Origin of the sequence: Saccharospirillum alexandrii (assembly GCF_004000275.1) — a bacterium.
Lineage (GTDB): Bacteria > Pseudomonadota > Gammaproteobacteria > Pseudomonadales > Natronospirillaceae > Saccharospirillum > Saccharospirillum alexandrii.
Genome location: NZ_RCIP01000006.1, coordinates 1 through 55,992, shown reverse-complemented (window position 1 = coordinate 55,992; position 55,992 = coordinate 1). Strand labels below are relative to the sequence as shown.

Genomic DNA, 55,992 nt, shown 5'->3' with positions numbered 1-55,992 from the left:
GCTGAAAAGGGCAGGGCTGGGCTCAGTTTGGTGGTGGCGGCGTCTAGGGGGATCTCGATCCAGAACGTTGAGCCTTTACCCGGTTCGCTGTCGACGCCAATCTCTCCCTTCATGAGCTCAACCAGACGCTTGCAAATGGCCAGCCCCAACCCGGTACCACCGCGTTCGCGGTGCGTGCTTTTGTGCGCCTGGAAGAACGCATCGAACAAGACGGCCAGTTTATCCGGTTCGATGCCAAGCCCGGTGTCGCTGACCGCGAGGCCCAGGCGCTGACGGTCCGCGTGCCACTGAAGGTGAACGACGATCTCCCCGTCATCGGTAAACTTGAACGCATTACCGAGCAAGTTCAGCAGTAATTGCTGCATGCGAATGGGGTCGCCGACCATGGTCTCCGGTGTGCCCCGGTCGATATCGGCCACCAGCAATAACCCTTTCTCTTCCGAGGGTTTTATAAACAGGGCCAGGGTTTCCTCGACCAACTCTGGCAGGTTGAAACGAATGGATTCCAGTTCCAGCCGCCCGGCTTCAATTTTCGACAGGTCCAGAATGTCGTTGATGATGGTCGTCAGAGTGTGGCCGGAATTGAGAATGGTGGTCAGGTAGTCGCGCTGACGCTGATCCAGCCGGGTATCCTGTAGCAGTTCGGCCATGCCGATAATGCCGTTCATCGGCGTGCGTATTTCGTGGCTCATGTTGGCCAGAAACTGGTTTTTGTGGTCGGTGCTGATTTGCAGCGCTTCCAGGGTTTCTTCCAGTTCGTGCGTGCGCGCCTGAATCTTTTGTTCCAGGTTGTTCTGGTGCTGGCGAATACGCTGTGACTTTTCCGCCAGTTGCACTTGCAACTGGTTCAGGGTGTCGCACAGCGTCGCGATCTCATCGCGCTCACGGCCGATCCAATCGGGAATCAGGCGCGCCCGAAAGACATCGTCTTCCGGCTCGATGGTTGCCAGCACCCGCTCGACCACGTTGAGACGCCTTGCCACCAGCCGGTGCACCGACCAGGCCGTGACGGCCACTACCAGCAGGCACAGCAGCACAGAGCTGGTCAGCGTAAACACGAAATTAAGCAGGCTCTGGTTCAGAATCAGGCGCACGTTGGAGTAGACGGTTACCGTGCCGACCGAGTAGAGGCCATCTCCGGTATCGAATTCGATGGGTTCGGTAAATTGCAGGGCTTTTTGCAATAGTTGCCCCTGGCTGGCGATGTCGATGCCGGGGTAGCCGGGGTCCAGATTGGCTGCGGGCAGGTAGCCTGAAGGGTCGGGCAATTCACCGCGAATCTGGTTCAACGACGGATCTTCCGATTCGATCAACACGCCTTCGATCAGCGGGTGAGCAATCAGCAAGTCGGCGGTGGCGCTTAACTGAACCGGGTCGAAACTCCAGAGGGCATTGGCCAGCACGTCGCGCGAGCCGAATAGGGCAAAGCCAATTTGTTGGGCGCCGGAGTCTTCTTCAAGCGAGTATTCGAGACTGAGTTGCAGGACGGTCGTGAGGCTGACGAGGGCAATAAAGATACCGGCTATCCATACCAGCAAGCGGCGCGATAATGACAGCGGGTGCCGGTTAGGCAAGACAGGTGTGCTCAAAGTCGCTCTTCCGCTAAGCTTTTGGGCAGTGTAGCTCAGTTTCCGGAAAAACGTCACCCTTCCAGAAGGCCCCAGTGGCGCGATCTGGAAGGGTGGTCAGACAGGTTTGGAGACAGGCCTTACTTGGGGCCGCGACCGGCGCGCTTGCGCTCGTTTTCGGTCAGCAGCTTCTTGCGGATGCGAATGGATTCCGGTGTCACTTCAACCAATTCATCGTCTTCAATGAATTCCAGCGCCTGTTCCAGGGTTTGCTGGATCGGTGGCGACAGCGTCAGTGCTTCATCGGTACCGGCAGCACGGATGTTGGTCAGCTGCTTGGCCTTGGTCGGGTTAACAACCAGATCGCTGTCACGCGAGTGAATGCCGATGACCTGACCTTCGTAGATATCCACACCGTGGCCGAGGAAAAGACGGCCGCGACTCTGCAGGGTGAACAGGCTGTACGCCAGGGTTTTACCCTTGGCCATGCTCACCAGCACGCCGTTCTGGCGGCCGGACATATCACCACCCTTCACCGGGCCGTAATGGTCGAAAATGCTGGTCATGATGCCAGAGCCGGACGTCAGGGTCAGGAACTGGCCGCGAAATCCAATCAAGCCACGAGACGGCACCATGAATTCGAGTTTCAGGCGACCCTGACCGTCGTTTTCCATGTTGGTCATTTCGGCTTTGCGCAGGCCCAGTTCTTCCATCACGCCGCCCTGATGTTGCTCTTCCAGGTCGATCACCACTTGTTCGTATGGCTCCTGGATTTCGCCGTCGATCACGCGCTGAATAACCTCGGGGCGGGAAACTGCCAGCTCGAAGCCTTCACGGCGCATGTTTTCGATCAGGACCGACAGGTGCAGCTCACCCCGGCCGGAGACTTTGAACTTATCTGGCGTGTCGCCCTGCTCAACGCGCAGAGCCACGTTGTGAATCAGCTCCTGGTCGAGGCGGTCTTTCAGATTGCGCGAAGTGATGTACTTGCCTTCACGACCGGCGAACGGAGAATCGTTTACCAGGAAGTTCATGCTCACGGTCGGTTCATCGACCGTCAGTGGCGGCAATGCTTCCGGGTGGTTCGGGTCGCACAGGGTATCGGAAATGTTCAGGCCTTCGATGCCGGTGACACAGACGATGTCGCCTGCTTCGGCTTCGGGCACTTCAATTCGCTCGAGGCCGTGGTAACCCATGACTTGCAAAATACGGCCTTTTTTCTTGCTGCCGTCTTTGCCAACCACAACCACTTGCTCGTTGGTCTTCAGGCGACCGCGCTTGATGCGGCCTACCCCGATAACGCCTACGTAGCTGTTATAGTCGAGAGCGGAAATCTGCATTTGCAAGGGACCGTCGCGCTCTACTTCCGGTGGTTGTACCTGGTTGACGATCATCTCGAACAGCGGCGTCATGTCTTCAGCCATGTTCTGCGGGTCGTCACCGGCCACGCCGTTCAGCGCTGAGGCGTAAATGACTGGGAAGTCGAGTTGTTTGTCGGTGGCGCCGAGGCGGTCGAACAGGTCAAAGACCTGGTCCATCACCCAGTCTGGCCGGGCGCCGGGGCGATCGACCTTGTTGATAACAACAATGGGGTGCAGACCCTGCTCGAAGGCTTTGGAGGTCACAAAACGCGTTTGCGGCATGGGGCCGTCTACCGCGTCGACCAGCAGCAACACAGAATCGACCATCGACAGCACCCGTTCGACTTCGCCACCGAAGTCGGCGTGTCCCGGGGTATCTACGATGTTGATGTGGTAATCCTGCCAGTTAATGGCCGTGTTTTTGGCCAAAATCGTAATACCGCGCTCACGTTCCTGGTCGTTGGAGTCCATGATGCGTTCAGTGCCCTGGTCTTTACGGCCCAGAGTGCCGGATTGTCGAAGCAGTTTGTCGACCAGCGTTGTTTTACCATGGTCAACGTGGGCAATAATGGCGATATTACGAAGTTTCTCGATCACAAGCAGGGTGTCCGGCTTTAAATTAGGGCGCGCATTATACCTGTTAAAGCTGAATAAAAAAGAGACAACTGGGTTACAGAGGGTGACCGGGTTAAAAAGCCTCTGATTTACTCATTTTACGCGCCAAAACAGGGCAGACTGGCCCATTTGCGGCAATTGGAGCCCGACCATGATCAAACTGTATTACTGGACAACCCCGAACGGCCACAAAATCACCCTGTGTCTGGAGGAAATGGGCCTTCCTTACGAGGTAATTCCGGTCAATATCGGAAAAGGCGACCAGTTTCAGCCAGAATTTCTGCGATTTTCGCCCAACAATAAAATACCGGCGATTATCGATACCGACCCTGACGATGGTGGTGAACCGGTGCCGGTGTTTGAATCCGGTGCCATTCTCACCTACCTGGCGGAGAAAACCGGCCGGTTTTATGGTGAATCACCCCGGCAGCGGCTGGATGTCATGCAATGGCTGTTCTGGCAAATGGGCGGCCTGGGGCCCATGGCGGGCCAGAATCACCATTTTAACGTTTATGCCCCCGAGCCTGTGCCTTATGCAATAGACCGCTATGTAAAAGAAACGGCCCGCCTTTATGCCGTGATGGACCGGCAACTGGCCGACCGGCCGTTTCTGGCAGGCAGCTATTCCATCGCCGATATGGCCAGCTACCCCTGGGTGGTTTCCCACGAACGCCAGAAACAGGATTTGAACGATTTTCCCCATGTTAAACGCTGGCATGCCAGCATCAGTAAACGGCCGGCTACCCAACGCGCCTATGCACTGGTCGACCAGATTGCGTCGGCCAAACCCGGCTTTACCGACGACGAGAAGAAAGTACTCTTTGGACAGGATGCATCGAGCGTCCCCCGCAGCGATGGCTGACCAGGCACCCTAACAGCCCACCCAACACCGGAGCCCGTGGAGATAACCATGAACCAGCGTTTCAGCAAAAACATAGCGCCCTTTGTAAAACAGGAACTGACTGCGGCGTGCCATGCCAGTGCAGTTAACAACGCTCAGCAAGCCTTTGTCCATCTTGAGCGGGCGCATGTACTGGGGCAGGAATCTACTTACTGGCACGTTAAAGTTCATTGCCTGATGTTGCTGTGGGCCTGTCGACACCGGTCGGTCCGCGAAGCACGGGGCCAGGTTTTCCGCATCATCGGCGCTGCTACAAAAACCGCCTTCGGTTGGGTGCCTCAGGGAAACACCGGAGGTGCTAACGTCAGCCCCTTTCGCAAGATGCCTATCGAACCCGAACTGGCCGAGGTGATTCAAAAGGCAAGAGTCGGGCTCTAACCACGGTCTAAACAGGACTTCTGGCCCATAGCGCTTTCTGTGAACAGGCATAAGCTGAGGCATAACCTGCTGAGCGGAGACAAGGATGAACACTACAGCCAAATTCTGGGATAAACTGGCGCCACGCTATGCCGCCATGCCCATTGCGGATGAAGCGGCCTATCAGAAAAAGCTTGAGATCACGCGTCAGTATTTGCAGCCAAGCAGCGACGTGCTTGAACTCGGCTGCGGTACTGGCTCTACCGCCGTGCTGCATGCCCCCACGGTGAAACACTACCTGGCGGTAGACTGCTCGTCCGCCATGCTGGATCTGGCGCGCACGAAAGCACAGAATTCCGGGGTCAGTAACCTTGCCTTCGAACACGCAACGGTCGACGAATTCCGCTCACAACAGGCGCGCTTCGACGTGGTGCTGGCACTCAGTTTGTTGCACCTGCTGGAAGACAAAGACGTTGTTATTTCCCGAATTCATGAATTTTTGAAACCCGGCGGCGTGTTTATTTCGAGCACGGCCTGTTTGGGTGACCGCATGGCGTACGTAAAATACATCGCACCCATTGCCCGGTTTTTTGGCAAGATGCCATTGGTCAAAGTATTCACTGTGGCCGAGCTGGAATACAGCCTGGTCGAAGCAGGGTTTGTCATTGAAAACCAATGGCAGCCTGACCCCAAAAAAGCGGTTTTCATGGTCGCCAGGAAACGTTAGCCAACACATTAAACTGTGGGGTTAACAAAACACCACCGAATACCACCGAATAAAACACAGGGACTTATGCTCACCTTCGGACTGTTCTACTCAACCGCACTTATCCTCTTCGGCCTGAGCAACCGCGCCCAACTGCGCTATGGCGGTGCTGCCCTCATCTTGTTGGCCGCAGCCACTATTGGTTACACAACCTGGGTTTTCGCGGCAGTGGCATTCGTCTACATTGGCCTGACCGCCTGGATGGTTGAGCAAGCAGTGCCCACCGCCGTGCGCTGGGCGCGATATGGCTTGTGGTTTCTGGCCAGCGCTGCCCTGGTAATACACGCCATGCCAGGTTACGAAGGCTTGGTAGTGGCCGACGACGTGCTGCTCAAAGCCGGCAGCACCTATACCGACCTCTATTTCAACCACGACAAGGTACTGGTTGCCTGGTCCCTGCTGAACTTCATTCCCCTGTTCAGGCAAAGCCTTACACCCAAACCGTTAGCCCCCTTCTGGCTGATACCCCTGGCCTTAACCCTGGGTATTGCCGCGACCCTAACTCTGGCCGCTACCCTTGGCCTAATTAACTGGCAACCCGGCTGGACCCCCTGGTTCTGGGTATTCGCCGCCGGCAATCTGCTGAACACCTGCATCGCGGAAGAACTGCTCTTCCGTGGCCTATTGCAACGCCAACTGCAAAAACGCCTGGCGCCATTGTTGGCATTGGCTGTAGCCGCCGTACTTTTCGGGCTTGCCCACCTGGCCGGTGGCTGGGCTTATGTGGGCGTTGCTACCCTGGCTGGCGTGGTATATGGCCTGGCGTATTACTTCACCGGCAGGGTCGCCTGGGCCGTACTCGCCCACTGGTTACTTAACCTCAGTCACCTCGTGTTGTTCACTTACCCTGTTGCAGCGGGGTATATATAGCTGGCAAAAAAACCGACCAGTGGGAGGCCGGCCCTCTGGGCGGCAGGAAGTAAAAACAAGCCACAGACCCATACGACGCTCGCTCTCCCGCACCTGCCAAATGGCCTGGAGGGAAAGAGGGAAAAAGAGGCGCAAACGACACCTCTGACACATAAATACTTGCCAACTTTGCCACACAGTGCCAAGGTAACCACACAACTTATCTCCCTTTGGTGTGCCCTGTAACCGGCCGGGCGGTAGCGAATGTAAACGATCTTCCCAGGCTCAATATTCCAATCTCACCTAACCCCGCAATGACTGTAAAAAACAGCTTCTTTCAGCAGAACTATGCCCCGCTATTTCTTATTTTTGGTCTTGGTAAACCCAGGCTACTGCTCCTTAGTTTTCAGTTTCTGTGCTTTTGTTATAAGCAGTCTTAGGCTTAGGAGGGAATAACCTCAGTTAGGGGTTATGAGACACATATCCAGGTGATTTTTCTGGATATGCTACAAATGTGTCGAAATACCCTGGATAGTCTGCGTATTTATCGGTTTGTGGGGGTTGTGATACAGGTGTGCTGAAGTTGGAATAGGGTGTTGAACGGCTCTGGAGTGGGGGGTTGACATTGCGTTGTTCCACGATGGGTATTTGAATTACCCTTGGATCATAGGCAAGGTTTAATGAGCACAAGTTGTTATGTAGTTAGGATTCATGGACGATCAGGGTAACGAGCAAGGTATGGCCGGAAGGGGGTTCGTTATCCGTGAAGCCTTGAGCTGGATCAGGCCGTTTGCTTTGCTCACTGGAACGGGCAAAGCTCCCCCTTAAACACTCATTATTAGTAACCAAAATACTTAACTGTGGCCTGCCTTTAATAGAGATAGACAGCCCCAATATACTTGCCCGAACGGTCATCCTGGTCGCCCTGAATTCCGGTAGCCGTGCTATTTTCTCCCATAGCACCCACCACCAGATGATCGCCGCTGTTGCTCAGGCTAATGCTTGAAGGGCGATAACCGAAGGCAATATCTCCGGCTCGATTATTACTCGACTTGATATAAGACTGTTCGGCCCAGAGAGCATTGTTATATCGATATACATAAGCAGCACCGGAATCTGAGGCTGCGTTACTGGTTTGATCACTGCTGGAGGCATGCACACCGCTGGTGTCGCTGTCTTCATCTCTGGCGATGATCGCTAACCACTCACCATTACCACTGATGGCCACCCCCCACCCAAAGCGATCATTATTACTACTATTACCGGCTTTGATAAAGGCCTCTTCCGCCCAGGCAGCACTGTTATGCCGGTAGACATAGGCTGCCCCGGATTGATAACGATTGGTTGCTGCGTCGGGACGGGGGGACGTTTGAGGGCCGCTAACAGCGCTGGGTTCGCCCCAAGCGCCGATAGCGAGAACATCACCCTCATTACTGATGCTCGTACTAACGCCAAAACGGTCGTATGCCTTGGCATTACTAGCCTTGATATACGCTTCTTCTACCCACTCGCTGCCATCGAGTCGATAAACATAGACCGCGCCGGAAAAAGACTTGCCACTGCTTGTTGTTGGAAAAGTTGTGCTGATGCCCGTGGCATTATTGCTCTCGTCAGGCGCTCCAACGGCCACTCTGTTGCCGCTGTCGCTTAAACTGACGGTCGAGCCGAAGAAGTCACCCTCATTAACATTGCTGGCTTTGATGTAGGTGTCTTCTTGCCACTGAGCACCGTCGTACAGGTAGAGATAAACGGCACCAGAACTCGACTTGCCGCTGTTGTCGCTGCTGTTGGGAAAGGTGGTGCTAATGCCGGCAGCATCGTTGCTTTCTTTATAGGAACCCACGGCGAGGCGACGGCCATCGCCACTCAGACTGATAGAGCCGCCGAAATCTGAGACGGCGGCGTTGTTACTGGCTTTGATGTAAGCTTCTTCTTCCCAACTGACACCATTACGTGCAAACAAGTAAACCGCGCCGGAAGCCGACACGCCGGTAGCGCTAACATCGTTGTGCGAGTCGAAGATTCCCGCGGCATCCATACTGTCGTTGGGCGTGCCAGCGGCCATTCGGCTTCCATCCTCACTCAGGTCGAGACTCATAGCGTCACTGCGTACCGTCAGCTTTTGCTGTTGTTGCCAACTGCCTTGTGAAGTAGAGGTGAATATGTAGACGTCTTTGCCACCGGTAACGGCTAATACGTGGCCGTCACCACTGATCGCGACCGCTCTGCCAAAATAGTAGTCGTCCGGTGCCACAAAATCCGGTTTGAAGTAACCGATGCCCGCGTTAAGATGACCACTCACTGAAGTAGCCGGGCTGTCACTGCAACCGTCTGAATCACAGCGCTGCAGAATGTATGTAGCATTGATACGGGCATGCAGCGGCACTTCCAGCTGAAACGTCTCAGTACCGGAGGCAAGGGTGCCACTTATGTCGGTGAAGCCGGATTGACCATCGGGGTTTTCCAGAATTCGGTAATGGGTAGCGGTTTCATCACCGGGCCAGTCAAAGCGAAACTGCCTAATGGATTCGACCGTCAGGGCAGGGGCCGCCAGTTCGACAGGCTCTGTAGGTTCGGTAGGGTTATCGGCTTTGCCGGAAGGTGTATTGCAACCCGTCAACAAGAGAGCCGTGGCTGACACAGTGCCGAGGGTCACCATAAGGGAGTGAACAACCTTGTTCATAGCTTTCATACATACCTCAATATTCACAGTATAAAGTAGGCAGTGGCCAGTATTCGGCAGGTTCCCTATGCACGCTACTAAGCACTGCAGTCGACCGTCATCATAGTCAGTCTATCTTTTAAATTGAAGCAGTTTGTGGGGCTTTTCCCGGGTAAGTTCATTCGACAAAACCACAACTTATAAACTGCCGTTGAGCACGACGTTACATGCCATAAGGAACCTGATGAATCTACTCTTTGTTTGCAGTGAAAATAGGCTGAGAAGTCCTACCGGAGAGGAAGTATTCTCGGAATACCCGGGTGTAACCGCTATCGGTGCAGGCACGAATTCAGACGCTGAAACGCCCGTTAGTGGCGATCTTATCGAGTGGGCTGACGTCATCCTTGTTATGGAAAAGAGCCATAGAAACAAAGTTTCCCGAAAATTCAAAGATCTCCTGAAGGGGAAAAAGCTGGTTTGTTTAGACATACCGGACAACTATGGCAGAATGCAACCAGAGTTAATTAGACTGTTAGAGTCAAGGGTGGCTAAGCATGTTCGGTTTAATTAAACATATGGCAAGCGGAAGAAGTATCAGTCTTTAGGGCCTGGACTTGCTAGCGTTCGTCGCTGTGCCAAGCGATAGATGGCATCTTTACCCGAGGAAGTAAGTGTTGATTATTGAGACCAAACGCTTATTACTGCGCGACTTTGAAAGAGGCGATGTAGCTGCTTACTGCACCCTGACTGGTGATTCAAAGTATCAGCGCTTTTACAGTGAGGAAGACTGTTCTGTCGAGAAATCGCGCAGCCTAGTTGAACATTTTGTACTGCAGTCAGAGGAACTGAACCGAAGCAAGTATCAGTTGGCAATCTGTCTCAAAAGTACGGGAGAGTTTATCGGTACTGTTGGGCTTCGTGTAGAGTTGAATAAACAAGCTTCGGTTGGGTGCGGTGTTGGTCGTGAATTTCAATCAGCCGGGTATGCTGAAGAGGCCATGTCAGCCCTTTTGACATACGGCTTTGATGCGCTTGATATACATAGAGTTTACGCTGAGACAATTTCAGACAATATCCCAGCTATAAGATTGTGTAAGGCACTGGGCATGCGCGAAGAGGCCAAGTTTATCGAAAACCGATTTTTTAAGGGTAAATGGTGGAGTACGGTAATTATGGCAATGCTTAAGACCGAATGGTGCCGTCGTAGCTCTCATTAACAAAAGCGTAAAAAGATCACTGCGTGCGGACATCTGGTAACAAATTTCTCACCATCTATGTGAAATATATAACCTTAAAGTGCTCTGTATATAAGAAACCCGTTGCTGATGAAATCGTTCTGTGGTTATCGGACAGGAAGTATTCACCTGCTTTGCGAAAGATTGTCAAAGTAGACTTTGAGTGTCTACGTGAATGGCTTGAATGGCCGAGGAGGGTAGAATAACAAATGAAGAAAGAGTGGGTGACCGGATCTTAAATCACATAATTTATGGGCTGCACAAGAATGTAATATCATAAGGCCGTTAACGTCAGGCCAGATCACCACACGCCGCAAACAGGTCTCGGACACAGGTTCGCGGCGTAACAGTTTTTCTGCTACAGAATTGTAAGACAGCTAAATGAACAACACAGAACAGATCAAAGAATGGATATCAGAGGACGCCATGCGAATGCAGGCACTTTCCATTGCAAGTGCACTGGGCTTGAGCAATTGGTGCCTTGCCGCTGGTTTCGTCCGCAACCTTGCATGGGACAAAGTTCATGGGTATAGCTGCGCGACAGCTCTGAACGACATCGACTTGATTTATTTTAATCGGGACGATACAAGCGAGAAAGCGGATAGAGCCATAGAGATTCGCCTCAAAGCGATCTCCGACTTTCCATGGTCGGTAAAAAACCAGGCCAGAATGCATACACGCAATTCAGATCGTCCTTATGCGTCAACTGAAGACGCTATGAGCTATTGGGTGGAAGTTGAAACAGCGGTTGGTGCCACCTTAAGTGACCGTCAAGATATAGACATCATCGCTCCTTTCGGCGTTGACGTGCTCTTTGAGTATACAATTACGCCAAATTCAAAGAGGCTGAAGCCAGAGGCATTCGCTCAGCGAATGCAAGAAAAAAGGTGGCTCGACACTTGGCCGAAATTGATGGTAAATGCCTGACCGGTGTAGGCACAGAGGCGTCTTATGAGAGAGATAGAGGTTCTAACCCGTTACAAGGCTTGGGCAGACGATGTGTTCTTATCCGCATTGTCTTCGCTTCCTGATACAGAGCTTACCACAGCTCGACCAATCGTCTTTGGAAGTCTGCTACGCACGCTTAACCACTCTTATCAAATGGACCGTGTCTGGAAATGTCACTTGCTAGGCAGACCTCACGGCCTAACCACCCGCAACCCTGATGATTGTCCGGAGTTGGAGGAATTGGTTGTAAGGCAGCGATGCATTGATGAGTGGTATGTTAACTACGCGGACACAATAGCAGAGAAAGAATTGAAGGAGATTGTAGAGTTTGAGTATATAGGGGGAGAAGCCGGAAAAATGAACCGCCGGGATATCCTACTGCACGTTGTAAACCATACTACCTACCACCGCGGTCACGCGGCGGGCATTCTGTATCAGATTGATGTTTCACCGCCAACCACTGACTTCCCGGTGTTCCTGCGGGAAACTACGGCTGGCATTTAGTAAGCGCTATCACGGCGACCAATTTTCCGCGGCTTCGCGACTCCAGGCTAGTGCATATGCTGGGTGTTATAGGGTAGCCGCTAAGCTCAGCGTTTTTTTACAACCTGAAGTCTGAGGGATAGAATCTTATGGCCAAGCATGTTGGATCTTGCCTGTGTGGAGTCGTTAAATTTGAGGTTAACGGAGAGTTCGACCGCTTTTACCTGTGTCATTGTGAGTATTGCCAAAAAGACACAGGCTCGTCTCATGCGGCGAATCTATTCTCGGCTTCCGCAACGTTGAATTGGCAGTCAGGTGCAGATGCTGTGACGTCTTTTATGTTGCCTGGTACTCGTCATAACAAGAGCTTTTGTCGCTTGTGTGGTTCAGCATTGCCAAGCACTCAGGTCGCTGGGATGCTTGTCGTGCCTGCAGGGTGTTTGGACACTGAAAATTCCATGGTACCCACTGCGCATATTTTCACATCCAGCAAAGCAGCCTGGGATGAGAAATTAGGGGAGGTGCCAACGTTTGTGGGGCTGCCTGGTTAAGGTACCATAACCTATTCCGCGGACGTTGTTGGCCGCAGCGATAGGGTGAGCCGTCACGTCGAAAAACTTGTCACGGCGAGACGTTGAAGCCAAGTAAAGAGGTGGGTTCAGGACTCATTATTTGGTCAAACTTTTATTCTCTGCCAGGAGGGAAAAAAGAGCGACCCGGAGGTCGCCAAAGCGTGCTACGAGGTTGCACTGAAACAGATTAACCTTGGGTGGGTGCGCCGGTCAGCTTGCGAATTAGGTCAACCTCTGTGTCGAGGTAGGGCGTACCGTCTTTGCGAAAAATATCATGGAACCACAGCGGCGGTTCGCCCTGGCCGGGCTGTGCCTCCCAGGGAAATTGGGTTTGTATTTTACCGGCCACCAGCCCCCAGTTAAGTGCGCCGATGTTGTGTTCTTTAAAGTAGGGCAGGTGCGTATCGAAACGGCATCCGGCCGGGCGGGCCATGTACTCGGTGCACAGTAAGGGCCGACCAAATTCAGTGAGTGTATTGACGATGCCTTGTGTCACCTCAAGCACTTCATAGTTGTGAAAGCTGATAATGTCGGCATTGGCCAGGTGACAGTCGTTGATCGCCTTGAACCCGTCTGTCCAGCGAAAGGGTCCGGTGGTTAAGGGTTGCGAAGGATTTACCTCGCGTGCCCATTGGTACACGGCTTCCAGTAAACCGAGTGAGTTACCAAGCAGGCCTTCATTGCCCGGTTCGTTGTATAAGTCCCAGCCATAGATCCGGCGATCGTCCCTGAAGTGTTGCATCACACCCTGGACGTAGTTTTGTAGTTGGGGCCAAACGTCAGGGTTAATCACATGGCGAGCGCCGGGCGACTGCAGCCATTGAGAATTATGGATGCCCGGGCGCGGCTGTGGTTGCGCACCCGGGAAGGCGTAGTTGCTCCAGCAGTCGTCGAAGAACACGAACAGTATTGTAATGTTGCGCTCGTTGGCCAGTGCCAGAAACTGGTCAATGCGATCGAGCAAACCTGGTGCATCGCCTTTCCAGAGCAAATCGTGCAAGTAGACGCGCAGCAGGTTGAACCCGAGGCTTTCAGCCTGATCGAGTTCACGCGCTATCGTCGACGTATCGAACGTGTCCGCTTGCCAGAATTCAAGCTGGTTGCAAGCCGAGCTCGGCGTAAAGTTGCAGCCAACGGGCCAGCCATGCTGCTCGGTCCAGTGCCAGGCGGCTTCCGGGCTCCATCGGTGTGACATGATGAGGTTCCTGTGACGGTTCAGTGAGCAAAGGCGGAGCCAAAGCGGCTCCGCCTAATGGGTTACAGTAAGCGGTTGATTTCGCCTTCTGCGTCGGCAAGGGCTTCCTCGATACCTTTGCCTTGCAGCCAGATCGATTGCAGCTCCCGGTTGAGTACGTCCTGAATGGCGCTGTAGCGAACGGCTGGTGGGTTATCGCGGGCAATGTTGACGGTGTTGCTGTACTCATCGCGATGGGCCAGGTTCTGGTACTCAGCCGAGTCCAGTACCGATTGACGCACGGCCAGGTGACCTGTCCGTGCCCAGTCAACATTGTGATCATTCAACCAGGCCAGAAAGCCGAGGGCGGCTTCATATTTCTCGGGTTCGCTTTGCAGGGTAACCGGCAATGCCCAGGTGTGGCTGTCGGCCCAGGTAGCGGCTTCATCGAATAACTGCGGGTAATCGGCGACGTAGTAGGAGGCAAGGGCAGAGTCGTCGTTGCGGGTCTCGCTGTCGTAAATATCGACCATCCAGGTGCCGTTGATCTGAATGGCGGCATCGCCTTCCAGAAACGCCTGCTGTGAGTCGTTGTAGTTCAGATTGGGGTCGGCATAGCCGGCATCGAAGAGGCCGACAATGGTTTCAACGGCGCGCTGTGCTTCCGGTGTATTGACCGTTGCTTCGTCACCGCTGAATACGTTGCTGTCCTGTTGCCACAGCATGGCCAGTACCATCCGCACCCCAATCGGGAACTGGGCAAAGTCGGCGGTTAGGTAGTCCTTACCGGTTGCGTCTTTTACCTGCTTGGCATGGGCCATCAGCTCTTCTGGCGAGCTAGGTAAAATGGGCTCGCCCGCGTCATTCACCAGGCCTGCTTCGGCCAAAATATCCAGATTGATGTGCCAGAGGTTGGCGTGAATGTCCATGGGGATGGCGTACATCTGGCCATCGTAGGTAACGGCATCTCGCGCACGGTCGACCCAGTCGTCCGGGTTAATGCCGGCGGCGCGCAGGTCGTCCTCCTGCAGGGGCATCAAGGCGCCCAGTGAGGCAAATTCGGCAATGGACGACTTGTGGATAACGTGAACATCCGGCGCGCTGTTACCGGCATACATGGCTTTTAATTGGTCGTAGTAGTTACCCCAGTCCGTTGGCAGGGTTTCAATGGTGACGCCATTATCGTCAGCCGAATAGGCGTTGATGATGGTCTGAATAATACAGGCTTCACCGACGGCCGCGCTCACATCGGTTCCTGCATCGTCGCACGAACCAAAGAAACGGGCCAGCTCCAGTTCGGTTTCCGCTTGAACGCCGGTGGTGGTAACGCACAGAGCCAATGCGCTGGCGGTGAGTGTGTTGGTCAGTCTCATGTTGTTCTCCTGCTGTTGTTGTTTTTTCGACCCGGTCAGAGTCGATTTTTAACACTGCATGCTTGTGTGTGTCGTTCTGATCTGAGGCCACTGTCGCGGACCCCGGTTCGTTTCGGTAGTAATGCGTTGCTATTTGTCCGTCGACAACGCAATGCCGCGCAGAATGTATTTCTGAAACATCAGGAACAAAATAATCACCGGCAGCGATGCCAGGACACCGGAGGCCATTAACTGACCGAGCCCCTGCGATTGGGCAAAGTTGCCCTGGATTTTGGCCAGGCCGACGGTGATGGTGAAAAAGTCGGTACGCTGTGCCGAGACCAGGGGCCAGAGGTAATCGTTCCAGGAATACAGGAAGGTGATGATGGCGAGTGTCATCATCATTGGCGTAGCCAGCGGCAGCATGATCGACCAGAATATTCGGGCATGGCCACAGCCCTCCAGGCGCGCCGCTTCTTCCAGTGAATCCGGAATGTCTTTGAAAAACTGCGTCATCAGAAACACACCGATCGGCAGGGCAACCCGGGGCAGGGCCAGCGTTGGCAGGCTGTTGTGTGCATTCCAGTCTGCGAACATGACATAGAGTGGGATGAACACCACCTGTTCCGGAACCATCAACCCGGCGAGCACCAGTGGGTAGACAATGCTGCGGCCGGTAAAACGAATGCGGGCAAAGGCGTAACCGGCGAGTGTCGAGGTCGCCAATACCAAAAAGGTTGAGGTTCCGGCAACCAACATGGAGTTCATGAACCAGCGCGGTGTATCACCGATGGAAAGAATGGCGCGAAAATTATCGAGCGTGAACGGTACCGGTACCAACCCAAGAAAGGTGTTGGCGGTGGTGCGGCTCAGCAGTTCGTTCGGCTGCAACGAGAGCGACAGCATCCAGACTACCGGGATCAGCCAGACGACGGCCGCGGCGGTGACGACGATGAACACCCAGCGGGGCAAGGCACGTTGATTCATGTTAAGACTCCTGCCGCTTGGTGACCCAGAACTGGATCAGTGAAAAGATCATCATGAAGGCGAACAGTACGGTGGCCATGGCGGAGGCGTAGCCGACCTCCGAATCGCGAAAAGCCGTTTGATAGATGTATCGGACCCAGACGTTGGTGGCATCTCCGGGGCCGCCCTGAGTCATCAGTTGCGACTGGCCGAACACCTGAAAGTGCAGAACGATTTGCATGATCATCACAAACTGAACGGTGCGAATGATCGAGGGCACAATAATCTGCACGATTTTGCGCCAGCCTTCGGCACCATCGAGTGTGGCCGCTTCGAGGCGTTCGCCGGGTATTTGTTGCAGGCCGGCCAGAAACAGAATCAGCGCGAACCCAACCGACCACCAGACCGTGGCGGCAACAATGGCGCCCATGGCGAGTTGGTCGTCGGTCAGCCAGTTGGGCGAATCAATCCCGAACGGCGCCAGCACATTGGCAATAAAGCCGTTGCGCACGCCATACACCAGTTGCCAGATCAGCGTGACAACGGTGACCGACAGAATCTGTGAAAAGAAAAACACACTGCGCAGCGTGGCGGCCCAGCGACCTTCGCGGTTCAGGGCAATGGCCAGAAGCAGGGCAATGGTGGTGGTAACGGGCACCACCCAGGCGACAAACACCAGCGTATTGCGCACCACGATCCAGAATCGGGTGTCGTACCAGTCGCCAGTGAGTCCAAGCAGAACTGCGGTCGTGAACAGCGTCAGCCCGGCCATGATGTGGTGGCTGTAACCCACGGCACGTCGGCGAATGGATCGCACATACAGCGTGACCACCAATGCCGACACCACCAACCGGAACGGCCACATCGGTTGCAACGACCAGCCAATGTCATCGCCACCCATCAGGCGAATGTAGTTGCCCAGCCCAATGAATTCTTTTGCTCCCGGGTTGAACGTTACCGCCAGCAGGTTCCACTCGTGCAGGCTCATCCAGAACCCCTGAATGAACGGCCACAGTAGCAGCGGTACAAAGGCGATCAGGTAGGGCAGGATGAACGCCCAGCCGGAAAAGTTGTCACTGTGTAGAAACGAAGTCAGACGCATCGCGCTTGCCTTTGTTGTTGTTGTTTTTAAAATAATGCGCTTCAATGCGAGTTCAGGCAAGACGCATCAGGAAACCGAATAGGTATCTTAAGTTATTGAAATATATGGATTTAAGTGCAATTAAACTTACCGGAAACTGGTGAGTGCGATTATTAAAGGTATTGAAATAGTGGAACTAAAGACTCAGCGCCTGACCGACCCGACCCATGTTTCGCCGACGCTGGTGTTGAAATCGGACGACCGGCGCGATTTGAATACCATTAAAGCGCTGGCCAGCGAACCCCGGGTGCGCATTCTCAGCGAGCTGGCAGAAGGTCTGCACAGCGTGGGTGATTTGTCCCGCTCACTGGGGTTACCGTTGTCGACGGTGTCTCAACACGTTAAAAAGCTCGAGGCCTGCGGCCTGGTGCACATTGAGGAAAAGCCGGGCGAGCGCGGCTTGCAGCGTATTTGCCAGCGCGTCTACGATCGCATCGTTATCGACATGCCCACCCATTCCGAACCCAGCCACGAGCATCCGATCTGGGAATTCAGTTGGCCGGTGGGTGCCTATTCGGATGCCAGTGTCACACCGACCTGCGGCCTGACCAGCGAAGTCGGCCTGATTGGCCTGACCGATGATCCGAGCTCCTTTTACGAACCGGATCATCCCAGCGCTCAGCTGATCTGGTTTAAATCCGGGTATTTGGAGTACCGCATCCCCAACCGGCTGCCGCACTCGGTGCGGCCACGCAACCTCTGGCTGACCATGGAAATTTGTTCCGAAGCCCCGATGTATCACCCGGACTGGCCGTCGGACATTACCCTGTGGATCAACGACGTTGAGCTTGGCAGCTGGACGTCACCGGCCGATTTCGGTGACCAGCGCGGTTTGCTTAACCCCAGTTGGTGGGAGGATCGCAACACCCAACACGGTCTGCTCAAAGGCTGGCGCGTTACTGAGCGAGGCAGCTTCATCGACGGTATTCGGCTCTCCGATGTGACTTGTGACGATCTGAAGTTAATGAAGAACCGGTTCATCAGTGTGCGCATCGGAGTAAAGGACGATGCGCGTCACGTTGGTGGCATCAATCTGTTTGGTCAGAAGTTTGGCAACTATGAGCAGGACATTGTGCTGCGGGTAGAATACATCTAACCGATTTGGTTGAAGGTTCCAGGCGACTGTACTGGTCCTTCATCTGCGCCCAGAAGACGCCACCGCTGCACCCGCCAATACCAGTGGCAATGCCAGAAAGAAGGCAAGCCCCAAACCGGTACCGAACCAGAGCACGTCGATCATGCCCGCCCAGATCAACGTCAGGTATTCAAACGGGGCCAGCAGTGAGGCTTCGGCGTACTTGAACGCCAGGGTCATGGCGATGTGGGCGCAGCCGCCGAACAGCCCGGCGAGAATCAGCGGCAGCAGGTCTGAAGGGGTTGGTGTGACCCAGCCCGCAGGCAGTGTCAGTAGGGCGGCGAGCATGGACACCAGCACAAAGTAAAAGGCGATGGCACCGGGGGATTCCGTTGCCGTCAGGCGTCGCACCTGAATCAGTGCCGCAGCGGTGAAAATACCCATCAGAATTCCAAAACCATAACCCGCCAGCCGGGTTGCGTTGAGTTCCGGAGCGCTTATTTCAGGTAACGTCAGAACCAGAACACCCAGCATGCCCAAACCAATACCGATGACGCGGCGAGCGTTCAGTTGTTCCTTGAGTACAAGAACTGCCAGTACGGCCATCATGATCGGTGCCAGATAGCCAATCAGTGTCGCCTCGGCCAGTGGCAGCCGTGCGATGGAGGCAAAGGAGGCGAACATGGCGGCGGCCCCCAGGCTTGACCGGGCCAGGTGCCCAAGCGGTCTTTTGGTGTACAAGCCTCGTGGAAAATGGCCCAGTAGAAATAGAAATATCACCAGTGGAATCAGCGCAAAGGCTGAGCGAAAAAAGACGATTTGCCCAAGCGGTATGGTGTCACTGGTCAGTTTGATGCACAGGCCCATGGCGGTGAACAAAAACCCGGAAAGTATGCGCAACTGAATGCCCCGTCGGTTTTGGTTCAGCTGGGTCAGAACGGCAGGAGTGGTCACGCAGTGGGTCTCCGGGTAGGTTAAAGGGTATTACTGCTTGAAAATCTGGGCATGATATAACATATCACTGCATGCCGGCAGTGTTGCAGATCGGTATTGGTTAGCGAGGCTCATGATCGCAGCAATGACACCCGGTGTTCGGGTGGAATATGATGACTGAAACGAAGGAAACATGGGCAGCAAGGTAGGTCTTTTATTGTGCTAATTCCGTCTGAAGTTGTGGTTACACTGGTAACGGCGCTGGTCGTAGGGCTAGTGGTTGTCTTCCACTATGAATTTATTCAGTTATTGAACCGCTGGGTGGTGCGCCGACAACACCGGTTGCATGAGTCTGTGCGGGATCGACCCATTGTCCTGACGGTGATGTTTGCGCTGTTGTTCGCTCATGTGGTTGAGATTTGGTTGTTTGGTGGCGCCGCATACCTGTTGCTGAGCCAGGGTGGCTATGGCGCAATTACCGGATATTCGGAAGTTACTTTTCTGGACTGTGTGTATTTTTCGGCGGCCAATTACACCACCGTAGGCTGGGGTGACCTGGCAGCGACCGGCGATATCCGGTTTCTGGCCGGCACCGAAGCGCTGGTGGGGTTTATGATGATCACCTGGTCGGCCTCGTTCGGGTATCTGGTTATGGCCAGAACCTTCCGGTATGACCCGGGTGAATGATTATGGGTGATCAGACCTTGCACGGCATCGCGTCGATACGGCCGTTCGAACCCGGCGACTTTGACGCGATTGAAGCCATTTATGCCCATTCCAAGTTGGACGAACTTCGATTTGAGCAAGGTCCGTTCGAGCTGCTGCCGCTAAAGCAGGATGAACAGAGGTTTCGGAATTTGATGGCCGCCCACATCGTTGTGAGCAGCCATCCTGATGTTCAGGGCTTTGGGGCTGTTTTCGAGAGTGAAATCAGGGCGATTTTTGTGCACCCGAGTTACCGTGGGAAGGGCGTTGGAAAGGCATTGTTGCAACACCTTATTTCAGTCGCGTGGAAGCCTGCCAGGTTGTCGGTTGCAAAAAGCAATGCGCCCGCTGTTGAGCTGTATCGGCGTCATGGCTTTGTCACTCTTCGTGAATTTGAAGCCTACTACAATGGGGTACCCGTACAGGCGATTGAAATGGAACGATCATAACCGGCATTCATGGGTCCTATTGTTGTAGGCCAATGAACGGCAATAATGAATCATAAGGAGCAACAGAGTGCGCCAGACGTTAAGGGAAAAAGTGGTTAATGTGTGTAATAAAAAGCTGCAAACCAAAGGCGATACCGTGGGTGTTTCGTTCTATGCGTTCTTCGCCAACAAGAATGATGACCCGGAGCTGCTGATGGAAGCGGCGACCTGGTGGATTCAAACTCACAAACTGGACCACTTTGAAAAGGCCAGTAAGATCAGGGCCATGGTGGTAGCGGGGCTTTAATACCAGCGACCTGAAGGCTGACCATTATCGGGAGTGAATATCAATGAGCACGAAGAACCCGGCGGTTGACGAGTACATGGCAGAAGGCTGTGGCCGGTGCGACAAAGTCGGCACACCCGAGTGCAAGGTGAACACCTGGCGGGATGGACTTGCTGAGTTGCGCAATGTGGTGCTGGACACGCCGCTGACTGAAGAAAGAAAGTGGGGCTCACCCTGCTATACCTACGACGGTCAGAATGTGGTGATGATTGGTGCCTTCAAGACTAACTACGTGCTGAGCTTTATGAAAGGCGCCCTGTTAAAGGACGAGCATCACTTGTTGGTCGCGCCGGGTGAGAATACTCAGTCTGGCCGGGTCATTCGCTTTACGGATGCAGAGCGGGTGGTTGAGTTGGCCTCTGTGCTTAAAGCCTACATTCTGGAAGCGATTGAGGTAGAGAAGGCGGGTCTGCGGGTCGATTTTAAGAAAATGAAAGACTATGCATTGCCCTTAGAACTTCAGCAGGCAATGGATGCCGATGCTGCACTGAAAGACGCCTTCGAGGCGCTCACGCCTGGTCGCCAGCGCAGCTATATATTGCACATCGGCAGTGCCAAGCAGGCCAAAACCCGTGAAGCGCGAGTGGAGAAATGCCGCGATAAGATCTTCGATGGCAAAGGGTTTAACGAATACTGATTCGGCCGTTATCGTTCTTTTTCATTCAACACATGGTACGAGCCAGCCAACACAGTCTTGCTCACCAGGGAGGAGACAGATCATGAAAACTCAGTCAACGGCATTGTCCTGCCGATGCGGTGAGGTGACGCTTAAGGTTCAGGGTAAGCCGATCATCAGTGCTGAATGTCTCTGTACGGATTGCCAGGCGGCCGGTGCCGTTTTGCAAGCCTTGCCAGATGCACCGTCTATTGTGGATGAGAACGGTGCGACCCGCTTTGTGTTGTACCGGAAGGACCGGGTGCACTGCACAAGAGGTCAGTCACACCTGCGTGAGCATCGTTTATCGGAAGGTGCCCCTACACGCCGGGTCGTGGCCGTATGTTGTAACACCCCGATGTTTCTGGAATTCAGCCAGGGGCACTGGCTGAGCCTCTATGGTGGCTTGTGGACAGATGCCAATATCCCACCGCTTGAAATCAGAACCATGACCCGCAGCCGCCGTGCGGGCGTTGAACTGCCAGACGATGTACCCAACCCCAAAACCCATACCCTGTCCTTCTACGGAAAGCTCTTTGGGGCGTGGGTAGCGATGGGTTTCAGAACGCCCAAGGTCGACTATGTGGCAGGGCCGCTGGAGGCCAGTAATTCCGAAGTACGATAAGCTGAGTCAGCTCAGGTGAAGGCAAATTTTCACGTCGTTGTCTCCGGTCAGACATCGCGTATGCCCTAATCTCAGCTAAGCTTGAGTGTTGTTAATGGAGGGCCAATGTGATGACACGTACCGGTGGTTGCCTGTGCCAGGCTATTCGTTATCGCGTTTCGTATGAAGCTATTGATGCTGGCTATTGCCATTGTCGGCTGTGCCAGCGCTCAGCCGGTGCACCTGTAGTGGCCTGGGCCACGTTCCCGCGGGTAACCTTTGAATATACCCGCGGTGCACCGGGGGTTTATGCTTCAAGCGAGCAAGGGCAGCGGGAGCATTGTACCGAGTGTGGCACTCAACTGGTGTTTCGACACGCCTTTGAGCCGGAGACGCTGGATGTCACCCTGGCCTCTCTGGATGACCGCACGACGATTCAGCCGCAGTATCACATTTGGGTGGCCAGTAAAGTCGACTGGTTGCAGATAAACGACACCCTCCCGCAATATCCGGATGCCGGGCCAGACCATCCGGATGCGGGCTGATACCCACCCATCCACAACAACCAATGGGGGCGGCAGTGGATCGGATATTTCGGTTAAACGACGCCGTACCGCAAGACCCGGCGGTTGCTGAATGGATGCACAACCATCCGGGTGAATTGGGCACCCTGGCACAGACATACTTTGATCGTGTGCGCGCCTGTGGCCCGGACGTCTGCGAATTGATGCACGATGGCTGCCCGACAGCATGTGTAGGTGACGTCGCCCTGGCGTATGTGAACGCATTCACCCATCACGCAAACCTGGGGTTTTTCCGGGGTGGCGAATTGCAGGACCCTGCCAGGCTACTGGAGGGCAGTGGTAAACTCATGCGCCATGTAAAATTAAAGCCGGGCGTACCGCTAAATTCCGATGCTGTGCTGGCGCTGATCCAGCAGGCCTATCGGAATGTGAAAGCACTTAAGTAGGCCGATATCTGAGTGAGCAGGTTATGACATCCATCCTGAAGTCGAGCAAAACAGTTACCAGTCAGAGCCTTGAGCTCTTTACTGAGTCGTTTGGCAGCCCTGACGACATTCCCGTCGTATTGGTGATGGGGGCCACGGCGTCCGCCGTTTGGTGGCCGGATGCGTTCTGTGCTCAGTTGGCTAGCCTGGGCCGCTACGTTATTCGATACGATCACAGAGACACCGGTCGATCGACAAGTTATACGCCCGGAGAGTTCCACTATTCTGTTGAAGACCTCGCGGACGATGTTGTTCGTGTGATGGAGGGCTACAACCTGACGTCCGCTCATCTGGTGGGTATGTCGCTGGGTGGTTTTTTGTCTCAACTTGTGGTGTTAAAGCAGCCCGACAGGGTACGCAGCCTCACGTTGATATCGTCGGAACGCCTGGCCGATACGGATCCGAACTTGCCCGGTATGGACCCGAGTGTGCTGGAATACTTTGAAACTCTCGGTGAAGTTGACTGGTCAAACAGAGAGGCCGTGGTCGAGAACCAGGTAACCGCCTTGCGTTTGTTTTCTGGCTCGGCACATCCCTTTGATGATGCCGCCATTCGGGAGATGGCCAGGATGGATTTTGATACAACCCCAGATATCACCACGGGGTTCAATCATGCGTCGTTAACCGGAGGTGACAAATGGCTTGGCCGGCTCAATGAGATTTCGGTGCCGACACTGATCATTCATGGGACTGAAGACCCGGTAATACCCTACGCTCACGGGCAGGCACTGCAGTCAGCCATCGCTGGCGCCAGACTGGTTACCCTCGAAGGTAGCGGCCACGAACTTCACCGGGAAGACTGGCCCGTGATGATTCTTGAAATCGAGAAGCAGACCGCTTTCTAGTGGCGCGTTTGTCTGGCAGGTAGTGACTTCATACAGACATTCATAGGTTGCATTGAGCAACGTGTTCTTCATGACTCGCAGGAAATAAACCGCTTTATGTCCCGCTTCAAATTTTCGCAAGTAAACGTCTTCTCAACCGACCCTCTGCTCGGCAATCCGCTCGCGGTCGTACACGACGCCGATGCGCTGACCACGGAGCAGATGGCAAGCATTGCGCGGTGGACGAATTTGTCTGAAACCGTGTTTTTAATGAAACCCACGAACCCAAAAGCAGATTATGCCGTGCGCATTTTCTCGCCAGAAGCAGAGTTGCCCTTTGCCGGGCATCCGACCTTGGGTTCCTGCCATGCCTGGCTGGCAGCCGGTGGTACGCCTAACCATACAGAACAGGTTGTCCAGCAGTGTGAAGTAGGGCTGGTTACGGTGCGTCAGGACGGGTCGCAACTCGAGTTTGCAGCGCCTTCGGTAATGCGAACCGGTCCGCTTGAAAAAGAGGTGTTGGGCCAGATCCTGGAGGCACTGTCGTTGTCGCCCGCAGCTATTGCCCACCATCAGTGGGTGGATAACGGCCCTGGCTGGTGCGCGATCATGCTGCATTCCGCCATGGATGTACTGGCACTTGACCCCGATTGGACGGCACTGGCTCCGCTGAATCTTGGCGTGGTCGGTCTGCACGATGAGGGCGGCGATGCGACCGTTGAAGTGCGGGCGCTCATTGGTAATGGCGGCTATGAAGACCCGGTAACCGGCAGCCTGAATGCAAGCCTGGCGCAATGGCTTATACCGGCCGGGTTTGTACCGTCGCCTTATGTTGCGGCCCAGGGCACCCGGTTGAACCGTGCGGGTCGAGTGCAACTGCGTGAGGCGAACGGAGATGTCTGGGTGGGTGGTCACGTGGTTGGTGTGATCAGCGGTGAGATCACGGTTTAAACACAGCACTGTGATAGGGTTGGTTTTTTTTAAACACGAAACAGGAGTACCGGTCGGGTTATGATTGTCTGGCAGCACGAACTTCAGCTCACCGCCAAGTCACGTGGGTTTCACCTGATCACCAACGAGATTGACGACGCCTTGCGCCATGCGCCTTCGGTGTCGGTAGGCCTGCTGCATATTCTTGTCAAACACACCTCGGCCAGTGTAACGCTGAATGAAAACGCGGACCCCGCCGTACGCCGGGATTTCGAACGGTACTTTCAAACCCTCGCACCCGACACCGACCGAAGCGCGCCCTATGAACACACCTACGAAGGCCTGGATGATTTGCCGGCGCATTTTAAAGCCAGCCTGCTAGGGAGCAACCTGACGTTACCCGTCACGGGCGGACGCTTGAACCTGGGTACCTGGCAGGGGGTTTACCTTGGCGAGCATCGAACACGGGCTTCTGGCCGTCAACTCGTTTTGACGTTGCAGGGCCAGTAACAAAAAAGGCCCGAATACGCCCTCCCTGGCGTCACAGTGTGGCGTTACTTCAGCGCGGTCAGCATCAGATGCGCCACTTCGGCAGAAGACTGCGGGTTCTGCCCGGTAATGAGTGTGCCATCCTGTACCGCATGAGGCTCCCAGTCTGGCCCGGCTTCATGCTCTGCACCCAGGGCTTTCAAGCGCGATTCAAGCAAGAACGGAACCTTCTCGGTGCCGCCGGCGGCGGCTTCTTCGGAGTCGGTGAAGGCGGCAATTTTGCGACCTTTGATAAAAGGCGTGCCGTGTTCATCGTACATGCCGGCGAAGACGGCGGGTGCGTGGCACACGCTGGCTATGAGTCGGCCAGTGCGGTGAAAGTCGAACAGGGTGTTGTGCAGCGCCAGGTTGTAAGGCATGTCGAATACCGTGCCGTGCCCTCCCGGCAGGTAAATGGCGTCGTATTCTCTGGCATTGATGCTATTGAATGCTGGCGTGGCTTTCAACTTGGCCATGGCCGGCTTCCAGGCGTTGGCCTGGTCTTCAGTGGGAGTGCTGTTGGGGTCGATGGGTACGTCACCGCCGGTGACCGAAGTGACCTCAACCTCATGGCCTGCGTCGGTCAGCGCCAGGTAGGGTACGGCGAATTCTTCAAGCCACAACCCCGTGGGCTCGCCGTTTAGCAGGTATTTGTAGTTGGTGAGTACGAATAAAATTTTGCTCATCTGAATCGTCCTTTGTCCTGCGGGTTCACTCACAGGGTGGGGACGATTTTGCCAAAGCGGCGATTTATTTACTTAATCGCCGCTTTCAGGTCTATCAAAACAGGGTGAACGTTAATCTTTCAGTGCGTCTCGCCATGAATGCCGGGGTGAAAACCCGACGAGGCGTTTGGCTTTATCGTTTGTATAGAAGGTTTCAGTCGGTGCCATGTCGCGTTTTTGGGGCACGCCCTGATAGAACCGGTCAATCACTTCCTGGCTGTTAATGCCGACCGAGAGATCATCGTTGGCGACGTTGAATACTTCATAGCCCAGGCCATCGGTTTTCAGGCAGCAGTCGACCATGTGGCCGAGGTCGCGTGCGTCGATGTAGGCGAAGATGTTGCGACGGCGCAGGGCCGGGTTGTCCATAAATGCCGGGAAATTGGTCGCGTATTCGTGCGGCTCAATCACGTTGTTGATGCGCAAGCCGTAAATATCGAAGCCGGTACGGGCCTGAAAAGACCGGGCTGTCGCTTCGTTAACCACCTTGGACATGGCGTAGCTGTCCTGTGGGATGGTCGGGTGCTCTTCGTCGATCGGAATGTACTCCGGCTTCATTTCGCCATCGGCAAAGCAAATGCCGTAAGTCGTTTCCGACGAGGCAAAAATGATCTTGCGAATCCCCAGTTTGGTGGCCGCATCCAGCACGTTGTACGTGCTCATGGTGTTGATGCGATAGGTTTCGTTATCGGGGCGCAACAGAATGCAGGGAATGGCCGCAAAATGAACCACGGCGTCGTAGGCTGGGACTCCGGTGCCGGGTTCAAGTTCATCAAAACCGGCGTAAGCGTGCAGGGCGTTGAATACCTGGCCAGCGTCGGTTAAATCCACCTGCAGCGAATCAACGCCGGGCATGTTAAGTGGCACCAGGTCAGCATTGGTCACGCGGTGACCCTGATCAATCAGGTGTGCAATGGCATGGCGGCCCGCTTTGCCACTGCCGCCGGTGAATAGAATACGCATGGTTTGGTCCTCTGATTGACATCAAATTGGTTGCGTTCCGAGCATAGCGGGCCGGGTACAGTCAGGCTACCTCTGTGATTCTATGCACAGAGAACACTCAACCGCTGGCTTGGCCGGTTAGTGCTAATCTGAAGGTGCGCTAAGGAGACAAAGTTGGAGGTGCGGATGCTTTACCTGTTTGAAGTACACATCAAGCCCGGCTACACCGCCGAGGATTACGCCGACGCCTGGGTACGCGCGAGTGAACTGATTCAACAGGCACCGGGCGCGCGTGGCACCCGACTGCACCGCAAGCTGGATGATCCCTCAGTGCTGATTGCCATCGCGGAGTGGGAAAGCAAGGTGGCGCGCGATGCGATGGAGCAGCAGCACAACCCGGACATAGCCGCCATTATTCGCAGTGCAGCGCCGTTCTGCGAGATTCACCCGATTGGTGAGTTCGATGCAGCTGGGTGGGTGGTGTTGCCGCCGGATCGAGGCGCCTGATCTGTCGTGAGCGCTACGATCAGTTACTAATTCATTTAAAAGTTATTATTGACATGCATGCCAACGGCAGTATGCTTTTGATGATCAAGGTTGAAGCGGCAGGTGTTGTCGATGAACGATGGCCTTGACTGCATCCGTAAGTCTGGAAATGGACCACAGCAGTACTGTTTCAATAATTACTTACTGATGAATTAATAAATAGGGTTACAACAACAACTATCCCGGAGGATAACCATGTCGACTTCCCTCAAGGCCGCAGCAGCGGTATTGCTGGTCACAGGCGCCATTGCTGGCCAGGCCCAGGCGGGTGCGCACACGGCATCGGCCAGCGCCTGTCTGATCACGAAAACGGATACCAACCCCTTCTTCGTCAAGATGAGAGAGGGGGCAGAAGCCAAGGCTGAAGAACTGGGTATGGAACTCAAGTCGTTCGCCGGAAGGATTGACGGGGATCATGAAACCCAGGTTCAGGCCATCGAGACCTGCATCGCAGATGGTGCGGATGGCATTCTGCTGACAGCGTCTGATACCTCGTCCATCGTCTCTGCCGTTGAGCAGGCGCGTGATGCGGGCGTGCTTGTTATTGCGCTGGATACCCCGCTTGACCCGGCCTCGGCGGCTGACGCGACCTTCGCGACAGACAATTTCGTGGCTGGCGAGCTGATCGGTGCCTGGGCGGCCGCTCAGTTGGGCGATGAGGCCGAGAATGCCCGCATTGCGCTGCTGAACATCAACGTGAGCCAGCCGTCGGTCGGCGTGCTGCGTAACCAGGGCTTCCTGACCGGCTTTGGTATCGATACGGGCGACATCAACCGCTGGGGCGATGAAACCGACCCCCGCATTGTTGGTCACGATGTGTCAGACGGCAATGAAGAAGGCGGTCGCCGTGCCATGGAAAACCTGCTGGTTGAAGACCCCAGCATTAATGTCGTTTATACCATCAACGAACCTGCCGCAGCAGGGGCTTATCAGGCGCTGGCGTCAATGAATCGCCAGGACGATGTGCTCATTGTGTCGGTAGACGGCAGTTGCTCGGGCGTGGCGGATATTCAGGACGGTGTGATTGGGGCCACGGCGCAACAATACCCGTTGCAAATGGCCGCACTGGGTATGGAGGCAATTCTGGAGTGGGCTGAGAACGGCACCAAGCCAGAGCCGACCGAAGGCAAGGATTTCTTTGATACCGGTGTCTCACTGGTGACGGGTGATCCGGTCGACGGTGTGGAATCCATTTCGATTGAGGAAGGCATGAACCGCTGCTGGGGCTAATCAGGGTAGTGTGAGTTCCTTCGGGCGGGAGAGCATGGAAGCACCCGCCCACCCCTGAAGCCAGGGGCTTTATTGTGAGGCAGGGTCCTGCCCTGCCTAGCCTGTTACGTAGAATTTCTGGAGAGGTCCAATGGCCAAATCCGATTCCAACAGTCCGGTGCATGAATCGTCATTAGGCAGTGCACCGGATGCGGTCGCTTCCTTTGAAGACGACCGGGCTGGTTTTATCAAAAAACTGCAGCATACGCTGCACCTGAACCCGTCCATGGTTCCATTGATTGTCTTGCTGTTATCAATCGCCGTCTTTGGATTGTTGCTGGGAACCCGCTTTTTTTCGCCCTTCGCACTGACCCTGATTCTTCAACAGGTTCAAATAGTCGGTATCATCGCCGCCGCACAGAGCCTGATCATTCTGACCGCGGGCATCGACCTTTCGGTGGGCGCAACCATGGTGTTGTCTTCTGTCGTGATGGGTCAGTTTACCTTTCGCTATGGCATTCCCGTTCCCATCAGTATTGTCTGTGGCCTGCTGTGCGGCATGTTGTGCGGAATGATCAGCGGCTTGCTGGTCTCCCGTGTTCGTTTGCCGCCGTTTATTGTCACGCTGGGCATGTGGCAAATTGTTCTCGCCACTAATTTTCTTTATTCAAAGAATGAAACTATACGCGCGCAGGATATTGAAACCCAGGCATCGTTGCTGCAGTTCTTTGGCACTAAGATCACAATCGGAGGGGCTGTTTTTACCTACGGTGTTGTTTTCATGGTGCTACTGGCCTTGGTGCTTGCCTATGCCCTCAAACACACGGCCTGGGGGCGCCACGTGTATGCTGTCGGCGATGACAAGGAAGCCGCAGAGCTTTCCGGTGTGAAAACCGGGCGGATTATATTGTCGGTATACATGCTCTCCGGGCTGATCTGCGCCTTTGCGGGCTGGGCACTGATAGGTCGGCTGGGGTCCGTTTCACCCACGGCGGGGCAGCTATCCAATATTGAATCGATCACCGCCGTGGTAATTGGGGGAATCTCACTGTTCGGTGGGCGTGGCTCTATTCTCGGCACGCTCTATGGTGCCCTGATTGTTGGGGTGTTTACCCTCGGTCTGCGTTTGATGGGCGCTGATGCGCAGTGGACGTATCTGTTGATTGGTGTGCTGATCATCGGCGCAGTTGCGGTGGACCAATGGATCAGGAGGGCGACCGTATGATGCAACCACACACCCAATCGTCGGAGCATGCGGTAGCTCCGATACTTCATGCTAAGAACCTGGTCAAGCGCTTTGGCCGGGTTACCGCACTCGATCATTGCGACTTCGAGTTGTACCCCGGAGAGATTCTCGCCGTCATTGGCGATAACGGTGCAGGCAAGTCAACGCTGATCAAAGCCATCTCTGGTGCTCTGGTTCCCGATCAGGGCAAGGTCTATCTGGATGGTCAGGAGGTACGGTTCACCTCGCCACTGGATGCGCGAAAACAGGGCATAGAGACGGTGTATCAGCAGTTGGCCATGTCGCCGGCGCTGTCGATTGCCGACAACATGTTTATGGGCCGTGAACTCAGAAAACCGGGCTTCATGGGGCAAGTGTTGCGCCAATTGGATCGCCCGGCGATGGAAGCCTTCGCTCGGGAAAAACTCAATGAACTGGGACTGATGACCATTCAGAACATTCGCCAGCCGGTTGAGACCTTGTCGGGTGGCCAGCGCCAGGGTGTGGCCGTTGCGCGTGCAGCTGCCTTTGGGTCCAGAGTGATCATCCTCGATGAGCCAACCGCTGCGCTGGGCGTCAAGGAAAGCCGTCGGGTGCTGGAGTTGATCAGTGAAGTGAAGGCACGGGGCATTCCCATTGTGCTGATCAGTCACAACATGCCGCATGTGTTTGAAGTCGCCGACCGGATTCATGTGCACCGATTGGGCAAGCGCTTGTGTGTGTTGAACCCGGCTGATTACACCATGAGCGATGCCGTTGCCTTTATGACCGGGGCCAAAGAGCCCGACGTTGAAGCCGTCGGGGTTTAGCCATGGCGAGTATTGCAACTCAAGCGGACGCAGTAGTCGAATTCATTGATCGCGCTGCCCGAAGCGACCGGCGAACTGTGATCGGTATTGCCGGGCCGCCCGGGTCGGGAAAATCGACCTTGGCCGAGGCGGTGGTTCAACAATTGAACCATCGTGCAGGGGATAGTGATCACGCCGCCTTGTTACCCATGGATGGCTTTCATCTTGACAACGAGCTGTTGCTGCAAAGGGATTTGCTGAAGCGCAAAGGCGCACCGGAAACCTTCGACGTCGGGGGGTTGTATGAACTCGTTGTCAGTGCCCGAACCGATGTCGGTGATATTCATTATCCGCTGTTTGACCGTGCGCTGGACCGGGCGCTGGTTGATGCCGGTTTGCTCAGGTCAACAACGTCTATCGTGGTGTTTGAAGGCAATTATCTGTTGCTTGATGCGCCGATCTGGGATGGGTTGACGGAGTTGTTTGATGCAACCGTCTTTTTGAAACCAAGCCTGGAAACCCTTGAAAAGCGTTTGATGGAGCGCTGGCTGGGATTTGGCTTTACGCCTGAACAAGCCGCGCTGAAGGTTCATGAAAACGACTTGAAAAACGCCCGGCTGGTGCTGGAGCACAGCGGGGTTGCTGACCTGACATTGGGCGAAAAGGCTTGAATGGCAGGTCAGACCGGGCCTCTATCGAGCAAAAAAAAACCGATAACTGTACAACATCGTCAGAGCGGTTAGACCGGTTTTGACTGCCTCAAACTGGGAATCTTATGACGTCATTACTGGATTAACTCAAACAATACAGCACGGTTGTCATATGATGTTGAAGGCAGCCTCGACAAGGCTCGACGATTAATGGCCTTGTATCATAAGGCAAGCGTTTCAACGGATCGGGTGCTGATCAAACTGGCCGAGGGTAGTCGCGGGTTCAACGCGGACCAGCAAACCCTGGAGCGCATGAGTCGTGAACGATTGGGTTGACCGGGCACAGTGATCGGCCAGCGCCGGCCTGTTTAGGTTTTGAAAATGGTGGTGGGTGTTTCCCGCAGCAGGGTGTTCTGGTCGATCATGTATTCTGTTGAAATCTGGTAGGAGGCGGCACCCATGGCCCGGGCGAGATAGGAAAAGTGACCCGGCCGCAGTGCGGGTCGCTCCACCCCTTGCAAGTCCAGTTCGTCCAGACTGGATTCTACCTTTCTGACCAGACGGCTGCGCACAGCCACGGGCAAGGCACCGTCGATTACCACGGTTTCGAAATCGATAACGGACAGGGCGGAAACAATGGCATGGGCCAGGCTGCGGCCAGCCCGGGCAAGCCATTGGCTGAGTTCCGGTTCGAACCGCGACCAGTCTGCATCCTGATTATAGAGCTGGCGTGCCAGCTGTGCGTCGCGTGCAGCCAGCATATGTTCGAGCACCACCAGCGAGGCATGGTCCACCAGTCGTTCTCCGCCGGGTTCATCCGGTACTCGCATCGGGCCGAAGCCGCCGGAACTGCCCCGGCGTCCCGGGAAGACGCCGCCATTGAGAACAATGCCACCGCCTATAAAAGTGCCAAGGAACAAATAGACAAAATCCTGCTCCTCCAGTGGCGGACCGAAAATCAACTCGGCCCGGCACGCTGCCGTGCCGTCATTTTGCAGCGTTACCGGCCAGGGGACGCGACGTTTCAATTCGGCTTCAAGATCGAAGGTACGCCATTCATTCATTTCCCGGACCGGTGCATCGAAGTCGGAGGTCCAGCTCCACAGTTCGAACGGCATGGCGATGTTCAGCGCCGATATAGAATCAAGTGTGACTTCGGCTGAGGTTAGTAAAGGGGTGAGGTTATCTTCAAGAAACTGCAGTGTATTGGCGGGTGTGGGGTAATCGTGCACCGCGCTTGCCTGAGCCAGAACGTCACCGACAAAATTGACCACGACCAGATCGAAGGTGCGCCGGCCGATTTTATAACCCAGATAATAACGGGCATCCGGGTTCAGTCTCATCGGCACGGATGGCTGGCCGATTCGGCCACGAACGGGATTGCCCCTTAGCAAGAGCCCTTCTTTTTCCAGCGCCCGAAAAATGACCGATACGGCGTTGGCCGATAAACCCGTCATACGGGTTGCCTCGGCCTTGCTCAGCGCGCCGTGCATCCGCAGCAGATGCAGTACCAAGCGTTCGTTGATACCCCGAACGGTCGTTAAATTGGAACCCTTTAGCGGTTGTGAGCGCATCCGTTACTCTTTGACGTTTGGTTCGGTTGCCCCATTGAAACACTGTGCCAGAGCCATGCCAGTCGCACTCTAGTGTTCGACAGGTCAGGCGTTGTCTTGGCGTGGGGACCTGAGCTTCAGGCCAGGTAAACGACTAGCCAGCCCGGTGAGTTTGGACCTCATGATACCACAGCCATTCAGGCTGTCCGCTACCTGCAAGGTTGGGTGGAGAGAATGCTGTGGTCCGGGTTAATTCGAAGGGAAGCAGGTTGCGGGCCTGACGACAGGCCCGACATCGCCGACTTATTTCGCGTTCAGTGGTAACCGGGGTAGTGACAACCCCACCTGCTGTTTTTCCTGAACGGGCTCACCCCAGCGTTTTTCCAGGGGCATAACGCCGGCCCAGACTGGCCAGTCTGGGCCGGCTGCCTCGTCGTTTACGCCTTCCGCTCTCATTTTGCACGAGGCCTCGCTGATCAGAATGCGCGACAGGCCGGTGGCCTTCAGTTCGTTGTCTGTCATCGGGCGCAGGGCGTCCCAGCGATCCGGTGAGATCTTGTCGAGGAAAATGTGCAATTGCCGGGCTTTCTCGTCCGGGTCGGTAACGGCTTCGGCGGTGCCGAAGAGGGTGGCCGAACGGTAGTTCACCGAGTGGTGGAACGCCGAGCGCGCCAGCACCAGGCCGTCCATTTGCATGATGTTGATGCACACCGGCTGCCCGGGGGCCAGGTTGCGTGCCTTGGCATGGCCGTGCCAGTAAAGGTAATCGCCTTCACGCCAGTGGCAGGTAGGCGTCACGAAGGGCTGGTCATCCACGCTCTGGGCGACGGTGCACAGCAGCGACTCATCGATGATCCGGTTCAAGTGATCGCGGTCGTAGCTGGCCCGGCCCGGGCCACGTTTTACATGGCTGGTTTGGGTGTGCAAGGGGTTGTCTGAATCGGGCAGTCGGGTACTCACGTCAGTGTCCTTATAGGGGCATGGGTTGGGGTGTGACCGGGGGTTAACTGCAATGGTGACTTTAGCCTCGGTCTTTGCCAGCATAGGGTGAACTGGTTTGCTCAAAAATAGCCAGATTGAAAATAATTTTGCAGGCCAGATGACTCTCCCTATGACCATGAAACACGCCTTAGCCAGCCTGACCTTCCACCTGACGGACTCGGCAGACCCCTATTACCTGCAGTTGATTGACCAGGTGAAGGACGGGATTCGCCAGCGGCGGCTGAAGTCGGGAGACAAACTGCCCTCGTCCCGCCAGTTGGCAACTACACTCGGGGTGTCGCGCAGTACCGTGACCCGGGCCTACGATGCCTTGCTGGCCGAAGGGTTTCTGATCAGTGAAGCAAAGCGTGGGCTCTTTGTTGCCGCCAGTGCCCGGGTATTGCTGAACCCGGCGCCACGGGTTCACAGCGTAGCGCCGGTCAAATCGCCGCCAATGCTGACGTGCGATTCCGGGGCCGACGTCGCCGCTTTCCCGGCACGGGACTGGGCCGCCAGTATGAGGCGCAGCTGGCTCAAGCCCGATTTGAATGTGCTGGAAGGCGCCTATTCGGGGGGGTACCCACCGCTCAAGGCGGCCATTGCCGATTATCTGTACCGGGTTCGGGGGGTGAGCTGTACCGAAGAGCAGGTATTTGTGACCTCGGGCAACCGCGACGCCCTGAGCATTCTGCAACATACTCTGGACGCACAAACCACCGATGCTCACTGGCTGCTCGAGAATCCCTGTTATAAGCCGATGCGGGCGTTACTGAGCAACCGGGCCTCGGGCCTGGGTACGCTGAACGTGGACGCCGAGGGTGCCCCGCTGCCACTGCGAAAAGACACGCCGCAGGTGGCCATCATCACGCCGAACCGGCAGTACCCGCTGGGCATCGGCATGAGTCCGGCTCGCAGACAAGGCTGGTTGCAGGCCTTGCAGCAGCATCCGTCGCTGTGGTTGATCGAAGACGACTACGACAATGAGTACCACTTTCAGGGACGCATGGGCGTGCCGCTGATGCAGGCCGATACCCAGGGTCGGTCGTTTCTGGTCGGCAGTTTTTCCAAGGTGCTGTTTCGCGGGTTGCGGCTGGGGTTTGTGGTGGTGCCACCGGGCCAGATCGAGCGGTTTCGGGCCAGCCAGCAAGCGCTGGGCGCCTCGGCCTCGCTGCCCATTCAGCCGGTGCTGACGGATTTCATGCGACATGGCCGGTTCGACCGGCACCTGAACCGGATGCGGCGTCTCTACCGGTTAAAGCGAGACCGGTTGCTGGCGCTGCTGGCAGAGCAGTTGACGCCCTGGTTAGCCTGGCAGGCGCCCCAGGGCGGCATGCACATTCGGGTGATGTTAACGCAAGCGTGGCTGGCCGCCCGGAAGCCAGCCCGCTGGGACCGCCGGATCGCCAGCGACTTGCTGGAACAGAACATTCGTCTGGAAGTGTTGTCGGACCATTACCTCGACCCGGACATGGGCGAGCAGGGGTTTCTGCTGGGGTTCAGTAACCCCGATGAGGCAACCATGGAACAGGTGGTTCGGGCGCTGGCTGACTGGTTCGAGCGTCAGTCGGGGTAAAGCTGCAAAATATCGCTGTCGTTCGACAGGTTGGTCACCATCCAGATCTGTTCGAACGGGTGGTCTTTGGGCACGGTGAAATGGTGGCGCAGGGCCAGCATGTCGTGGTTGTGCCACAGCGGGTTGGCATTGCGGATCACCAGCCAGACACGCCGGGTCTGGTACCGTTTTTGTGCCTTGACCATTAAGATGCGATTGAGCGCATGCAGCAGGCGCTGATGCACATCGTCTTGCATCAGTTCCAGCAGTGCCTGGTGGGTGGCGGGGCTGAGGTCGCGCCCGAGAATGGCCATTGCTTCGACTTCAGAGCCATAGAGATGGGCAATCTCAAGATCGAGGCGCTGGCCGTTCAGGTAACAGGAAACGTCGGGCTTGCTGGGTTTGTTATGCCAGATATGGCGCAACGGCTCCCCATGCTGCCGCTCCCAGGCGCGCATGAAGACGCGTGCGGCCTGGTGTTCGAGATCAACCTTTTCCTGCTCGGTCGGGTTCATACTGGCGGCTCATATCGACGACAACCGGTTCAGCCCAGAAACGCCGCATACACCGGGTTACTGGTTTCTTCCCAGTAAGGATACCCCAGTTCTTCCAGTTTCTGGCGGAAGGCTTTCATGTCTTCGCGCGGCACCTGAATACCGGTCAGTACCCGGCCGTAGGCAGCACCGTGATTGCGGTAGTGAAACAGCGAAATGTTCCAGTGGCCGCCCAGGGTATTTAGGAACTTGCCCAATGCCCCCGGCCGTTCCGGAAACTCGAACCGGAACAGGTGCTCGTTGGTGATCGTCGGTGCATGACCACCCACCATGTGGCGAACGTGAGACTTGGCGACTTCGTTGTCGGTTAAGTCGAGGACCGGGTGATCAGCCTCGCGCAATTCGCTGATCAGTTGCTCGCGCTCTTCCAGACTGGTTATCTTAACACCGACAAAAATGTGGGCCCTGCTCGGGTCATCGTACCGGTAGTTGAATTCAGTGATCGACCGCTTGCCGATGATCGACACGAACTTCTTGAACGCCCCGGGTTTCTCGGGAATGGTCACTGACAAGATCGCTTCGCGGTGCTCACCCACTTCAGCCCGCTCGGCCACGTACCGCAACCGATCGAAATTCGTATTGGCACCGCTGGAAACGGTGATCAGGGTTTTGTCGGTGCAGCCCTCGCGTTCCACGAATTTTTTCATGCCTGCCACACTGACGGCACCGGCTGGTTCGGTGATCGATCGGGTATCGTCGAAGATGTCCTTCACCGCTGCGCAAATTTCATCCGAGGTCACGGTGATGACTTCATCGACGTAATCCTTGCAGATCTTCCAGGTTTCCTTGCCGATCTGAGCCACGGCGATGCCATCCGCAAAGATGCCAACCTGGCTCAGCGTCACCCGGCGTTTGGCTTTCAGTGCTGCGGCCAGGCAGGCACTTTCTTCAAACTCGACCCCGATTACCCGGATGTTGGGCTGCAAGTATTTAAAGTAGGCCGCCATACCGGCGATCAACCCGCCGCCGCCAACCGGGATAAACACCGCATGGATGTCATCACCACGATGCTGGTGCAGAATTTCGCGGGCAACGGTGCCCTGACCGGCAATGATGTCCGGGTCGTCGTAGGGGTGAATGAAGGTCAGGCCACGTTCGGCTTCGAGCTTGCGCGCGTGCTCCAGCGCCTCATCGAAAGCATCGCCATGCAGCACGGCTTTGCCACCACGTGCACGCACGTTCGCCACTTTGATGTCTGGCGTCGTTTTGGGCATGACGATGGTCGCCTTAACCCCCATCAGCCGGGCCGCTTCAGCCAGGCCCTGTGCATGGTTGCCGGCCGAGGCGCAGATGACGCCCTTGTCCAGTTGCGCCTGGGTCAGGGTGGTCATCTTGTTGTAGGCACCGCGCAGCTTGAACGAGAACACCGGTTGCAGGTCTTCGCGCTTAATCAAAATAGTGTTGTTCATCCGACGACTGAGAAAGGCGGCTTTTTCCAGAGGCGTCTCGATCGCCGCCTCATAGACCCGGGCATTGAGTATCTTCTTAACAGTCTGTTCCAGCATGGAAGTTTCCTGGTTAACGGATGAATGTCGGTCGTCGTCTGCGGCCGCATGAGATTTTACGGCGCAGCACCGTAGTGTAAGGGTTTTGGCCGGATGCGGAAACGCAGGCGTACGGCAAATCGCGGCATACTGTTTTGCAACGACGCCGAAGCGGCGCTGGCCTGTGTTACTGAGCGTCACAGCAGCTATAATGCGGCCAAACAAGCGATATCCCAGAACAGTCACCGACGCCCACTGATTACAGGAAAGTCCCATGACCCAAGACGAACTGAAGCAAGCCGTCGCCCAGGCGGCGCTCGATTTCATCAAGCCCGACCTGAAACCGGAAGCCATCATCGGCATCGGCACCGGTTCTACCGCCAATCTGTTCATCGATGCGCTGGCAACCGTTAAAGACCGCTTTCGCGGCACCGTTGCCTCCAGTGACGCCAGCGCCAAGCGCCTGCGCGACCACGGCATTGAGGTGTTCGACATGAACGAGGTGGAAAAGCTGGCGGTCTACGTCGACGGTTGCGACGAAGCCAACCGCAAGCTGCATCTGATCAAGGGCGGCGGCGCGGCCCTGACCCAGGAGAAGATCGTCGCCTCCATTGCCAAGACGTTCGTGTGTATTGCCGACGAGTCCAAGGCCGTGCAAAAGTTAGGTGCCTTCCCGCTGCCGGTCGAAGTCATACCGATGGCGCGCAGTGCCGTCGCCCGCAAACTGCTGAAAATGGGCGGCAACCCGGTCTACCGCGAAGGTGTGGTTACCGATAACGGCAATCAGATTCTGGATGTCTACGAACTGGACATCAAAGACCCGGAGGCGATGGAAACCGCCATCAACAACATTCCCGGCGTGGTCACCAATGGGTTGTTTGCACATCGGCCAGCGGACGTGTTGTTGCTGGGCACCAAAGACGGCGTGAAGAAACTGTCAGTGATTAACACCATGGCTGAGGATGGTGAGTTTTACTGAGTTGGACAGTTTGGGGGTTGATAACTCAAGTGTCGGAGTTCGGGGTGCTACTTGGTGGCAGTGGTCCGCGACGATCACCTGGGGCATCCCTGTGGGATCGGCGTTTACCCGGTGGCTGACACGAGCTCATGCCACAGTATGCAACCTCGCCTTTAAAGCACAGCCACCATTGCCCACAGAGATAGGGCTAGGAGTAGAACGCCGAGGCTTCGGTTTAGTCGGGTTTGGCCGGTTTGCGAGGCGATCAGGCGGGTGCCCCAGGGTTGGCTGGCGAGGACGGCGAGCCAGATGGCATCGATGGCAACCCAGATTAGCGACAGCAGGATGGTGGTTTCGAGTGCGGGTGCATCGACCCAGGCCTGCAACAGCGCCTGAAAGGTGAAAGCTTCGAACCAAAGCGTGGCGGAGAGAGCACCGGTTAGGATGACGCTGACGATGGTGATCGGCCGGGTTGGGTGGCCGGGTTCGGCAATGTAGGTTTTGATCCAGTACCACATCCATAGCCAGGCAGCCATCATGGCGCCAGCGAATACCAGTAACGTTGGCCCCAGCGGCCCTGAATTGGCCCAGACCGTCACCGCCGTTGCCATTAAACCGGCCTGGGTGAGAGTGATCAGCATTCGTGCTGCGATTAACCGCCACACTGGGCTGGCGCGTTCGTGTCGGGCACGCACAAATTCATAGGTGTAACCATCGGCCGGGAGTACCAGCAGCAGACCGAGGGTGATGGCAATTAAAAGCGTAACAGGGTCGATACCGGTCATTAGGGCGATCAGCGGTTAACAGGGAAAGGCAGCATAACGGGGTAAGGCAGGTAGGGAAAGCACGGGCTCAGCGGAGAGCCCGTGCAATGGGTCGTTATTCGACGCGTTCCCAGACCTGAGTCCGGCCGATCAGCGCAAAGCCGAGAAAACCACGGACTTCCAGCTTGGTACCGTTCTCGATGACCTTGGCTTTGGCACTGTATTCCTTGCCATTGGAGGGATCCAGAATGCGGCCACCGTCCCATTCATCGCCGTCTCGTTCCAGGCCCCAGAGAAACGTCATGCCTTCAATTGGCTGATCTTTTCGGCTGCCTTTGCATTCGGAACAGACCGGGTTGGGCTCGGACGGGTTCAGCAGTTCAACGATCTGACCTTGCAGTTCGCCGTCTTCGACCCAGACGCGCACCAGGCTTTTGGCTTCGCCGGTTTCATCATCGATGGTGCGCCACTGGCCTTCGGCCGACATGGATTCAGCCTGGGCCGGGGTGATGGCCAGCGCCAGCATTAGTGTAGTGACGACAGTCAGTAAAGATTTCATTGTTATTTTTCGCTCCTGATTAATAGCCTGCGGTTGAGGTGAAGGCTTGGGGCAAACATAGCAAAACGCCAGCCAGTAACAAGCGAGCAGTGGCGGTTAATGATTCAGATTCACCAAAGCCCTCGCAGATAGGGCTGAAGTAGGGGGCTTCGGCAATAGTTGCCACATAAACCGCTGGGCTCAGCTCAGGTTCAGGCGTCGTCGGTAACGCAGAGTGGCGCAAAGCGGGCGCGGGTCAGTTGCAGCAGATCGGCTGGGGCCAGAGCGATGTCGAGCCCACGCTTGCCGCCGCTGACGAACAAAGTGTCCATCGACTCGGCGCTTTGGTCCACCACCGTGGGCAGGGCTTTTTTTTGTCCCAGCGGGCTGATGCCTCCGACCACATAGCCGGTGGTTTTTTCGGCAATGGCTGGCTCGGCCATCTGCGCCGATTTCAGGCCATGTGCTTTGGCGGCGCGTTTCAGGCTCAGGTTGTGGGTGACCGGCAGAATACAAACGCCCAGTGCTTTGGGGTCGCCGTTGAAGCTGACCAGCAAGGTCTTGAACACTTGCTCTGGCGGCACACCCAGCGCTTTGGCAGCGGCGAGGCCATAGCCTTCGTCACTGTCGCCCACGCTGAAGGTGTGCAGTTCGAACGGTACCTTTTGACGTTTGAGTAACTGAACGGCCGGTGTCATCAGGCGCGCTCCAGCATCCGGGCCATGGCGTGCAGTGACTCGCCGGTGACGCGCTTGGTCAGCCAGCCGTCCAGCGCGCTGGCGCCCAGCGAGCGGTAAAATTGTCGGGCCGGTTCGTTCCAGTCGAGCACCATCCACTCCAGGCGGCCGCAGCCTCGCTCTACGGCCAGGTGCGCTAGGCTGGTAATCAGCGCTTTGCCAACACCAGAGCCGCGCTGGTCCGGTTGCACGTATAGGTCTTCCAGGTGAATCCCGGGCTGGGCGAGAAAGGTGCTGTAGTTCGGGAAAAATAAGGCCATGCCAACGGGTTGGCCATCGCGCTCGGCGATCAGAACTTCAGCCGCTGGCTGGTCGGAAAACAGTGTCTCGGTGAGTTTGGCTTCGGTGGCGACGACTTCATGCGAGAGTTTTTCGTAGTCGGCCAGTTCCTGAATAAACCGCAGAATGTGAGGAACATCGCCGGGTTCAGCCAGACGGATGACAGCGCCGGAAGTGGTGGTGATGGGTGACATGACAGGCCTCGTGAATGAGTGATTGGCCTGAGTTTATAAGATCAGCGGGTAAGTTGTCGCGTTTTAAGGTGGTCGGGTCGTGTGAGAGAAAATCGGCTCCCCGAGGTCCTTAAACAGGCACAAGGCAAACCGGAGTGGTGTGAATTACCACGGTCTGCCATTTGGTTCGGGATGCGCTTGCCGAACCCCCCTCGGGGACATCACCTCAGCTCTGACGCAAGCGCCCGTGCTGGTTCAGTGGCAATCGAATGCGCACGCACAAACCCCCTTCGGGGCGGTTGTAGGCCCGAATATCACCCTTGTGGGCGGTGACGGCGTGCCGGGCAATGTTCAGGCCCAGCCCAGCACCGGAGTTGGATTGATCGAGCCGGTAGAAGGGGTCGAACAACCGTTCCAGTTTGTCTTCCGGTACGCCGGGGCCCTGGTCGCAGATTTCGATTTGCGCCTCACCCTTGTGGGTGGTCAGGTGAACGCTCAGTTCGCCGTCTTCCGGTGAAAAACGCAGGGCGTTGCGAATCACGTTGTCGATGGCGGAATGCAGCAATTGCGGATCGCCCCAGAGGCTGACGGCGCTTTCAATCTGGTCGGTGATCAGGATGTTGTGTGATTTGGATTCAAAGCGGGCGTCCTCAACCACCTGGCGCACCAGGTCGTCGAGCTGCAATTGCGCCGGCTCCAGATGTTGCATTTCATTTTCAAAGCGCGACAGTTTCAGCACCTGAGCGATCAGGCTTTCGAGCCGGTCGCTTTCGCGCTCAATGCGGCTCAGCGCGGTTTCGAGTCCGGTGGGGGCTTTCTGGCGAACGATGCCCAGCGCGACCTGCAGGCGCGTCAGGGGTGAGCGTAACTCGTGGCTGACGTTGCTGAGCAACCGTTGCTGTGCGGAAACCAGCTGCTGCAGGCGCTCGGCCATTTCGTCGAAGTCGCGACCCAGGTCACCCAGTTCGTCGGCGCGTTTGTTGACCGCGCCACCAACCCGGGCATCCAGGCTACCGCCCGCCAATTGCCGTGAAACGCGCCGCAGGCGGGCAATAGGGCGGGTGATTGACCAGGCCAGCACCAGCGCCATGCCGCCAGAGACGAACAAGGCGAAAATGGCGCGCAACCACTGACTATCGAGCCAGAGTGGCAGGTTGGGCGGCGGCAGGGCGGGCACGCCGCGCAGAAACAGGCGGTACATATCGCCACCGACCGACATGGTGATCGGCCCCATCCAGGTTTCCTGGCGCCACTGGCCGACTTTCACGCCTTCCAGCTCCATCATCTCTGACAGCATGACCAGAATGCGCCGTGGTGGTTTGGGGGTACCGAGCAGGTGATAGGTGTCGTCGACCAGGTACCACTGAAAGCGCGACTCGCTGTTAAAGCGATCGAGCTCGTCGATGATTTCCTGGCGGTCACTGGCGAGACGATCGATATTGGGCAGCTTGACCCGATTGAGCAGGCCGATGTGTGACGCGTTGGGCGCGCCAATTTGGTACACCTGCGCCACCTGGTGCGAGACAAACGCCACGGCCAGCACGATCAGCAACAGAGTGACCCAGAAGCTCAGCCATATCTTGCCGAACACCGAGCCGAGCGGATTGATTTTTCGCCAGTTAACTGAAAATTTCATGGCTACAGCCGGTGTCCGGAAGGGCGGGAAGTGGTTCGGTTATTTCGGATCGACAAACAGGTAGCCAATACCGCGAATGGTCTGAATTTTGGGTGTCTCGGTAACCGCCTGAAGCTTGCGGCGCACATTGGAGACGTGCATGTCGATCGAGCGGTCGTACGCCATGATCTCGCGACCGAGCACTTCGCGGTAAAGGTCTTCTTTGGGAACGGCCTTGCCGACCCGTGACATCAGCACGCGCAACACCTTGAATTCACTGGTGGTCATCGGTACGTGCTCGCCCTCACACTCGACTTCGTAGGTGTCGAAGTTCAGGGTTACGCCGTTGCATTCCAGCGTGCCGCTGTCGCTTTCCTGCTGCACTTTATCGAGTTCGATCCGGCGCAGCAGCGCTTTGATACGGGCCAGCAATTCACGGTGGCTGTAGGGCTTGGCCAGGTAATCGTCGGCGCCCAGCTCCAGGCCCAGTACCCGGTCCATCTCCTCACCTTTGGCGGTGAGCATCAGAACGGGAACGGAGGAGTGGTTGCGAATCTGGCGCAGGGTTTCAAAGCCATCGATGCCGGGCATCATGACATCGAGCAGGACCAGATCGTAGCTGTGCTCGCGCAATTGAACGATGCCATCCTCGCCACTGTGAGCAGCGCTGAGTTTGTAGCCTTCGGCATCGAGGTATTCGCCGAGCAGCTCGGCCAGATCGCGGTCATCGTCGATCAGTAAAATATGAGATTCATTCATAGCATTCAGTGTCCTCTATCGTTGCAGCGCTGACGATCCATTTTACCGCTCTTTTACAACGAGCCCGTTATAGTGTTCTCTCCCGCCGTGCCGAGCACCGGTACATGCTGTTAGAATACGGTTAAATTGCACAGGTGTCTTATGGAAGACGACGACGAATTCAAAATTTTCCGTCAAGAAATGAAAGGCGTACGCCGTATTCGCACCACACCGAGAGTCGAGACGGCCAAACCCGAGGTTCCCGAACCCAGTTTGCTGCATCGGCGGCAGATGGCGGTGAAGGTAGAGCAGGGTGACCCGAACCACCTGACGGAAGAAATCATCGATCTGGTACACCCACTGGATATTCTGGAGTACCGCACCGATGGTGTAGCCCACGGTGTCTACCGGAAGCTCAAGCGTGGCCAGTACCCGATCGATGCCCGTCTGGATCTGCATCGCAAGTCCATGGTTGAAGCACGTGCCGAGGTGTACGGCTTCATTGCCGACTGCCTGCGCTACGATGTGCGCTCAGCGATGATTCTGCACGGTAAGGGTGAGCGCGGAGAGCCGAAGGCCTTCCTCAAAAGCTGTGTGAACACCTGGCTGAAACAAATGCCAGAGGTACTGGCGTTTCACTCGGCGCAAAAGCATCATGGCGGAGTGGGTGCGCTGTATATTCTGCTGCGCAAAAGTGATCGCAAGAAAGAAGAAAACCGGGAACGTTTTATGAAAGGTCGCACGGAATGATGGGCGGGCAAAATGCAACGCGGCGAACCTTGTTGCTCTGGGTTACCGCTTTGGCACTCGGATTCAGCTCGACCGGGTACGCCGATGATCGCTGGACGCAGGTGGGTGAGGTATTGCTTTATGCCCTGCCGCTGACGGCGGCCACCGCCACCTACACGCTCGATGACCCGGACGGGCGTTCACAACTGGTCATGGCCTATGGCGTCACCCTGAGCACCAGCTATGTGCTGAAGGGTCTGGTTGAACGGGAGCGGCCAGATGGAACCGATGATCTCAGTTTCCCCAGTTTCAGCGCCGCTTCGGCCTTTACCAGCGCCGCTTTTATTCAGCGCCGCTATGGCTGGGATGCCGGCTTGCCCGCCTATCTGGCGGCCAGCTACGTTGGCTGGAGCAAGGTGCATTCAGACCGGCATCACACAACGGATGTGCTCGCGGGCGCAGCGCTGGCCTGGGGGGTGAATCAGTGGCTGGTTGAACCGGGCGCTGCGTCGCAGTTTGCCGTGGTACCGACCGAAGGCGGCATGGCATTGGCGTTTGAAGTGAACTTTTAAGTGCCGCCCACGCCCTGCATTTAACGCGGGCTCATGGCAATAAAGCCGACCTGTTGGCTACCGTTCGTTGTATTCAATTCTGGGAGTCTTGCCTTGCGGGAGATGCCATTTCGGAGGGAGTGCGTTGTCATCGTCGAAATGGTGCCTGGGAGAGGATTTGAACCTCCACGGGGTTGCCCCCACTAGCACCTGAAGCTAGCGTGTCTACCAATTTCACCACCCAGGCTGAGCGGTTACGGTGTTAAAGCATCATCCGGTGAAATAATGTTGGTGCCTGGGAGAGGATTTGAACCTCCACGGGGTTGCCCCCACTAGCACCTGAAGCTAGCGTGTCTACCAATTTCACCACCCAGGCAATACCGGATGTGCCTACCGTCGGCAAGCAGGCGCGCATACTAATGAGCGGGCCCGGCTCTGTCAACAGTTTTTGTGGTCTTGCGTCGTCTCTCTGTTCAGAAAAAAGGGAGGTAAAACAAGCGGTTGAGTCACGACCCAACCGCATTGCGGGCCTGTTTAAACGGTCAGGTTCGCCATCACCCGCTCGGCGGCAGAGAGGGTATCGTCGATGTCCTGCTCACTGTGCGCCAGTGACATAAAGCCAGCTTCAAAAGCTGAGGGTGCCAGATAAACCCCTTCGTTCAGCATGCCGTGGAAAAACTGGTTGAAACGAGGCACGTTGCTGGTCATCACATCGCTGAACCGGCGTACGCGCTCAAGGTCGGTGAAAAAGAACCCGAACATGCTGCCAGCGGAATTCGTGGTCAGCGGAATGCCCGCGGCCTGGGCTTTGGCTTTCAAACCCTCGGTCAGGGCAGTGGTGCGTTCTGTAAGCTGCTCGTAAACACCGGGCTTACTGATCTGCTCCAGTACAGCGAGGCCAGCCGCCATCGCTACCGGGTTGCCCGAGAGCGTACCCGCCTGGTAAACCGGACCATTGGGTGCCAGAAAGTCCATGATGTCGGCCCGGCCGCCAAATGCACCGACGGGCAGACCGCCACCGATAACCTTGCCCAGGGTGGTCAGGTCCGGTTTGACGTTGTACAGCGCCTGAGCGCCACCCAGTGCGACCCGGAAGCCGCTCATCACTTCATCGAAAATCAGCACCGCACCGTTGTCGGTACATTCGCTGCGCAGTGTCTCCAGAAACTCGGGCTCGGGCAGTACGCAGTTCATGTTACCAGCCACCGGCTCGACAATGACGCAGGCGATGCGGTCGCCGTATTCCTTGAAACAGTCACGCACGGCCTGGGGGTCGTTGTAATCGAGTGTCAGGGTGTTGGCCGCCACCGCCGCCGGAACGCCGGGTGAGGTGGGCACACCCAGGGTCAGCATGCCGGAACCCGCTTTCACCAGCAGGCTATCGGCGTGGCCGTGATAGTTGCCTTCGAACTTCACCAGCAGGTCCCGGCCGGTATAGCCGCGGGCCAGCCGAATCGCCGACATGGTGGCTTCAGTGCCGGAGTTGACCATGCGGACCTTATCCATCGACGGCACGATGGCACAAACCGCCTCGGCCATGGTGACCTCCTGCTCGGTCGGCGCGCCGAAGGTCAGTGCCAGGTCGACCTGACGGTGTATGGCCTCGCGCACTTCCTCGAAACCGTGACCCAGAATCTGCGGGCCAAACGACAGCACGTAGTCGATATAGGACTTGTCGTTAATGTCGAACAGCCGCGACCCCTGGGCTCGCTTGAAAAAAATCGGCGTGCCACCGACCCCTTTAAAGGCGCGAACCGGAGAATTAACGCCCCCGGGAATGGTTTTCTGGGCGCGTTCAAACAGAGCTGCGAGTTGGTCGGTCATGATGTGGGCCTGTGTAATGAATGTCTGGGAACTATTGTCGTGGTAACCGGTGGCTTAGGCAAACCCAGCTGGTCCTAGGCCGTGCTTATTTGATCGTAGCGCGACGAGCTGGGTATGATTGGGCCACTTAAGCCTGACACAACGGACAACGCCGATGACCGACTCGGTTCCACAGCACTTTCTGGTTCCGTCGAAGCTCTCGGTGCCACACCTGCCTCCCAATGCCATTCGCCGCCCGCGTGTCGACCAGAGCTTTGTTGAAGCCTGCCGGCTACCGGTTGTGGTGCTCTGTGCCCCGGCGGGTTTCGGCAAAACAGTGGCCACCTTGCACGGCGTTGATGCCGTGCGCGAAATGGCTCCTTCAGCCCGGCTCGCCTGGTTGTCGCTGGACCCGGAAGATTCGGACCCGGTGGTGTTTGCAGCCTACTTCATCTCCGCCATTGCCAAACAGGTGCCGCTCAGCGAAGCCTTGTGCCACGCGGGTGTACACGATCGCAAGACCCGGTTGAAGTCCCTGTTCGGGCAATTGCTGTTCGAGCTCGACCGGATCGATCAGCGCCTGATACTGGTGCTGGACGATTACCATTGCGTTGAAAACGACCAGGTCCACGCCGCACTTGCCTATCTGGCGCGGCATCTGCCACCGCACATTACCCTGGTGCTGACGACCCGGTCCGATCCCCCTGCGAGCATTATGTCACTGCGGCTACAGGGTTTGGTGGCCGATATCCAGAATGATGTACTGGGGTTCACTGTCTGCGAAACCCAGCATTTCTTTCAGAGCCTGGGCGGCTATCAGCTTGAAGATCACGATGTTGAGCAACTGCTCGATCATGTCGAGGGCTGGGCGGTCGGGCTGCAGTTGATTGTTCTGGGGTTGAAATCGAAACCGTCCTTTGATGAATTGAAAACCCGGCTGCAACAGAAAAACCTGAATGCAATCGACTATTTCGATTCCGAAGTCTTCGATGCACTGCCAGCCGATGTGCAGCATTTCATGATCCACACTTGCCTGGTGCGACGGTTCAACACCGAAGTTGCCGAGGCGCTGACTAAAGACATCAATGTTCACGAAGTGCTGGACTACCTGCAGCGACAGCACTTGTTCATCATTCAGTTCAACGAGCCGCGGCAATGGTTTCGCTACCATCACCTGTTGCGGGAGTTCCTGCAACACAAGCTGACTTTGCTACACAATGGCAATCTCAGTGAACTGCATTTGCGGGCCAGCCAGGCGTTTTTGACGCTGGGGTACATTGTCGGTGCGGTCGATCATGCCATCAAGTCCGGCGATCAGGCGCAGATTGTCAGAATTCTCAAGCTCTACGGCGATGACCTGATTCACAAAGCCCACTATGAACTGGTACAGCGGTGCCTGACCGAACTGCCCATGGAACGGATTGTCCGTGAACCCAGGCTGGTGCTGGTGAACTGCTGGGTGGAAGCCATTTTTGGGGACGCGCGTCAGGTGGACGGTTGTCTAAACCGTGCACGCCATTTGATCGACGACAGCGACGCCGGGCGTCTGCTGTCAGCTGAATTCGAGACGGTGCGCTCCCAGGCCAGCTATTCACTGGGCCAGCTGGATGTCGCCGAGCAGGCAGCATTGCGTGCCCTGACTCTTTTTGCTGAAGACAATACCCGCCGCCAGAGTGCGCTGCTGACGTACGCCAACATCCGATTCGACCTGGGCGATATGGCGCGCGCGCTCGATATTTACGAACAAAGCGAGCTGCTTAGCCGTCAAGAGGGCAATCACGATGCGGTGCTGTGGAGCCTGAATCAGCAGGCGCAGATATGGAAGCAACGCTGCGAGTTTGACCGCTCGCTGGAGCGGTGCCGTGAAGTGCAGCGTTACAGCGACGCTCAGGGCGTGGCCAATGGCTTTAATGTCTGTTTCTCCCTGTTGTATCAGGCCGAATTGGCGCTGGAATCCTACCGGTTGCGCGAGGCCCGGATGCTGATCAACGAAGCGGGGGTGGTGTGTCAGAACTGGGATGAATTCTGGTCGCGGCATCTCTTTGGGTGGCTGCTGAAAATGGAACTGCTGAAGGGCAAACCAACGACCGCGCGAGACCTGTCGGGCTTGCATGAAGGCATTCTGTCGATGGACAGCGTCGCCGAGCAGTTGATTGCCTATTCGCTCGAGGTACAGCTGCTGTACTGGTGTCAAACGGGCGATACTCAGAAAATTCTCACCTGGCTCAAGGTGCACCCACCGGTGACTGGCTGCCGAAACCTGCACGACTTTGGGAAGCTGAGAGCTCAGTTGTACGGACAATTGGCGCTGGGCGAGGTCGAACCGGCTCGTCAGCGGGTAGTGTCTGAACTGGCCCGATTCGGCGACCAGCCGACACCTGAGTTTCGGCTAGAGCGTTTCAGGCTGCAGTTGCTCCACATTGCCATCCTGATGATTCAGGGCGATGAAGAGCGCGCCAAAGCGGCGCTGCTCGATATTCTGGGGGGGCTGCAGACCTATCAGATCGTCGCCAGCCTGTTGTATCTGCGCCAGTGGATCATGCCGCTGCTCGAACAATTGCCGCTGGCGTCATTGCCGGAAGAGCAGGCCCGGTATGTCGAGCAAGTGCTGATTCTGTACAAGCAACGCAATACCTCCAGCCGGCGCGGAGAGCAGGAAGTACCGGATGGCTTGATGGCGCTGGGCATTTCGAGAAAGGAATGGCGGGTGCTGCAATTCATTATGGATGGCAAAAACAATGACGACATCGCACAGAGCATGTTCATCGCCGTCAGCACGGTGAAAACACACATCAACAACCTCTACAAGAAGTTGGCCGTGACGCATCGCAAGGCGGCTATCGCCCGGGGTCGGGCTCTCGGTGGCGGTGCTGGCAGCGAGTAAAGGCCCGGCGATTCGCGCCCTTGCGGGCTGGAGTCCGGACGCGGAAATGACTAGACTGGGGGCTTCCTTGGATTGAATGTCCGGGGATTGTCTAGTTGATAGGTAGTTATTGGCCAACGGCCTTTTGGCCGTTGGTCTTTTTTTTTGCCCGATCAGAAGGGCTTGATAACGACCAGCAGAACAATACCCACCAAGACCAGAGTCGGGGCTTCATTGAACCAGCGATACCACTTGTGGCTGTGGCGGTTGTCGTCCTCGGCAAAGCGTTTCAGCAGGCGACCACAGGCGTGGTGATAGCCGAGCAGTAACACCACCAGCAACAGCTTGGCGTGCATCCAGCCCATCGACAGCCAGGCCGGGTTGACCACCAGCATGGCAATGCCGAGCGTGACGGTCACCACCGCACTGGGTGTCATGATGCCCCGGTAGAGTTTGCGCTCCATGATTTTAAAACGCTCCTGACTGATCGTGTCTTCCGCCATGGCGTGGTAGACGAACAGGCGCGGCAGATAGAACAGGGCCGCGAACCAGGTAATAACGGCAATAATGTGAAAGGCTTTTAGCCAGAGGTACAGCATCAGCGAAGGTCTCCTTCGGTGGTAAGAACGGTGGCCAGTTGGGCACGGGTGATCAGAACGGTTGAGGTGATATCCGGTGAATACAGGAAGCCGGCAGTGTCTTCGCGTTGCAACAGACGCACCGCCTCCAGCAGGTTGATGTCCTGGTTTACCTCAACCAGGCGGCTGAATGGCGGGATCACGGCTTTTAGTGCATCGGCCATTGCCGGACGGGTCTCAGCTGGCAGTTGTACCCAGTCTTGCACAGCCTGGCTGAGCGGGGTCTTGTCGATCAGATAGCTGGCCTCCGTCAACTGCAGCACCACCCAACGCTGGGCGTCTTTGACGGTGCGCAGGGCCTGATCGTCGCTCTGGGTAAGGTCCAGGCGGGTGAACTGGCCGGTCGCCAGTTCCGACAGACTGCGCTGAGCCAGCGCCGTTCGTACCGGGTTGGTCTCAATCGTCAGCCCCTTGAAGGCCAGCAGGCTGTGGTAAATCGACGGAATGCGCAGGCCGTGCTGACACACCAGATTAGCGCCGAGCACCACAATCATCGCCGGAAAGACGGCATGGGCATTGAGCGATAGCTCCAGCACCGCAATCAGTGCGGCCAGCGGCGCATGCAGCACGGCACTCATCATTGCCGCCATACCCAGCAAGGCATAAAAGGCCGGGCTGCCATCGCCGGGCAGCAAGCTGCCCATCAGTCCGCCAGCGCTGGCGCCAATCAGCAGGGTCGGGCCGATCAACCCTGCAGGAACGCCCAAGCCCACCGCTGCCGAAGTGGCAATGAACTTGGCGATCAGCACAACCAGCAAGACCGACCAGACCAGTTCGCCGTTAATGGCTTGGTTGATGGTGTCGTGGCCCAGTCCCAGGACCTCGGGTACGCCCAGCGCCAGGGCACCGGTGATCAGGCCCGCCAGCAAAAGCCGGGCCGCACGCTGATGCAACCGCAATTGCATGAACAGCCGCACACTTCGGTTAAACCCGGCCGCCAGCAGTCCAATCAGCAAGCCCGCGACCAGCAGGAAGGGCAGATCGGTAAGGCTACCCTGATAAGCAAGGTCGGTCACAAAGGCCGGGTGTTCGCCAAACAGGAAGCGGGTCATGGCGGCTGAGGTCACGGAGGCGGCGATGATGGGCGTAAAGCCGAGCAGGCTATACTCCATTAGGATGACTTCCATGGCAAAGAGCACGCCCGCCAGCGGCGTGTCGAACGCCGATGAAATGGCAGCGGCGGTACCGCAGCCAATCAGCAGTCTTAGCTGGCTTGGTACCCGGGTGGCCTTTTGCCCCAGTTGGTTCGCAATACCCGCACCCACATGCACGGCCGGGCCTTCCTGGCCGACGCTGTGGCCGGAGCCGAGCGATATCAGCGCCGCGAAGAACTGGAAGACGGCATTGCTGGCCGGTAACCGGCTGCGACCGCGCTGCAGCCGGTCGAGCACATGAGTAATGCCGATGGCGTGACTGTGCGTCGGCGTGAACCGGAACAGCAGAATCAGGGCCAGACTCCCCAGAATAGGCAATGCGAAGCGGGTTGGGGCCGACAACGATTCGAAATCGTCCCGGTAGGCACCGTTCAGCTGCTGCAGGATCAGATCCAGGCCCAGCATGAACAGCGCCATCACCAGACTCGTGGCAATGCCGGTGATGCAGCCAAGTATGATCAACGACAACAACCCGTCCGGTTTACCGAGTAAACGGCGCCACTGACGGATGGAAGGTAAGGGCATAGGCGGATTGGCTTGTAACCGAATTGGCTGCGACCTTATCATAGGCGGTCATGGCGTTGCAGTGATTCATCGCCCGGCTGGCTTTCAGGCACTGTCTGGGGGCGCAAAACCGGGAGTCAGGGCTGGTTCATACCGGTTGCTGGCAGGCGCCCCTATCCCGTCGGAGTTGGCATGGCGAAAGTAAAAGTAGCACCCGTACGGCAGATGGTTGTCGTTCCGTACCGGCCCTGGCGACGCTGGCTGGTTCGGATTGTTGGAATTGTGATCATTGCCCTGGCAGTCTACGCTGCCTATCTGTATGGTTTTCAGTCAGGTGGCAGTCAATACGAGACCTTGCTTAACCAGCGCGCTGAATTGCGCCAGAACCTGCGCGAAGCCGAACAACGCCAGGAAGCCCTGCGCTTGCGTGTGGCGCAATTGGAGCGTGGCTCCGAGGTCGACCGCCAGGCCAACGAAAATGCCCGGCAAACACAGCTGGAACTGAGCGGTCGTATTGCCGAGCTCGAAGAGGAAGTTGCCCTCTATCAGGGGATCATGTCGCCCTCCCTCGATAATGAAGGGCTGCGCATTCAGGAAGTCACACTGGAGCCGACCAGTTCCAGCGACCGCTACCGGTACAGCCTGATGCTGACCCAGGCGGGCAACAATTCTCAGTATCTGCAAGGGTTTGTGGGTGTCAACATTGTAGGGACACAAAACGGGGAGCGCATTGCGCTGCCATTAAAAGATGTGTCCGAAGCAGTGGATGATGTGGATATTCGATTCCGTTATCGCTACTTTCAGGATATCAAGGGTGACCTGGTGTTGCCTGAAGGGTTCATACCCGACCAGATACAGGTGATAGCCCAGGCCGTCGGCGACCGTGCCGCTCGGGTAGAGGCATCCTACAGCTGGTTGGATTTGGAGAACGGAAACAATGTGGGGCAGTAAACAAACCGTGGCTAACGACGTAACGCTTATATCAGTAAAGGCCGAGATCAGCGGCGATATCCGGGTGTCGGGCGGCTTGCACGTCGACGGCCGCATCAAAGGCAACATTCTTGCCGACCCCGACAGCGGAGCCGCTGTGCGCATCAGCGACAAGGGCTATGTGGAAGGCGAAATTCGTGCGCCGAACATCGTCATCAATGGCGAGGTGAAAGGCGATGTGTACTCGTCCGAACACATTGAACTGGCCAAGAAAGCGGTCGTCACCGGTGACGTGCATTACGTCATGATGGAGATGGTGATGGGTGCCAAGGTAAATGGCAAACTGCTGCACGTGGCGGCTGAGAAAGGTAAGAAGGTTAGCAAGCCAGAGCCTGTAGAGCCCAAACCGGTAGCCGATACTGCGATGCTGGATGCCGGCAAGCCTGCCAACAAATCCTCCTGATATCGACCGGGATCTGCAGCCGGGTCCTTGAATCTGGCCTTGTCCGCCCCTATCACTGTGGTGTTGTCGCCCCAGTGGGCAGGGGCGGGTGAACCGCCTGGCAACTCTGAAAGTAGCCCTATGAATTTGGAACCACTATGACTGTGAATGCAGACGTCCAGGAAGCCCTGCTGATTACCGAGGCAGCGGCGCACAAAGTCCGGCAACTGGTTGAGGAAGAAGGTAACGACCGCCTGATGTTGCGTGTTTTTGTGACCGGGGGCGGTTGTGCCGGGTTTCAGTACGGTTTTACCTTCGACGACGACGTGGCCGAGGACGACACCGTTATCAAGCAGGCTGGGAGCACCTTCCTGATTGATTCGCTGAGCGTCCAATATCTGGCGGGCTCTACTGTTAATTACACTGAAGGCCTTGAAGGTAGCCGGTTTTCCATTGAAAACCCGGCGGCTGAAACAACCTGCGGGTGTGGTTCGTCATTCTCGATGTAGCCGCCCAGTAACGGGGGCACAGGCATAAAAAAACCGGGTTTACCCGGTTTTTTTATGCCTGTGATTTCACCAGGGGTGTGCAGTGTTCAGTCGGCCGCGACGTAGGTTTCCTCGAATACCTGCAGCTGCCCCATCATATTTGACGCGAATTCTTCAAATTGTGGCAGGAACTGGCGATCGAGCGGCTGGGCCGTGGGTAAATCAACCGTTTGCGGGTTCTTGTGAACGCCATGGACCAGAAATTCATAGTGCAGGTGAGGCCCGGTCACCTGACCGGTAGCGCCGACATAGCCGATAATCTGGCCCTGGCGAACCCGATTGCCGGCACGAGCGTTCTTGGAGAACTGACTCATGTGCGCATACAGGGTGCGTATGCCACCGCCATGCTGAACCACCACCACATTACCATAACCGCCATTGCGACCCGCTGAGACGACTTTGCCATCACCGGTGACCTTGATGGGGGTGCCGGTGGGCGCGGCATAATCCGTACCCTTGTGCGCCCGAATGGTGTTCAGAACCGGGTGGCGGCGGTTCGGGTTAAAGCTGGAGGAGATGCGGAATACGTCCATCGGTGTGCGCAGGAAGGCCTTGCGCATGCTATCGCCGTTCGGTGAATAATAGTCGGTCCGACCGCTTTCATCGGTATAGCGCAAGGCATTGACTTCACGGCCCTGGTTGACGAAGCGCGCCACCAAAATGGGGCCATCACCCAGCTTTTCACCGTCGAGGTACTGTTCCTGGTAGATCAGAGAGAACGTATCACCAGCACGGATATCCAGTGCAAAATCGATGTCCCAGCCATACAGAGTGGCCATCTGCATGATCATGTTATCGCTGAGCCCCGCTTCTTTGGCAGAGAGATACAGCGATGAATCGATGGTTGCTTCTGCAAAGCGGGTGTGAATTTCAGGTTCCCGGACGACTTTCTCAATGTCGAACCCATCATCAGTCAGGCTGATGCGGTGTTTGACCAGAATGGACTCGCTGAAGGTAACGCTGCGCAGCAGGTTGTCGGCATCAAATTCAAATTCAAAGGACTGGCCTGGGTAAATGCGCTCCAGCGGAGTGCTGATTTCCTCAATGGCCAGCATGCGGTATAGGACACGCACACCGGCATTGGCCCGTTCGAATACTGTCGACAGCGTATCACCCGGCTGAACTTCCTCGGCAACGCGAGTAAACTGAGGCTCCTCTGGTACGTCAGGGCTGGGCGCCGGTACGACGACCTGGGGTGGCAGCTCGACAATGACAGACTGGCTGGGTGCCGGCCACATTGCCACAGAGAGCATGACAAAGGTCAGGGCGGCGACGCCAATGGCGTGCCAGCGTGGGAATCGTTTCATGATCGTAAACAGATGAATCACCATGTTAAAACAGTCAGTTGGCTGAAGATGTTAATGCATTATATTAACAGGCTGCGTGATATGTGCTAACTGATATCACATCCTGATATAATTAGTCCCTTATTTATATGTAAATTTATTTTGAGGAGACTCCATGTCCCTGGAGCAGACACTGGCAGAAATCCGTCGTGGTACGGAAGAGATACTGCTCGAAGAAGAACTGGTTAAAAAGCTCGAAAGTGGCCGTCCGTTGCGTATCAAGGCCGGTTTCGACCCCACCGCACCCGATTTGCACCTGGGCCATACCGTCTTGATGAACAAAATGCGGCAGTTTCAGGACCGGGGTCATACCGTCATTTTTCTGATTGGTGACTTTACCGGCCTGATCGGCGACCCGTCTGGCAAGAACTCGACTCGCCCGCCGCTAACCCCCGAGCAGATCGCCGAGAACGCCGAAACCTATAAAGAGCAGGTGTTCAAGATTCTGGACCCGGAGAAAACCGAAATCCGGTTCAACTCTGAATGGTTCAACCAGCTTGGCGCCGCCGGCATGATCAAGCTGGCCGCGCGCCACAGTGTGGCACGCATGCTGGAACGGGATGACTTTAAAAAGCGCTATAAAGCTAACGAGTCCATCGCTATCCACGAATTCCTCTACCCACTGGTGCAGGGGTACGACTCGGTGGCGCTGGAAGCAGACGTTGAACTGGGCGGCACCGACCAGAAGTTCAACCTGCTGGTTGGCCGGGAACTGCAGAAGAGTGAAGGGCAGGAGCCCCAGGTTGTCATTATGACCCCGCTACTGGAAGGGCTCGACGGCGAGAAGAAGATGTCCAAGTCACTGGGCAACTACGTCGGCATCACCGAAGCTCCGGGCGCCATGTTCCAGAAGATCGTCTCGATTCCCGACTCCCTGATGTGGCGCTGGTATGAACTGCTGTCATTCAAGACACTGGAGCAGATCGAGGCACTTAAAGCCCAGGTCGAGCAGGGTGCCAACCCCAGAGACATCAAAATCGAGCTGGCCCGTGAACTGGTGGCTCGCTTTCATGGCGAAGACGCCGCCGCCAATGCCCATAAAGGCGCGGGTAACCTTGTTCAGGAAGGCGAGGTGCCTGAAGACACCCCGCACGTCATCCTTGAGCTGGACGACCAGACCGACTTGCCCATCGCGGCCATTGTGAACCGGGCCGGGCTGGCCGCCAACGCCGCCCAAACCCGGGATATGCTCAAGAATGGCCGGGTCAAGGTCGACTGGGAAGTGGCCGGCGCTGATCTGCGCCTGCCTGCCGGTGAGTACCTGGTGCAGGCCGGAAAGAAGAAGCTGGCGCGGGTGACTCTGGGCTGAGCCGGTCTCCGTCTTCCTGCTTATATAAGTAGGAAGACGCGAGGGCGGGGTGTCGCCTTCAGTTTCATCTTTTCACCGCCCTGTCATCGAATAGACAACTTTCTGTGAATCACCTCTTGACCCTCTCTCAGAAAAGACTATTATACGCCTCCCTCGCCGCACAGCGGTGACGGGAAG

The 55,992-nt window shown here is 56.3% G+C and carries 58 protein-coding genes, 2 tRNA genes and 1 pseudogene (1 of these 61 only partly in view); 35 read left to right on the top strand and 26 right to left on the bottom strand.

Annotated elements, in window-relative coordinates:
• Both EP166_RS19475 and typA read right to left on the bottom strand, forming a co-directional pair.
• On the bottom strand, positions 1-1,589 hold the 5' portion of the coding sequence (locus tag EP166_RS19475) for an ATP-binding protein (protein WP_127560236.1). The gene continues 874 nt to the left of window position 1, outside the view; only the first 1,589 of its 2,463 coding nucleotides appear in the window; the start codon lies at positions 1,587-1,589; its stop codon lies beyond the left edge, outside the window.
• 119 nt (positions 1,590-1,708) lie between these two features.
• Positions 1,709-3,526 (bottom strand): translational GTPase TypA, encoded by a 1,818-nt coding sequence (typA, locus tag EP166_RS19470; RefSeq protein WP_127560234.1) that lies wholly within the window; start codon positions 3,524-3,526, stop codon positions 1,709-1,711.
• A gap of 169 nt (positions 3,527-3,695) precedes the next feature.
• Here typA and EP166_RS19465 point away from each other — a divergent pair, with 169 nt between their 5' ends.
• From EP166_RS19465 to EP166_RS19450, 4 genes are all read left to right on the top strand, one after another.
• A complete protein-coding gene (locus EP166_RS19465; protein ID WP_127560232.1) occupies positions 3,696-4,406 on the top strand; it encodes a glutathione S-transferase N-terminal domain-containing protein in 711 nt (236 codons plus the stop codon).
• Positions 4,407-4,454: 48 nt separating this feature from the next.
• Complete coding sequence (locus tag EP166_RS19460) at positions 4,455-4,823, top strand: DUF3703 domain-containing protein (RefSeq protein WP_127560230.1); 369 nt, start codon at positions 4,455-4,457, stop codon at positions 4,821-4,823.
• 85 nt (positions 4,824-4,908) lie between these two features.
• The gene (locus tag EP166_RS19455; RefSeq protein WP_127560228.1) at positions 4,909-5,529 is read left to right on the top strand and encodes a class I SAM-dependent DNA methyltransferase; all 621 of its coding nucleotides are present in this window, start codon (positions 4,909-4,911) and stop codon (positions 5,527-5,529) included.
• A gap of 66 nt (positions 5,530-5,595) precedes the next feature.
• Positions 5,596-6,438, top strand: a complete 843-nt coding sequence (locus tag EP166_RS19450) for a CPBP family intramembrane glutamic endopeptidase (RefSeq protein WP_127560226.1) — start codon at positions 5,596-5,598, stop codon at positions 6,436-6,438.
• Between the two features lie 850 nt (positions 6,439-7,288).
• On the opposite strand, the gene EP166_RS19445 is transcribed toward EP166_RS19450, so the two are convergent.
• Complete coding sequence (locus tag EP166_RS19445) at positions 7,289-9,109, bottom strand: FG-GAP repeat protein (protein ID WP_127560224.1); 1,821 nt, start codon at positions 9,107-9,109, stop codon at positions 7,289-7,291.
• Positions 9,110-9,323: 214 nt separating this feature from the next.
• Between EP166_RS19445 and EP166_RS19440 the strand changes: the two genes are divergently transcribed.
• From EP166_RS19440 to EP166_RS19420, 5 genes are all read left to right on the top strand, one after another.
• Positions 9,324-9,650 carry a low molecular weight protein tyrosine phosphatase family protein gene (locus EP166_RS19440; protein ID WP_127560222.1) on the top strand — a complete coding sequence of 109 codons (327 nt, stop codon included), beginning with the start codon at positions 9,324-9,326 and terminating at the stop codon, positions 9,648-9,650.
• Between the two features lie 100 nt (positions 9,651-9,750).
• Positions 9,751-10,296: a GNAT family N-acetyltransferase gene (locus EP166_RS19435; RefSeq protein ID WP_127560220.1), complete on the top strand. Its 546-nt coding sequence runs from the start codon at positions 9,751-9,753 to the stop codon at positions 10,294-10,296.
• Between the two features lie 399 nt (positions 10,297-10,695).
• The gene (locus EP166_RS19430) at positions 10,696-11,241 is read left to right on the top strand and encodes a nucleotidyltransferase family protein (RefSeq protein WP_127560218.1); all 546 of its coding nucleotides are present in this window, start codon (positions 10,696-10,698) and stop codon (positions 11,239-11,241) included.
• A gap of 24 nt (positions 11,242-11,265) precedes the next feature.
• Entirely contained in the window at positions 11,266-11,766 is a 501-nt protein-coding gene (locus EP166_RS19425; protein ID WP_127560217.1) for a DinB family protein, read from the top strand.
• Between the two features lie 128 nt (positions 11,767-11,894).
• Positions 11,895-12,296, top strand: coding sequence for a GFA family protein (locus EP166_RS19420; protein ID WP_127560215.1), 402 nt, complete (start codon positions 11,895-11,897; stop codon positions 12,294-12,296).
• Positions 12,297-12,504: 208 nt separating this feature from the next.
• Here EP166_RS19420 and EP166_RS19415 read toward each other — a convergent pair whose 3' ends face one another.
• The 4 genes from EP166_RS19415 to EP166_RS19400 form a co-directional block, all read right to left on the bottom strand.
• Positions 12,505-13,512: a glycoside hydrolase 5 family protein gene (locus EP166_RS19415; RefSeq protein ID WP_127560213.1), complete on the bottom strand. Its 1,008-nt coding sequence runs from the start codon at positions 13,510-13,512 to the stop codon at positions 12,505-12,507.
• 62 nt (positions 13,513-13,574) lie between these two features.
• Complete coding sequence (locus tag EP166_RS19410; RefSeq protein ID WP_127560211.1) at positions 13,575-14,864, bottom strand: extracellular solute-binding protein; 1,290 nt, start codon at positions 14,862-14,864, stop codon at positions 13,575-13,577.
• Positions 14,865-14,993: 129 nt separating this feature from the next.
• Positions 14,994-15,830, bottom strand: a complete 837-nt coding sequence (locus tag EP166_RS19405) for a carbohydrate ABC transporter permease (RefSeq protein WP_127560209.1) — start codon at positions 15,828-15,830, stop codon at positions 14,994-14,996.
• Position 15,831: 1 nt separating this feature from the next.
• Complete coding sequence (locus EP166_RS19400; RefSeq protein ID WP_127560207.1) at positions 15,832-16,911, bottom strand: carbohydrate ABC transporter permease; 1,080 nt, start codon at positions 16,909-16,911, stop codon at positions 15,832-15,834.
• Between the two features lie 169 nt (positions 16,912-17,080).
• Here EP166_RS19400 and EP166_RS19395 point away from each other — a divergent pair, with 169 nt between their 5' ends.
• Positions 17,081-18,046, top strand: coding sequence for an ArsR/SmtB family transcription factor (locus EP166_RS19395; RefSeq protein ID WP_220432647.1), 966 nt, complete (start codon positions 17,081-17,083; stop codon positions 18,044-18,046).
• A 39-nt stretch (positions 18,047-18,085) separates the two neighbouring features.
• Here EP166_RS19395 and EP166_RS19390 read toward each other — a convergent pair whose 3' ends face one another.
• On the bottom strand, positions 18,086-18,979 hold the full coding sequence (locus tag EP166_RS19390) for a DMT family transporter (RefSeq protein ID WP_246026357.1): 894 nt from the start codon (positions 18,977-18,979) through the stop codon (positions 18,086-18,088).
• 198 nt (positions 18,980-19,177) lie between these two features.
• On the opposite strand from EP166_RS19390, the gene EP166_RS19385 reads away from it, so the two are divergent.
• The 10 genes from EP166_RS19385 (at position 19,178) to EP166_RS19340 (ending at position 24,969) form a co-directional block, all read left to right on the top strand.
• Positions 19,178-19,645: an ion channel gene (locus EP166_RS19385; protein ID WP_127560205.1), complete on the top strand. Its 468-nt coding sequence runs from the start codon at positions 19,178-19,180 to the stop codon at positions 19,643-19,645.
• Between the two features lie 2 nt (positions 19,646-19,647).
• Positions 19,648-20,112 carry a GNAT family N-acetyltransferase gene (locus EP166_RS19380; protein ID WP_127560203.1) on the top strand — a complete coding sequence of 155 codons (465 nt, stop codon included), beginning with the start codon at positions 19,648-19,650 and terminating at the stop codon, positions 20,110-20,112.
• Between the two features lie 67 nt (positions 20,113-20,179).
• Positions 20,180-20,398, top strand: coding sequence for a DUF6500 family protein (locus tag EP166_RS19375; RefSeq protein WP_127560201.1), 219 nt, complete (start codon positions 20,180-20,182; stop codon positions 20,396-20,398).
• Between the two features lie 43 nt (positions 20,399-20,441).
• Positions 20,442-21,074 (top strand): YdeI/OmpD-associated family protein, encoded by a 633-nt coding sequence (locus EP166_RS19370; protein WP_181952735.1) that lies wholly within the window; start codon positions 20,442-20,444, stop codon positions 21,072-21,074.
• 82 nt (positions 21,075-21,156) lie between these two features.
• Positions 21,157-21,717, top strand: a complete 561-nt coding sequence (locus EP166_RS19365; protein WP_127560197.1) for a GFA family protein — start codon at positions 21,157-21,159, stop codon at positions 21,715-21,717.
• A gap of 110 nt (positions 21,718-21,827) precedes the next feature.
• Entirely contained in the window at positions 21,828-22,241 is a 414-nt protein-coding gene (locus EP166_RS19360; protein WP_127560484.1) for a GFA family protein, read from the top strand.
• 35 nt (positions 22,242-22,276) lie between these two features.
• On the top strand, positions 22,277-22,666 hold the full coding sequence (locus EP166_RS19355; protein ID WP_220432645.1) for a DUF1801 domain-containing protein: 390 nt from the start codon (positions 22,277-22,279) through the stop codon (positions 22,664-22,666).
• Between the two features lie 23 nt (positions 22,667-22,689).
• Positions 22,690-23,550 carry an alpha/beta fold hydrolase gene (locus tag EP166_RS19350; protein WP_127560193.1) on the top strand — a complete coding sequence of 287 codons (861 nt, stop codon included), beginning with the start codon at positions 22,690-22,692 and terminating at the stop codon, positions 23,548-23,550.
• 96 nt (positions 23,551-23,646) lie between these two features.
• Complete coding sequence (locus tag EP166_RS19345) at positions 23,647-24,480, top strand: PhzF family phenazine biosynthesis protein (RefSeq protein ID WP_127560191.1); 834 nt, start codon at positions 23,647-23,649, stop codon at positions 24,478-24,480.
• Between the two features lie 60 nt (positions 24,481-24,540).
• On the top strand, positions 24,541-24,969 hold the full coding sequence (locus tag EP166_RS19340; protein ID WP_127560189.1) for a secondary thiamine-phosphate synthase enzyme YjbQ: 429 nt from the start codon (positions 24,541-24,543) through the stop codon (positions 24,967-24,969).
• Positions 24,970-25,013: 44 nt separating this feature from the next.
• On the opposite strand, the gene EP166_RS19335 is transcribed toward EP166_RS19340, so the two are convergent.
• Positions 25,014-25,673, bottom strand: coding sequence for a type 1 glutamine amidotransferase domain-containing protein (locus tag EP166_RS19335; protein WP_127560187.1), 660 nt, complete (start codon positions 25,671-25,673; stop codon positions 25,014-25,016).
• Between the two features lie 111 nt (positions 25,674-25,784).
• Entirely contained in the window at positions 25,785-26,675 is an 891-nt protein-coding gene (locus tag EP166_RS19330; protein ID WP_127560185.1) for an NAD-dependent epimerase/dehydratase family protein, read from the bottom strand.
• A gap of 165 nt (positions 26,676-26,840) precedes the next feature.
• On the opposite strand from EP166_RS19330, the gene EP166_RS19325 reads away from it, so the two are divergent.
• From EP166_RS19325 to EP166_RS19300, 6 genes are all read left to right on the top strand, one after another.
• Positions 26,841-27,161: an antibiotic biosynthesis monooxygenase family protein gene (locus EP166_RS19325; protein WP_127560183.1), complete on the top strand. Its 321-nt coding sequence runs from the start codon at positions 26,841-26,843 to the stop codon at positions 27,159-27,161.
• A gap of 234 nt (positions 27,162-27,395) precedes the next feature.
• Positions 27,396-28,430 (top strand): sugar ABC transporter substrate-binding protein, encoded by a 1,035-nt coding sequence (locus EP166_RS19320; RefSeq protein WP_127560181.1) that lies wholly within the window; start codon positions 27,396-27,398, stop codon positions 28,428-28,430.
• Between the two features lie 130 nt (positions 28,431-28,560).
• Complete coding sequence (locus tag EP166_RS19315) at positions 28,561-29,634, top strand: ABC transporter permease (RefSeq protein ID WP_127560179.1); 1,074 nt, start codon at positions 28,561-28,563, stop codon at positions 29,632-29,634.
• Positions 29,631-30,443 (top strand): ATP-binding cassette domain-containing protein, encoded by an 813-nt coding sequence (locus EP166_RS19310; RefSeq protein WP_246026356.1) that lies wholly within the window; start codon positions 29,631-29,633, stop codon positions 30,441-30,443. The genes EP166_RS19315 and EP166_RS19310 overlap by 4 nt, the downstream gene beginning before the upstream one ends.
• Positions 30,444-30,445: 2 nt before the next feature.
• Positions 30,446-31,093 (top strand): nucleoside/nucleotide kinase family protein, encoded by a 648-nt coding sequence (locus EP166_RS19305; RefSeq protein ID WP_127560175.1) that lies wholly within the window; start codon positions 30,446-30,448, stop codon positions 31,091-31,093.
• A gap of 189 nt (positions 31,094-31,282) precedes the next feature.
• The gene (locus EP166_RS19300; RefSeq protein WP_246026355.1) at positions 31,283-31,408 is read left to right on the top strand and encodes a hypothetical protein; all 126 of its coding nucleotides are present in this window, start codon (positions 31,283-31,285) and stop codon (positions 31,406-31,408) included.
• 32 nt (positions 31,409-31,440) lie between these two features.
• Here EP166_RS19300 and EP166_RS19295 read toward each other — a convergent pair whose 3' ends face one another.
• A complete protein-coding gene (locus tag EP166_RS19295) occupies positions 31,441-32,646 on the bottom strand; it encodes an ROK family transcriptional regulator (RefSeq protein ID WP_127560171.1) in 1,206 nt (401 codons plus the stop codon).
• Between the two features lie 282 nt (positions 32,647-32,928).
• Positions 32,929-33,585: a pyridoxamine 5'-phosphate oxidase family protein gene (locus EP166_RS19290; protein WP_246026354.1), complete on the bottom strand. Its 657-nt coding sequence runs from the start codon at positions 33,583-33,585 to the stop codon at positions 32,929-32,931.
• 151 nt (positions 33,586-33,736) lie between these two features.
• Here EP166_RS19290 and pdxR point away from each other — a divergent pair, with 151 nt between their 5' ends.
• Positions 33,737-35,179: a MocR-like pyridoxine biosynthesis transcription factor PdxR gene (gene pdxR / locus EP166_RS19285; protein ID WP_246026353.1), complete on the top strand. Its 1,443-nt coding sequence runs from the start codon at positions 33,737-33,739 to the stop codon at positions 35,177-35,179.
• On the opposite strand, the gene EP166_RS19280 is transcribed toward pdxR, so the two are convergent.
• Positions 35,167-35,673 carry a hypothetical protein gene (locus tag EP166_RS19280; RefSeq protein ID WP_127560165.1) on the bottom strand — a complete coding sequence of 169 codons (507 nt, stop codon included), beginning with the start codon at positions 35,671-35,673 and terminating at the stop codon, positions 35,167-35,169. The genes pdxR and EP166_RS19280 overlap by 13 nt on opposite strands.
• A gap of 29 nt (positions 35,674-35,702) precedes the next feature.
• Positions 35,703-37,235 (bottom strand): annotated as a pseudogene (gene ilvA, locus EP166_RS19275) (threonine ammonia-lyase, biosynthetic); the annotation flags it as partial.
• 235 nt (positions 37,236-37,470) lie between these two features.
• Here ilvA and rpiA point away from each other — a divergent pair.
• Positions 37,471-38,175 carry a ribose-5-phosphate isomerase RpiA gene (gene rpiA / locus EP166_RS19270; RefSeq protein ID WP_127560161.1) on the top strand — a complete coding sequence of 235 codons (705 nt, stop codon included), beginning with the start codon at positions 37,471-37,473 and terminating at the stop codon, positions 38,173-38,175.
• A 152-nt stretch (positions 38,176-38,327) separates the two neighbouring features.
• Here rpiA and EP166_RS19265 read toward each other — a convergent pair whose 3' ends face one another.
• The 6 genes from EP166_RS19265 to EP166_RS19240 all read right to left on the bottom strand — a co-directional run bounded on the left by EP166_RS19265 (position 38,328) and on the right by EP166_RS19240 (position 43,019).
• Entirely contained in the window at positions 38,328-38,939 is a 612-nt protein-coding gene (locus tag EP166_RS19265) for a hypothetical protein (protein ID WP_127560159.1), read from the bottom strand.
• A gap of 94 nt (positions 38,940-39,033) precedes the next feature.
• A complete protein-coding gene (locus EP166_RS19260; RefSeq protein ID WP_127560157.1) occupies positions 39,034-39,477 on the bottom strand; it encodes a DUF2147 domain-containing protein in 444 nt (147 codons plus the stop codon).
• 191 nt (positions 39,478-39,668) lie between these two features.
• Positions 39,669-40,154 (bottom strand): Cys-tRNA(Pro) deacylase, encoded by a 486-nt coding sequence (ybaK, locus tag EP166_RS19255; RefSeq protein WP_127560155.1) that lies wholly within the window; start codon positions 40,152-40,154, stop codon positions 39,669-39,671.
• Entirely contained in the window at positions 40,154-40,666 is a 513-nt protein-coding gene (locus EP166_RS19250; protein WP_127560154.1) for a GNAT family N-acetyltransferase, read from the bottom strand. The genes ybaK and EP166_RS19250 overlap by 1 nt, the downstream gene beginning before the upstream one ends.
• A 205-nt stretch (positions 40,667-40,871) precedes the next feature.
• Positions 40,872-42,281 (bottom strand): ATP-binding protein, encoded by a 1,410-nt coding sequence (locus EP166_RS19245; protein WP_127560152.1) that lies wholly within the window; start codon positions 42,279-42,281, stop codon positions 40,872-40,874.
• A 39-nt stretch (positions 42,282-42,320) separates the two neighbouring features.
• Positions 42,321-43,019 carry a response regulator transcription factor gene (locus EP166_RS19240; protein ID WP_127560150.1) on the bottom strand — a complete coding sequence of 233 codons (699 nt, stop codon included), beginning with the start codon at positions 43,017-43,019 and terminating at the stop codon, positions 42,321-42,323.
• Positions 43,020-43,160: 141 nt separating this feature from the next.
• On the opposite strand from EP166_RS19240, the gene smrA reads away from it, so the two are divergent.
• Together smrA and EP166_RS19230 are read left to right on the top strand one after the other, a co-directional pair.
• Positions 43,161-43,748 carry a DNA endonuclease SmrA gene (smrA, locus tag EP166_RS19235; protein ID WP_127560148.1) on the top strand — a complete coding sequence of 196 codons (588 nt, stop codon included), beginning with the start codon at positions 43,161-43,163 and terminating at the stop codon, positions 43,746-43,748.
• Positions 43,745-44,299, top strand: a complete 555-nt coding sequence (locus EP166_RS19230) for a phosphatase PAP2 family protein (protein WP_127560146.1) — start codon at positions 43,745-43,747, stop codon at positions 44,297-44,299. The genes smrA and EP166_RS19230 overlap by 4 nt, the downstream gene beginning before the upstream one ends.
• A gap of 139 nt (positions 44,300-44,438) precedes the next feature.
• On the opposite strand, the gene EP166_RS19225 is transcribed toward EP166_RS19230, so the two are convergent.
• The 3 genes from EP166_RS19225 to hemL form a co-directional block, all read right to left on the bottom strand.
• Positions 44,439-44,525 (bottom strand) — tRNA-Leu (locus tag EP166_RS19225).
• 42 nt (positions 44,526-44,567) lie between these two features.
• Positions 44,568-44,654, bottom strand: a tRNA-Leu gene (locus tag EP166_RS19220).
• A 158-nt stretch (positions 44,655-44,812) separates the two neighbouring features.
• Positions 44,813-46,102, bottom strand: coding sequence for a glutamate-1-semialdehyde 2,1-aminomutase (gene hemL, locus EP166_RS19215; protein ID WP_127560144.1), 1,290 nt, complete (start codon positions 46,100-46,102; stop codon positions 44,813-44,815).
• A 154-nt stretch (positions 46,103-46,256) separates the two neighbouring features.
• Between hemL and malT the strand changes: the two genes are divergently transcribed.
• A complete protein-coding gene (malT, locus tag EP166_RS19210; protein WP_127560142.1) occupies positions 46,257-48,965 on the top strand; it encodes an HTH-type transcriptional regulator MalT in 2,709 nt (902 codons plus the stop codon).
• Positions 48,966-49,117: 152 nt separating this feature from the next.
• Here malT and hemJ read toward each other — a convergent pair whose 3' ends face one another.
• Both hemJ and EP166_RS19200 read right to left on the bottom strand, forming a co-directional pair.
• On the bottom strand, positions 49,118-49,543 hold the full coding sequence (gene hemJ, locus EP166_RS19205) for a protoporphyrinogen oxidase HemJ (protein ID WP_127560141.1): 426 nt from the start codon (positions 49,541-49,543) through the stop codon (positions 49,118-49,120).
• On the bottom strand, positions 49,543-51,261 hold the full coding sequence (locus EP166_RS19200; protein WP_127560139.1) for a chloride channel protein: 1,719 nt from the start codon (positions 51,259-51,261) through the stop codon (positions 49,543-49,545). Before EP166_RS19200 ends, hemJ begins: the two co-directional genes overlap by 1 nt.
• Positions 51,262-51,432: 171 nt before the next feature.
• Here EP166_RS19200 and EP166_RS19195 point away from each other — a divergent pair, with 171 nt between their 5' ends.
• The 3 genes from EP166_RS19195 to erpA all read left to right on the top strand — a co-directional run bounded on the left by EP166_RS19195 (position 51,433) and on the right by erpA (position 53,121).
• On the top strand, positions 51,433-52,191 hold the full coding sequence (locus EP166_RS19195; protein ID WP_127560137.1) for a DUF6776 family protein: 759 nt from the start codon (positions 51,433-51,435) through the stop codon (positions 52,189-52,191).
• Complete coding sequence (locus tag EP166_RS19190; protein ID WP_127560135.1) at positions 52,178-52,633, top strand: bactofilin family protein; 456 nt, start codon at positions 52,178-52,180, stop codon at positions 52,631-52,633. Before EP166_RS19195 ends, EP166_RS19190 begins: the two co-directional genes overlap by 14 nt.
• A 137-nt stretch (positions 52,634-52,770) precedes the next feature.
• The gene (gene erpA / locus EP166_RS19185) at positions 52,771-53,121 is read left to right on the top strand and encodes an iron-sulfur cluster insertion protein ErpA (protein WP_127560133.1); all 351 of its coding nucleotides are present in this window, start codon (positions 52,771-52,773) and stop codon (positions 53,119-53,121) included.
• An 86-nt stretch (positions 53,122-53,207) separates the two neighbouring features.
• On the opposite strand, the gene EP166_RS19180 is transcribed toward erpA, so the two are convergent.
• Positions 53,208-54,491 (bottom strand): OapA family protein, encoded by a 1,284-nt coding sequence (locus EP166_RS19180; protein ID WP_127560132.1) that lies wholly within the window; start codon positions 54,489-54,491, stop codon positions 53,208-53,210.
• A 130-nt stretch (positions 54,492-54,621) separates the two neighbouring features.
• On the opposite strand from EP166_RS19180, the gene tyrS reads away from it, so the two are divergent.
• Entirely contained in the window at positions 54,622-55,815 is a 1,194-nt protein-coding gene (gene tyrS / locus EP166_RS19175; protein WP_127560130.1) for a tyrosine--tRNA ligase, read from the top strand.
• The last annotated feature ends 177 nt before the right edge of the window (positions 55,816-55,992 follow it).

Bases quoted from the DNA above. Each gene is read 5' to 3' on its own strand.
- EP166_RS19465 (WP_127560232.1), top strand. From the start codon at position 3,696: ATGATCAAACTGTATTACTGGACAACCCCGAACGGCCACAAAATCACC.
- EP166_RS19460 (WP_127560230.1), top strand. From the start codon at position 4,455: ATGAACCAGCGTTTCAGCAAAAACATAGCGCCCTTTGTAAAACAGGAA.
- EP166_RS19455 (WP_127560228.1), top strand. From the start codon at position 4,909: ATGAACACTACAGCCAAATTCTGGGATAAACTGGCGCCACGCTATGCC.
- EP166_RS19450 (WP_127560226.1), top strand. From the start codon at position 5,596: ATGCTCACCTTCGGACTGTTCTACTCAACCGCACTTATCCTCTTCGGC.
- EP166_RS19445 (WP_127560224.1), bottom strand. From the start codon at position 9,109: ATGAAAGCTATGAACAAGGTTGTTCACTCCCTTATGGTGACCCTCGGC.
- EP166_RS19440 (WP_127560222.1), top strand. From the start codon at position 9,324: ATGAATCTACTCTTTGTTTGCAGTGAAAATAGGCTGAGAAGTCCTACC.
- EP166_RS19430 (WP_127560218.1), top strand. From the start codon at position 10,696: ATGAACAACACAGAACAGATCAAAGAATGGATATCAGAGGACGCCATG.
- EP166_RS19425 (WP_127560217.1), top strand. From the start codon at position 11,266: ATGAGAGAGATAGAGGTTCTAACCCGTTACAAGGCTTGGGCAGACGAT.
- EP166_RS19420 (WP_127560215.1), top strand. From the start codon at position 11,895: ATGGCCAAGCATGTTGGATCTTGCCTGTGTGGAGTCGTTAAATTTGAG.
- EP166_RS19415 (WP_127560213.1), bottom strand. From the start codon at position 13,512: ATGTCACACCGATGGAGCCCGGAAGCCGCCTGGCACTGGACCGAGCAG.
- EP166_RS19410 (WP_127560211.1), bottom strand. From the start codon at position 14,864: ATGAGACTGACCAACACACTCACCGCCAGCGCATTGGCTCTGTGCGTT.
- EP166_RS19405 (WP_127560209.1), bottom strand. From the start codon at position 15,830: ATGAATCAACGTGCCTTGCCCCGCTGGGTGTTCATCGTCGTCACCGCC.
- EP166_RS19400 (WP_127560207.1), bottom strand. From the start codon at position 16,911: ATGCGTCTGACTTCGTTTCTACACAGTGACAACTTTTCCGGCTGGGCG.
- EP166_RS19380 (WP_127560203.1), top strand. From the start codon at position 19,648: ATGGGTGATCAGACCTTGCACGGCATCGCGTCGATACGGCCGTTCGAA.
- EP166_RS19370 (WP_181952735.1), top strand. From the start codon at position 20,442: ATGAGCACGAAGAACCCGGCGGTTGACGAGTACATGGCAGAAGGCTGT.
- EP166_RS19365 (WP_127560197.1), top strand. From the start codon at position 21,157: ATGAAAACTCAGTCAACGGCATTGTCCTGCCGATGCGGTGAGGTGACG.
- EP166_RS19360 (WP_127560484.1), top strand. From the start codon at position 21,828: ATGACACGTACCGGTGGTTGCCTGTGCCAGGCTATTCGTTATCGCGTT.
- EP166_RS19350 (WP_127560193.1), top strand. From the start codon at position 22,690: ATGACATCCATCCTGAAGTCGAGCAAAACAGTTACCAGTCAGAGCCTT.
- EP166_RS19345 (WP_127560191.1), top strand. From the start codon at position 23,647: ATGTCCCGCTTCAAATTTTCGCAAGTAAACGTCTTCTCAACCGACCCT.
- EP166_RS19340 (WP_127560189.1), top strand. From the start codon at position 24,541: ATGATTGTCTGGCAGCACGAACTTCAGCTCACCGCCAAGTCACGTGGG.
- EP166_RS19335 (WP_127560187.1), bottom strand. From the start codon at position 25,673: ATGAGCAAAATTTTATTCGTACTCACCAACTACAAATACCTGCTAAAC.
- EP166_RS19330 (WP_127560185.1), bottom strand. From the start codon at position 26,675: ATGCGTATTCTATTCACCGGCGGCAGTGGCAAAGCGGGCCGCCATGCC.
- EP166_RS19325 (WP_127560183.1), top strand. From the start codon at position 26,841: ATGCTTTACCTGTTTGAAGTACACATCAAGCCCGGCTACACCGCCGAG.
- EP166_RS19320 (WP_127560181.1), top strand. From the start codon at position 27,396: ATGTCGACTTCCCTCAAGGCCGCAGCAGCGGTATTGCTGGTCACAGGC.
- EP166_RS19315 (WP_127560179.1), top strand. From the start codon at position 28,561: ATGGCCAAATCCGATTCCAACAGTCCGGTGCATGAATCGTCATTAGGC.
- EP166_RS19310 (WP_246026356.1), top strand. From the start codon at position 29,631: ATGATGCAACCACACACCCAATCGTCGGAGCATGCGGTAGCTCCGATA.
- EP166_RS19305 (WP_127560175.1), top strand. From the start codon at position 30,446: ATGGCGAGTATTGCAACTCAAGCGGACGCAGTAGTCGAATTCATTGAT.
- EP166_RS19300 (WP_246026355.1), top strand. From the start codon at position 31,283: ATGGCCTTGTATCATAAGGCAAGCGTTTCAACGGATCGGGTGCTGATC.
- EP166_RS19295 (WP_127560171.1), bottom strand. From the start codon at position 32,646: ATGCGCTCACAACCGCTAAAGGGTTCCAATTTAACGACCGTTCGGGGT.
- pdxR (WP_246026353.1), top strand. From the start codon at position 33,737: ATGACCATGAAACACGCCTTAGCCAGCCTGACCTTCCACCTGACGGAC.
- EP166_RS19280 (WP_127560165.1), bottom strand. From the start codon at position 35,673: ATGAACCCGACCGAGCAGGAAAAGGTTGATCTCGAACACCAGGCCGCA.
- rpiA (WP_127560161.1), top strand. From the start codon at position 37,471: ATGACCCAAGACGAACTGAAGCAAGCCGTCGCCCAGGCGGCGCTCGAT.
- EP166_RS19265 (WP_127560159.1), bottom strand. From the start codon at position 38,939: ATGACCGGTATCGACCCTGTTACGCTTTTAATTGCCATCACCCTCGGT.
- EP166_RS19260 (WP_127560157.1), bottom strand. From the start codon at position 39,477: ATGAAATCTTTACTGACTGTCGTCACTACACTAATGCTGGCGCTGGCC.
- ybaK (WP_127560155.1), bottom strand. From the start codon at position 40,154: ATGACACCGGCCGTTCAGTTACTCAAACGTCAAAAGGTACCGTTCGAA.
- EP166_RS19250 (WP_127560154.1), bottom strand. From the start codon at position 40,666: ATGTCACCCATCACCACCACTTCCGGCGCTGTCATCCGTCTGGCTGAA.
- EP166_RS19245 (WP_127560152.1), bottom strand. From the start codon at position 42,281: ATGAAATTTTCAGTTAACTGGCGAAAAATCAATCCGCTCGGCTCGGTG.
- EP166_RS19240 (WP_127560150.1), bottom strand. From the start codon at position 43,019: ATGAATGAATCTCATATTTTACTGATCGACGATGACCGCGATCTGGCC.
- smrA (WP_127560148.1), top strand. From the start codon at position 43,161: ATGGAAGACGACGACGAATTCAAAATTTTCCGTCAAGAAATGAAAGGC.
- EP166_RS19230 (WP_127560146.1), top strand. From the start codon at position 43,745: ATGATGGGCGGGCAAAATGCAACGCGGCGAACCTTGTTGCTCTGGGTT.
- hemL (WP_127560144.1), bottom strand. From the start codon at position 46,102: ATGACCGACCAACTCGCAGCTCTGTTTGAACGCGCCCAGAAAACCATT.
- malT (WP_127560142.1), top strand. From the start codon at position 46,257: ATGACCGACTCGGTTCCACAGCACTTTCTGGTTCCGTCGAAGCTCTCG.
- hemJ (WP_127560141.1), bottom strand. From the start codon at position 49,543: ATGCTGTACCTCTGGCTAAAAGCCTTTCACATTATTGCCGTTATTACC.
- EP166_RS19200 (WP_127560139.1), bottom strand. From the start codon at position 51,261: ATGCCCTTACCTTCCATCCGTCAGTGGCGCCGTTTACTCGGTAAACCG.
- EP166_RS19195 (WP_127560137.1), top strand. From the start codon at position 51,433: ATGGCGAAAGTAAAAGTAGCACCCGTACGGCAGATGGTTGTCGTTCCG.
- EP166_RS19190 (WP_127560135.1), top strand. From the start codon at position 52,178: ATGTGGGGCAGTAAACAAACCGTGGCTAACGACGTAACGCTTATATCA.
- erpA (WP_127560133.1), top strand. From the start codon at position 52,771: ATGACTGTGAATGCAGACGTCCAGGAAGCCCTGCTGATTACCGAGGCA.
- EP166_RS19180 (WP_127560132.1), bottom strand. From the start codon at position 54,491: ATGGTGATTCATCTGTTTACGATCATGAAACGATTCCCACGCTGGCAC.
- tyrS (WP_127560130.1), top strand. From the start codon at position 54,622: ATGTCCCTGGAGCAGACACTGGCAGAAATCCGTCGTGGTACGGAAGAG.